This is a genomic window from Onishia taeanensis (assembly GCF_900100755.1).
In the GTDB taxonomy this organism is placed as follows: domain Bacteria; phylum Pseudomonadota; class Gammaproteobacteria; order Pseudomonadales; family Halomonadaceae; genus Onishia; species Onishia taeanensis.
In genome coordinates, this window is the sequence record NZ_FNCI01000003.1 from 286854 (window position 1) to 342855 (window position 56002).

55 protein-coding genes and 1 tRNA gene (1 of these 56 running past the window's edge) are annotated in these 56002 nt (G+C 59.8%); 20 read left to right on the plus strand and 36 right to left on the minus strand.

The genetic code is table 11. The features are described from left to right. Nucleotides 1-53: 53 nt before the first annotated feature. Complete coding sequence (locus tag BLR71_RS05950) at nt 54-716, minus strand: CoA transferase subunit B (protein ID WP_092524089.1); 663 nt, start codon at nt 714-716, stop codon at nt 54-56. A gap of 74 nt (nt 717-790) precedes the next feature. Continuing rightward, nucleotides 791-1492 (minus strand): CoA transferase subunit A, encoded by a 702-nt coding sequence (locus BLR71_RS05955; RefSeq protein WP_092524091.1) that lies wholly within the window; start codon nt 1490-1492, stop codon nt 791-793. Between the two features lie 143 nt (nt 1493-1635). On the opposite strand from BLR71_RS05955, the gene BLR71_RS05960 reads away from it, so the two are divergent. The 6 genes from BLR71_RS05960 to BLR71_RS05985 all read left to right on the plus strand — a co-directional run bounded on the left by BLR71_RS05960 (nt 1636) and on the right by BLR71_RS05985 (nt 6904). After that, nucleotides 1636-2535 (plus strand): LysR family transcriptional regulator, encoded by a 900-nt coding sequence (locus tag BLR71_RS05960; RefSeq protein WP_092524094.1) that lies wholly within the window; start codon nt 1636-1638, stop codon nt 2533-2535. A 130-nt stretch (nt 2536-2665) separates the two neighbouring features. Next, nucleotides 2666-3538, plus strand: coding sequence for an acyltransferase (locus BLR71_RS05965; protein WP_092524096.1), 873 nt, complete (start codon nt 2666-2668; stop codon nt 3536-3538). Beyond that, nucleotides 3535-4404, plus strand: coding sequence for a M23 family metallopeptidase (locus tag BLR71_RS05970; protein WP_245696357.1), 870 nt, complete (start codon nt 3535-3537; stop codon nt 4402-4404). The genes BLR71_RS05965 and BLR71_RS05970 overlap by 4 nt, the downstream gene beginning before the upstream one ends. Nucleotides 4405-4563: 159 nt before the next feature. Continuing rightward, a complete protein-coding gene (locus BLR71_RS05975; protein WP_092524100.1) occupies nt 4564-5718 on the plus strand; it encodes a glycosyltransferase family 4 protein in 1155 nt (384 codons plus the stop codon). Then, on the plus strand, nt 5690-6241 hold the full coding sequence (locus tag BLR71_RS05980) for a phosphatase PAP2 family protein (protein ID WP_092524102.1): 552 nt from the start codon (nt 5690-5692) through the stop codon (nt 6239-6241). The genes BLR71_RS05975 and BLR71_RS05980 overlap by 29 nt, the downstream gene beginning before the upstream one ends. A gap of 39 nt (nt 6242-6280) precedes the next feature. Then, nucleotides 6281-6904, plus strand: coding sequence for an alpha-ketoglutarate-dependent dioxygenase AlkB family protein (locus BLR71_RS05985; protein ID WP_245696358.1), 624 nt, complete (start codon nt 6281-6283; stop codon nt 6902-6904). A gap of 17 nt (nt 6905-6921) precedes the next feature. Here the strand turns inward: BLR71_RS05985 and BLR71_RS05990 are convergent, their stop codons facing one another. The 5 genes from BLR71_RS05990 to BLR71_RS06010 all read right to left on the minus strand — a co-directional run bounded on the left by BLR71_RS05990 (nt 6922) and on the right by BLR71_RS06010 (nt 14626). Further along, nucleotides 6922-8046 (minus strand): ABC transporter permease, encoded by a 1125-nt coding sequence (locus BLR71_RS05990; protein ID WP_092524104.1) that lies wholly within the window; start codon nt 8044-8046, stop codon nt 6922-6924. A gap of 1 nt (nt 8047) precedes the next feature. Next, nucleotides 8048-10786 carry a ribosome-associated ATPase/putative transporter RbbA gene (rbbA, locus tag BLR71_RS05995; protein ID WP_092524106.1) on the minus strand — a complete coding sequence of 913 codons (2739 nt, stop codon included), beginning with the start codon at nt 10784-10786 and terminating at the stop codon, nt 8048-8050. Further along, nucleotides 10786-11766 carry an HlyD family secretion protein gene (locus BLR71_RS06000; protein WP_092524108.1) on the minus strand — a complete coding sequence of 327 codons (981 nt, stop codon included), beginning with the start codon at nt 11764-11766 and terminating at the stop codon, nt 10786-10788. Before BLR71_RS06000 ends, rbbA begins: the two co-directional genes overlap by 1 nt. Before the next feature lie 299 nt (nt 11767-12065). Continuing rightward, on the minus strand, nt 12066-13178 hold the full coding sequence (gene gcvT / locus BLR71_RS06005) for a glycine cleavage system aminomethyltransferase GcvT (RefSeq protein WP_092524110.1): 1113 nt from the start codon (nt 13176-13178) through the stop codon (nt 12066-12068). Between the two features lie 68 nt (nt 13179-13246). Further along, a complete protein-coding gene (locus BLR71_RS06010) occupies nt 13247-14626 on the minus strand; it encodes an alanine/glycine:cation symporter family protein (RefSeq protein ID WP_092524112.1) in 1380 nt (459 codons plus the stop codon). A gap of 635 nt (nt 14627-15261) precedes the next feature. On the opposite strand from BLR71_RS06010, the gene gcvH reads away from it, so the two are divergent. Next, complete coding sequence (gene gcvH / locus BLR71_RS06015) at nt 15262-15657, plus strand: glycine cleavage system protein GcvH (RefSeq protein WP_092524113.1); 396 nt, start codon at nt 15262-15264, stop codon at nt 15655-15657. 107 nt (nt 15658-15764) lie between these two features. Beyond that, nucleotides 15765-18659: an aminomethyl-transferring glycine dehydrogenase gene (gcvP, locus tag BLR71_RS06020; protein WP_092524115.1), complete on the plus strand. Its 2895-nt coding sequence runs from the start codon at nt 15765-15767 to the stop codon at nt 18657-18659. Between the two features lie 205 nt (nt 18660-18864). On the opposite strand, the gene BLR71_RS06025 is transcribed toward gcvP, so the two are convergent. Continuing rightward, nucleotides 18865-19788 carry a LysR family transcriptional regulator gene (locus BLR71_RS06025; protein WP_092524116.1) on the minus strand — a complete coding sequence of 308 codons (924 nt, stop codon included), beginning with the start codon at nt 19786-19788 and terminating at the stop codon, nt 18865-18867. A 141-nt stretch (nt 19789-19929) separates the two neighbouring features. Here BLR71_RS06025 and BLR71_RS06030 point away from each other — a divergent pair, with 141 nt between their 5' ends. Then, complete coding sequence (locus BLR71_RS06030) at nt 19930-20220, plus strand: hypothetical protein (RefSeq protein ID WP_092524118.1); 291 nt, start codon at nt 19930-19932, stop codon at nt 20218-20220. Between the two features lie 14 nt (nt 20221-20234). Beyond that, nucleotides 20235-21599, plus strand: a complete 1365-nt coding sequence (ppnN, locus tag BLR71_RS06035; protein WP_092524120.1) for a nucleotide 5'-monophosphate nucleosidase PpnN — start codon at nt 20235-20237, stop codon at nt 21597-21599. Between the two features lie 215 nt (nt 21600-21814). Here the strand turns inward: ppnN and BLR71_RS06040 are convergent, their stop codons facing one another. The 4 genes from BLR71_RS06040 to BLR71_RS06055 form a co-directional block, all read right to left on the minus strand. Continuing rightward, entirely contained in the window at nt 21815-22087 is a 273-nt protein-coding gene (locus BLR71_RS06040; RefSeq protein ID WP_092524122.1) for a type II toxin-antitoxin system YafQ family toxin, read from the minus strand. After that, on the minus strand, nt 22087-22344 hold the full coding sequence (locus BLR71_RS06045; RefSeq protein ID WP_092524124.1) for a type II toxin-antitoxin system RelB/DinJ family antitoxin: 258 nt from the start codon (nt 22342-22344) through the stop codon (nt 22087-22089). Before BLR71_RS06045 ends, BLR71_RS06040 begins: the two co-directional genes overlap by 1 nt. Before the next feature lie 128 nt (nt 22345-22472). Then, the gene (locus BLR71_RS06050) at nt 22473-22844 is read right to left on the minus strand and encodes a hypothetical protein (RefSeq protein WP_092524126.1); all 372 of its coding nucleotides are present in this window, start codon (nt 22842-22844) and stop codon (nt 22473-22475) included. After that, entirely contained in the window at nt 22845-23309 is a 465-nt protein-coding gene (locus BLR71_RS06055) for a flavodoxin domain-containing protein (RefSeq protein ID WP_092524128.1), read from the minus strand. A gap of 135 nt (nt 23310-23444) precedes the next feature. Here BLR71_RS06055 and BLR71_RS06060 point away from each other — a divergent pair, with 135 nt between their 5' ends. Continuing rightward, on the plus strand, nt 23445-23651 hold the full coding sequence (locus BLR71_RS06060; protein WP_092524130.1) for a DUF2788 domain-containing protein: 207 nt from the start codon (nt 23445-23447) through the stop codon (nt 23649-23651). A gap of 102 nt (nt 23652-23753) precedes the next feature. On the opposite strand, the gene ihfA is transcribed toward BLR71_RS06060, so the two are convergent. The 12 genes from ihfA to BLR71_RS06120 all read right to left on the minus strand — a co-directional run bounded on the left by ihfA (nt 23754) and on the right by BLR71_RS06120 (nt 35490). Continuing rightward, nucleotides 23754-24059, minus strand: coding sequence for an integration host factor subunit alpha (gene ihfA / locus BLR71_RS06065; RefSeq protein ID WP_092524132.1), 306 nt, complete (start codon nt 24057-24059; stop codon nt 23754-23756). Between the two features lie 65 nt (nt 24060-24124). Then, a complete protein-coding gene (pheT, locus tag BLR71_RS06070) occupies nt 24125-26506 on the minus strand; it encodes a phenylalanine--tRNA ligase subunit beta (RefSeq protein ID WP_092524133.1) in 2382 nt (793 codons plus the stop codon). Between the two features lie 29 nt (nt 26507-26535). Further along, complete coding sequence (gene pheS, locus BLR71_RS06075) at nt 26536-27555, minus strand: phenylalanine--tRNA ligase subunit alpha (RefSeq protein ID WP_092524135.1); 1020 nt, start codon at nt 27553-27555, stop codon at nt 26536-26538. Nucleotides 27556-27720: 165 nt separating this feature from the next. Beyond that, the gene (gene rplT, locus BLR71_RS06080) at nt 27721-28074 is read right to left on the minus strand and encodes a 50S ribosomal protein L20 (RefSeq protein WP_092524137.1); all 354 of its coding nucleotides are present in this window, start codon (nt 28072-28074) and stop codon (nt 27721-27723) included. Between the two features lie 40 nt (nt 28075-28114). Next, nucleotides 28115-28309, minus strand: a complete 195-nt coding sequence (rpmI, locus tag BLR71_RS06085; RefSeq protein WP_092524139.1) for a 50S ribosomal protein L35 — start codon at nt 28307-28309, stop codon at nt 28115-28117. Between the two features lie 93 nt (nt 28310-28402). Beyond that, nucleotides 28403-28942 carry a translation initiation factor IF-3 gene (infC, locus tag BLR71_RS06090; protein ID WP_281241757.1) on the minus strand — a complete coding sequence of 180 codons (540 nt, stop codon included), beginning with the start codon at nt 28940-28942 and terminating at the stop codon, nt 28403-28405. A 34-nt stretch (nt 28943-28976) separates the two neighbouring features. Beyond that, entirely contained in the window at nt 28977-30872 is a 1896-nt protein-coding gene (thrS, locus tag BLR71_RS06095; protein WP_092524143.1) for a threonine--tRNA ligase, read from the minus strand. Between the two features lie 262 nt (nt 30873-31134). Further along, complete coding sequence (locus tag BLR71_RS06100; protein ID WP_092524145.1) at nt 31135-31992, minus strand: OmpA family protein; 858 nt, start codon at nt 31990-31992, stop codon at nt 31135-31137. A 260-nt stretch (nt 31993-32252) separates the two neighbouring features. Continuing rightward, entirely contained in the window at nt 32253-32720 is a 468-nt protein-coding gene (locus BLR71_RS06105) for a DUF2489 domain-containing protein (RefSeq protein WP_092524147.1), read from the minus strand. A 239-nt stretch (nt 32721-32959) separates the two neighbouring features. Further along, nucleotides 32960-34027: a COX15/CtaA family protein gene (locus BLR71_RS06110; RefSeq protein WP_092524149.1), complete on the minus strand. Its 1068-nt coding sequence runs from the start codon at nt 34025-34027 to the stop codon at nt 32960-32962. A gap of 111 nt (nt 34028-34138) precedes the next feature. Further along, the gene (locus tag BLR71_RS06115) at nt 34139-34675 is read right to left on the minus strand and encodes a hypothetical protein (protein WP_092524151.1); all 537 of its coding nucleotides are present in this window, start codon (nt 34673-34675) and stop codon (nt 34139-34141) included. Further along, nucleotides 34672-35490 (minus strand): SURF1 family protein, encoded by an 819-nt coding sequence (locus tag BLR71_RS06120; RefSeq protein WP_092524153.1) that lies wholly within the window; start codon nt 35488-35490, stop codon nt 34672-34674. The genes BLR71_RS06115 and BLR71_RS06120 overlap by 4 nt, the downstream gene beginning before the upstream one ends. Between BLR71_RS06120 and BLR71_RS06125 the strand changes: the two genes are divergently transcribed. Further along, nucleotides 35489-35683 carry a DUF2909 domain-containing protein gene (locus BLR71_RS06125; RefSeq protein ID WP_092524155.1) on the plus strand — a complete coding sequence of 65 codons (195 nt, stop codon included), beginning with the start codon at nt 35489-35491 and terminating at the stop codon, nt 35681-35683. The genes BLR71_RS06120 and BLR71_RS06125 overlap by 2 nt on opposite strands. A gap of 20 nt (nt 35684-35703) precedes the next feature. On the opposite strand, the gene BLR71_RS06130 is transcribed toward BLR71_RS06125, so the two are convergent. The 5 genes from BLR71_RS06130 to BLR71_RS06150 form a co-directional block, all read right to left on the minus strand. Continuing rightward, on the minus strand, nt 35704-36561 hold the full coding sequence (locus BLR71_RS06130; protein WP_092524157.1) for a cytochrome c oxidase subunit 3: 858 nt from the start codon (nt 36559-36561) through the stop codon (nt 35704-35706). Further along, on the minus strand, nt 36558-37154 hold the full coding sequence (locus BLR71_RS06135; protein WP_092524159.1) for a cytochrome c oxidase assembly protein: 597 nt from the start codon (nt 37152-37154) through the stop codon (nt 36558-36560). The genes BLR71_RS06130 and BLR71_RS06135 overlap by 4 nt, the downstream gene beginning before the upstream one ends. 33 nt (nt 37155-37187) lie before the next feature. Then, on the minus strand, nt 37188-38840 hold the full coding sequence (gene ctaD / locus BLR71_RS06140) for a cytochrome c oxidase subunit I (RefSeq protein WP_092524161.1): 1653 nt from the start codon (nt 38838-38840) through the stop codon (nt 37188-37190). Nucleotides 38841-38903: 63 nt separating this feature from the next. Continuing rightward, nucleotides 38904-40019 carry a cytochrome c oxidase subunit II gene (gene coxB, locus BLR71_RS06145; protein WP_092524163.1) on the minus strand — a complete coding sequence of 372 codons (1116 nt, stop codon included), beginning with the start codon at nt 40017-40019 and terminating at the stop codon, nt 38904-38906. Between the two features lie 492 nt (nt 40020-40511). After that, on the minus strand, nt 40512-40685 hold the full coding sequence (locus BLR71_RS06150; RefSeq protein WP_092524165.1) for a DUF2970 domain-containing protein: 174 nt from the start codon (nt 40683-40685) through the stop codon (nt 40512-40514). A 181-nt stretch (nt 40686-40866) separates the two neighbouring features. Here BLR71_RS06150 and BLR71_RS06155 point away from each other — a divergent pair, with 181 nt between their 5' ends. Beyond that, nucleotides 40867-41235 carry a hypothetical protein gene (locus BLR71_RS06155; protein ID WP_092524167.1) on the plus strand — a complete coding sequence of 123 codons (369 nt, stop codon included), beginning with the start codon at nt 40867-40869 and terminating at the stop codon, nt 41233-41235. Nucleotides 41236-41250: 15 nt separating this feature from the next. Here the strand turns inward: BLR71_RS06155 and BLR71_RS06160 are convergent, their stop codons facing one another. Together BLR71_RS06160 and BLR71_RS06165 are read right to left on the minus strand one after the other, a co-directional pair. After that, nucleotides 41251-41979, minus strand: a complete 729-nt coding sequence (locus BLR71_RS06160; protein WP_092524169.1) for an LrgB family protein — start codon at nt 41977-41979, stop codon at nt 41251-41253. After that, nucleotides 41976-42341: a CidA/LrgA family protein gene (locus tag BLR71_RS06165; RefSeq protein ID WP_092524171.1), complete on the minus strand. Its 366-nt coding sequence runs from the start codon at nt 42339-42341 to the stop codon at nt 41976-41978. Before BLR71_RS06165 ends, BLR71_RS06160 begins: the two co-directional genes overlap by 4 nt. Nucleotides 42342-42522: 181 nt before the next feature. Between BLR71_RS06165 and BLR71_RS06170 the strand changes: the two genes are divergently transcribed. Together BLR71_RS06170 and BLR71_RS06175 are read left to right on the plus strand one after the other, a co-directional pair. Further along, nucleotides 42523-42599: transfer RNA gene (locus tag BLR71_RS06170), tRNA-Pro, on the plus strand. A 139-nt stretch (nt 42600-42738) separates the two neighbouring features. Then, nucleotides 42739-43887 carry a glycosyltransferase gene (locus BLR71_RS06175; RefSeq protein WP_092524173.1) on the plus strand — a complete coding sequence of 383 codons (1149 nt, stop codon included), beginning with the start codon at nt 42739-42741 and terminating at the stop codon, nt 43885-43887. Nucleotides 43888-43909: 22 nt separating this feature from the next. Here the strand turns inward: BLR71_RS06175 and BLR71_RS06180 are convergent, their stop codons facing one another. The 3 genes from BLR71_RS06180 to BLR71_RS06190 all read right to left on the minus strand — a co-directional run bounded on the left by BLR71_RS06180 (nt 43910) and on the right by BLR71_RS06190 (nt 47099). Then, complete coding sequence (locus BLR71_RS06180; RefSeq protein WP_092524175.1) at nt 43910-44833, minus strand: glycosyltransferase family 8 protein; 924 nt, start codon at nt 44831-44833, stop codon at nt 43910-43912. Next, entirely contained in the window at nt 44826-46127 is a 1302-nt protein-coding gene (locus BLR71_RS06185; protein WP_092524177.1) for an O-antigen ligase family protein, read from the minus strand. Before BLR71_RS06185 ends, BLR71_RS06180 begins: the two co-directional genes overlap by 8 nt. Nucleotides 46128-46433: 306 nt before the next feature. Then, complete coding sequence (locus BLR71_RS06190) at nt 46434-47099, minus strand: hypothetical protein (RefSeq protein WP_139172546.1); 666 nt, start codon at nt 47097-47099, stop codon at nt 46434-46436. Nucleotides 47100-47669: 570 nt separating this feature from the next. On the opposite strand from BLR71_RS06190, the gene BLR71_RS06200 reads away from it, so the two are divergent. Then, nucleotides 47670-48314 carry a hypothetical protein gene (locus BLR71_RS06200; RefSeq protein ID WP_092524183.1) on the plus strand — a complete coding sequence of 215 codons (645 nt, stop codon included), beginning with the start codon at nt 47670-47672 and terminating at the stop codon, nt 48312-48314. Further along, the gene (locus BLR71_RS06205; RefSeq protein ID WP_092524185.1) at nt 48311-49051 is read left to right on the plus strand and encodes a DUF3307 domain-containing protein; all 741 of its coding nucleotides are present in this window, start codon (nt 48311-48313) and stop codon (nt 49049-49051) included. Before BLR71_RS06200 ends, BLR71_RS06205 begins: the two co-directional genes overlap by 4 nt. Before the next feature lie 99 nt (nt 49052-49150). Here BLR71_RS06205 and BLR71_RS06210 read toward each other — a convergent pair whose 3' ends face one another. Both BLR71_RS06210 and BLR71_RS06215 read right to left on the minus strand, forming a co-directional pair. Then, nucleotides 49151-50431, minus strand: coding sequence for a sugar transferase (locus BLR71_RS06210; protein ID WP_092524187.1), 1281 nt, complete (start codon nt 50429-50431; stop codon nt 49151-49153). Between the two features lie 166 nt (nt 50432-50597). Then, nucleotides 50598-52325, minus strand: coding sequence for an SLC13 family permease (locus BLR71_RS06215; RefSeq protein WP_092524189.1), 1728 nt, complete (start codon nt 52323-52325; stop codon nt 50598-50600). A 132-nt stretch (nt 52326-52457) separates the two neighbouring features. On the opposite strand from BLR71_RS06215, the gene BLR71_RS06220 reads away from it, so the two are divergent. From BLR71_RS06220 to cysN, 3 genes are all read left to right on the plus strand, one after another. Further along, a complete protein-coding gene (locus BLR71_RS06220; protein ID WP_092524191.1) occupies nt 52458-53231 on the plus strand; it encodes a helix-turn-helix domain-containing protein in 774 nt (257 codons plus the stop codon). Between the two features lie 70 nt (nt 53232-53301). Beyond that, nucleotides 53302-54204, plus strand: a complete 903-nt coding sequence (gene cysD, locus BLR71_RS06225) for a sulfate adenylyltransferase subunit CysD (RefSeq protein ID WP_092524193.1) — start codon at nt 53302-53304, stop codon at nt 54202-54204. Next, nucleotides 54204-56002, plus strand: the 5' portion of a protein-coding gene (cysN, locus tag BLR71_RS06230; RefSeq protein WP_092524195.1) for a sulfate adenylyltransferase subunit CysN. Its footprint extends 106 nt past the window's final position; 1799 of the gene's 1905 nt are visible here — the first part of the coding sequence; the start codon lies at nt 54204-54206; the stop codon falls past the right edge of the window. Before cysD ends, cysN begins: the two co-directional genes overlap by 1 nt.

Here is a 56002-nt window from a genome sequence, read left to right on the forward strand (position 1 = left end):
GACCGATGCTCGGTTCCCGGGCTCATTCGGGCCTGGCGCCAAAGCGCGGCTCGTCAGGCTTCGAAGGTCATTTCCGGCACATGATCGGGCACTACCAACTTGCCGGCTGTCTTCTCGACGATTTCTTCGACGCTAACGCCGGGGGCGCGCTCGACCAGATGGAAGGCGCCGTCCTTGATCTCGAGATAGGCCAAGTCGGTCAGCACCCGGTTGATGCAGCCCGCGCCGGTCAGTGGCAGGTTGCACTGTTCGAGCAGCTTGGACTCGCCGTGCTTCGACGCGTGAGTCATGGTGCAGATGATGTTTTCAGCGCCCGCCACCAGGTCCATGGCCCCGCCCATGCCCTTGATCAGCTTGCCCGGAATCATCCAGGAGGCAATGTTGCCGTTCTGGTCGACCTCGAAGGCACCTAGCACGGTCAGGTCGACATGGCCGCCGCGAATCATCGCGAAAGATTCCGCCGAGGAGAAAATGGCCGCGCCATCACGGGCCGTCACCGTCTGCTTGCCGGCGTTGATCATGTCCGGGTCGACTTCCTCCTCGGTGGGGAAGCGTCCCATACCCAGCAGGCCGTTTTCGGACTGCAGCATTACATCGATGCCCTCAGGCACATAGTTGGCGACTAAGGTCGGGATACCGATCCCCAGGTTGACGTAGAAACCGTCCTCGAGTTCGCGCGCTACGCGCTGCGCCATCTGTTCGCGAGTCAATGCCATGATATTGCCTCTTATCTTTCTAATCTGGGGTGGAGAAACGCCGGTAAGGCACCGGCGGCGTGATTAGGCGTGACTCAGCCTTCACGCACGGTGCGCTTCTCGATGCGCTTCTCGAAGCTGCCCTTGATGACGCGATCCACATAGATACCCGGCGTATGGATCTGGTCGGGCTTGAGCTCACCCGGCTCGACGATTTCCTCGACTTCAACCACCGTGATCTTGCCCGCGGTCGCCGCCATGGGATTGAAGTTCTGCGCCGTGTCGCGATAGATGACGTTGCCGTAGCGGTCGGCCTTCCAGCCTTTGACGATGGCGAAGTCGCCGACCACCGATTCCTCGAGGATGTAATGACGGCCGTTGAACTCGCGAACTTCCTTACCCTCGCCGATCGGGGTGCCATAGCTAGTCGCGGTATAGAACGCCGGGATGCCCGCGCCACCGGCGCGCATCTTCTCGGCCAAGGTGCCCTGCGGCGTCAACACGACCTCGATTTCCTCATTCAGCATCTGCTGCTCGAAGAGGGCGTTTTCACCCACGTAGGACGCATAGATGCGGCTAATCTGACGGTCTTCCAGCAGCAGCCCGAGGCCGAAGCCATCGACACCGCAGTTATTGGAATAGATGGTCAGGTCCTTGACGCCGCGGCGCTTGATCTCGCCGATCAGATTCTCGGGAATCCCGCAGAGACCGAAGCCACCCGCGATGACGGTCATGCCGTCCTCGAGCCCTTCCATCGCTTCTTCGTAGGAACCCACACGTTTGTCGAATCCGGCCATATCGCTGCCTCGATAGTTGAAGTGTGATTGTTGTCGAGTCATTGCCAGTGTCGTAGCAAGACGATCTATTTGTTAAGTTTGTTTTATTTATTGATTAATATCATTCGCCAATAAGTCCAACATACCCGTTCACGGATGACCTCATGACCGTCAAACAACTTCGCGCCTTTCTTGCCGTGGCCCAGACCCTGAGCTTTACCCGGGCCTGTGATCATCTGCACCTCTCCCAGCCCGCGCTGAGCCTCACCATCAAGGGACTGGAGGATAGCCTGGGTGGAGCACTGCTGATTCGCAGCACCCGTCGCGTCAGCCTGACGCCCGAAGGCGAAGCCCTGGTCCCGCTGGCCAAACGCCTGATTGCCGATTGGGACAATACCGAAGAGCGCCTGCGCCAGCATTTCACCCTGGAGCTGGGCCGTGTCGCCATCGCCGCCATGCCTTCCTTCGCCAGCAACTTGCTCCCCGATGCGCTGATGGCGTTTCGCCAGCGCTTCCCCCGCATCAATGTAACCGTTCACGACGTCATTAACGAAGAGGTCATTGAAATGGTGCGTCGCGAACGGGTCGAGCTGGGCATCGCCTTTGCGCCCGAGGCGACGGACGATCTGGCCTTCACCCCACTGTTCACCGACCGTTTCGTCGCCGTGGTGCCTCCCACCTCTCGGCTTGCCAGTGACACAGCGCTTTCCTGGCCGGCCTTGCTCGGCGAGGACCTGATCGCCCTGCAGCGCCCTTCCATGGTACGCCGCCTGCTGGAACAGGCGTTGGCCTCCCGTGGCATTGCCCTGACGGTTGCCTTCGAAAGCCATCAACTGGCGACGGTCGGACGCATGGTCGCCAGTGGCCTTGGCGTCAGTGCCGTGCCCTCGCTTTGTGCGCCTCAAATGCAGGCCCTGGGCGCATGCTGTGTGCCGCTCGATGATCCGCTGATCGTTCACGACGTGGGGCTCCTATCCCATCAGGATCGTAAGCTATCGGTCGCCGCCCAGGCCCTGGCCGAGGTGCTGCAGACGACCGTGGCGGCCCCCGCCCCAGACGCCTAGCGCCCTGTTGGTCAGACATCGACCCAGCGACGACGTAAAAGATCAGCCTCGGCGTTGATCCTGCCGCTGGGCAGCCCCCGGGACTTGCAGTAGCATTGGCCCACTGCGCCAAGTCGTTGAAGGAGAACGCATGTCGACCCTAAAGGGGCTCGTCAGTCTGCTGCTGCTGGTGATCAATACCTTGATCTGGTCAATACCGCTGCTCACCCTGATCCTGCTCAAAGTCGTGACACCTGGACGCCCACTGCGCCGCCAGATCCTGAAGGTGCTGAACGCCATCGCCCAACAGTGGATCGGCTTCAACTTGTGGTGGATGCGCCACTGGCTCAAGCCGGACCTGCATATCGACACCCCGGAGGGGCTGAGCCCCAACCGCTGGTGGCTGGTGGTGGCCAACCACCAGAGCTGGACCGACATCTTCATGCTGCAGATGGCGCTGCATCGGCGCATCCCCATCCCGCGCTTCTTCATCAAACACCAGCTGATCTGGATTCCGATCATCGGCCTCGCCTGGTGGGCCCTGGAGTTTCCCTTCATGCGCCGCTACTCCCGTGAAGCCATGGAGAAGAACCCCAAACTGGCCCGCCGGGACCGCGAGGCCACCAAGCAGATGTGCGAGCGCGCCCAGGACATGCCCACCGCGATTTACAACTTCGTCGAAGGCACCCGGTTCACGCCGGCCAAACGGGCGGCCCAGCAAAGCCCCTACCGCCACCTCCTGCGCCCCAAGGCCGGCGGCACCGCCCAGGTAGTTGGCTTGCTGGGGCATCGTCTCAGCGGCATTCTCGACGCCACTATCGTCTATGCACGCCCTCAGCCGACCTTCTGGCGTTTTCTCTGCGGACGCGAGGGCACCATTCGGGTCAGCGTAAAGAGACTCGATGTCCCGGCCTGGATGCCGGGCGGCGACTACCATCAGGACCCGGATTACAAGGAACGCTTCCAGACATGGATCAACGAGCTGTGGCAGGACAAGGACCGTATTCTCGACGCCAGCGCTTGAACCTCGCCGTTCTGCTCATGATCGCCCTGCTGTTGACCGGGTGTGCGAGTCATGGCGGCTGGAACCAGTCGGTTACCCCCGGCAACTGGATCAGCATCAAGCGCGGCGACACCCTGGGCGAATTGGCCAAGCAGGCCGGTGTACCCCTTGAGCGTTTGCAGCGCTTTAACCCAGGCGTTCGAGCCCGCTCCCTGGCCATCGGCCAGCGCTTGCTGATACCGACCCATCAGGAACGGGCTCCCTATGGGGGCCCTTACCGCTACCAGGTGCGCCCCGGAGACACCTATTCAGCCATTGCGCGACATTTTGGCACCCGCGTTAGCCGCTTGAGCGCCGGCAACCCGGGCACATCCGCCTCGTCACTGCGTGTCGGCCAACTGATCAAGGTGCCGCTCAGTGGCAGCGGCGCCTCATCGGGTGTCGCCTCCCGATCCTCGAGCTCGTCCTCGAGCGCATCATCAAGGCCTAGCCCTGCTCCCAGCACACCGCTGCCCTCCTCGGCCGGTAGCTGGCCCTGGCCGCTAGAGCCACACCGGGTGGCACGGGAGTACGGCAAGGACGCACGCGGCACCCTGCAGCCGATGCTGCTGACCAGTGGCAGCTCCGATAAGGCGCTGGCCGTGGCCGACGGCGAGGTGCGTTTTGCCGGGAGCATGCGCCAGCTAGGGCGCGTGGTGATCGTGCACCACGCCGGTAACCTGCAGAGTGTCTATGCGCTATGCCAGTCTCTTTCGGTAGAGGTTGGCAAGCGCGTCAGCCGCGGCGACACGGTGTGTCGAACAGGCTCTGGCGATCGCGGCAATGAACTGCTCTTCGACATGCGCAGTGGAGGCAAGCCCATCGACCCCCGGCGGGTACTTCGCTAAGTCAGGGCAACGAGGCGAGAGCTCTTGGCACACATGGACCAAGGCCTCTTGCCCAGACATGGCGCCGCGTGTCATCCAGACTTCACCAATTCGTCCCTGTCCTGTCATGCGCCACCGTGATCCTGAGATCACGACTCATGAACGGGACACACGAACCTTATGCGCATCTGCTTCGTCAGCGAAACCTGGTCGCCGGATATCAACGGCGTAGCCCATACCCTGGGCCATTTGAGTCGCGAACTCGATGCTCGCAACATCACCCTACAGCTGGTGCGCCCCAGGCCTGACAACGGGCGCCGTGCCGAAGGGATAGAGGACGAACTACAGGTAAGCGGGTTTCACCTTCCCGGATATAAAGCCGTCAAGTTAGGCCTTCCCGCCGGGCGTGCCTTGGCACGCTTATGGCGCGACAGCCGCCCGGATGCGGTGTATATCGCCACCGAGGGCCCCTTGGGCTGGTCGGCGCTGCGTCAGGCTCGGCGCATGGGGCTGCCAGTCGCCAGCGGTTTTCATACTAACTTCGATCATTACGCCGGCGACTACGGCTTCGCCTGGCTGAAAAGGCCCGTGACGGCAGTACTGCGGCACTTTCACAACCGTACCGGAGCGACCCTGGTGCCTACCGCCACTCAGGTGCGGGCGCTGAGCGCTCAGGGCTTCGACAACGTCCAGGTCATGAGCCGCGGCATCGATGCCAACCACTTCTCGCCGGAAAAACGCGACCCCGAGCTTCGCCGGACCTGGGGCGTCGGTGAGAATCAACCCGTTGCCCTGCACGTGGGGCGGCTGGCAAGTGAGAAAAACCTGGATCTGCTGGTGGAGAGCGTGCAGGCGATGCAGGAGGTTCAACCGGACCTGGTCACGGTCATCGTCGGGGATGGCCCCCTGAGAGAAAGCCTGCAACAGCGGCTGCCCGAAGCGGTTTTTACCGGCTTCATCAATCGTGAGTCCCTGGCCAGACATTACGCCAGCGCCGACATCTTCATATTCCCATCCTGCTCGGAAACCTATGGCAACGTCGTCGCCGAGGCCATGGCCAGCAGCCTTGGCGTGGTGGCCTTCGATCATGCCGCCGCCAGTGAACTGATCACGTCTGGCCGGCAGGGCCTGACGGCAAAGGTAGGAGATCAAAAGGGCTTCATCGACCATGCGGTCTCGCTTTGCCAGCACCCGGCCAGTTACGGCCAGCTGGGACGCCAGGCCAGGCAGCGCGTGGCATCCAACGGCTGGGATCGGATCGCCGACGACTTCCTGCGCATCCTGCTTTCACTACAGGAGACTCCAGATGACGCCTCGCACGCCTATCGTCTTTGAGCGCCTCGACCTGCTCGAGTGGCGGCTGTGCCATCGCTTCGCGCTGGCCAGCAATACACGACTGCTGCCGCTGGCGACGCTGCGACTCGCCAGCAAGGCAGGCGACTGGCCCGCCTGGGTCTTACTGATACTGGCGCAACCCTTGCTGGACCCGAGCCTCGGTTGGCAGCGCATGGTGCAGTTCAGCCTGACCGCCATCGCCGCACTGCTGGTGTATCGGCTTTTGAAGACGCGCCTGTGTCGCGAACGCCCCTCCATTACCTTCGAGTGCATCCCCTGCACCGAACCTCCCAGAGACCGCTATAGCTTCCCCAGCGGCCACACCATGCATGCGGTAATGTTCACGGTGCTGACGGCCACCACTACGCCATGGCTGCTGTTGATCGTGGCGCCCCTTGCCGGCGTGATCGCCGTATCCCGAGTCGGGCTGGGGCTTCACTACATCAGCGATGTGATCGGTGGCGGACTGATCGGCGTGATGTTTGCCCTGGCTAGCATAGAGCTCTTGCCCCTGACGGCCTGACCCCGCGACAGGGGCTGCAGGAACTGGCAAGCTGGAGCAATGAATGACGAACGCATCGGCCCGCCTTGCTGGCAGACCCTCCTCGACTCACCGCCGATGTGGCTGGGTCTTGGTCTATTTGGCCTCGAGCGGGCCAACGAACTGCAACGGCAGTTGGATCAGCAACTGCACTGGCAGCGCCCTACCCTGACCCTTTACGGTCGCCAACACCTCATTCCTCGCCGCCAGATATGGATGGGCGACCCGGACGCCGCCTACCGCTATTCCGGCGAATCCTTTACGCCTGCGCCCTGGCATCCAGCGGTCGAGGAGATCAAGGTCGCCGTCGAGCGCTCCCTGGAAGCCAGCGGCCAAAGGGTCAGTTTCAACAGCGTGCTGCTCAATCGCTACGCCGATGGCGAAGATCGCATGGGCTGGCATAGCGATGACGAAGCGGAGCTTGGCGAGGACCCGCTGATCGCCGCGGTCAGCCTCGGTGCCGAACGACCGCTGCGCTTTCGCTGGCAGGACCGCCGCGGGGCGGCCTTCAATGTCTGGCTACCCCATGACAGTCTGCTGGTCATGGGTCCCGGCACCCAGCGCCAGCTTCAACATGCCCTACTGCCACGCAAGCTGCCCGGCATGCGTATCAGCCTGACCTTTCGTCGCGTCTATCCACGCTAGCGCCAAGCCAGTGCGGGCTAGCGCACCGCCGCCAGGGTCGCCCTAAAGCGCACCAACGCAAACGCCAGGAAAGCCATACCGATCACCGCCGTTGCCAGTAGCTGCGGCCAGACGATGCCGATCCCTGCACCGCGATACAGCACTGCCTGGGCAAATTGAATGAAATGGGTCGAAGGCAGGACCTGCACCGCCTGCTGCAATGCGGGCGGCATGCTTTCAAGCGGTGTGATACCCCCTGACAGCAAGTTCATCACCACGAACACCGGAATCGACAGCAAACCGAACTGCGGCATGGTCGTCGCTACAGTGGCGAGCGTGATCCCCATGGCGGTCACGGCAAACAGGTAGACGGCGGCACCCAGCGCAAAGAGCAACACCGAACCGGTGATGGGAATGCCCAGCAGGCCCTGCACCACGATCTGTAGCGAGAGAACCGCCGCAATGACGATCACCAGGCCGTTGGCCCAGATCTTGGCGACCATGATCTCGCTGACCGTCACCGGCATCACCAGCAGGTGTTCGAGGGTGCCATGCTCACGCTCTCGAATCACCGCGGCCCCGCCCAGCACGATCGCCAGGATGGTCAGGTTGTTGATGATCTGCATCACCGCCATGAACCAGGTCGAATCGAGATTGGGATTGAATTTGGCGCGCACCCGCAGATCGACCGGCAGCGCGGCGTCTGCGCTCGAGCGGCTAACGTACTGGAGCAGCTCCCCATTGAGGATGCTGGTGATGTAGTGGGTGCCATTGCCGGCGATCGCCATCGCCGTGGCATCGACATTCAGCTGGATCGCGGGATATCGCCCTGCCAGTACGTCCGCTTCGAAGCGTGGCGGAATATCCAATACGAAGGTATAGCGCCCCTTGTCCATGCCCGGATCGACCTCGGATAGTTCAATCAGCTCCGGCGCTTTGAAGTACGGCGGCAGAAAGGCGGCAACGAGCTGTGAGGACAGCACCGAGCGATCCTCGTCGACGATGGCGATCGAGGCATTATGGAGCTCGGTCTTCACCCCATTGGCGACGGTATAGATGGCAAAGGTGAAGGTATAGAGAATCAGCCCCATCAGCACGGGGTCGCGCAAGAGGCTATAGATCTCCTTGATGCCCAACCGGTAGATATTGCTGACCCAACGCATCTCAGCGCTCCTGCTTGCGCAGCAAGGCACTGGCAAGTATCCAGAACAATGCGCAGAAGCCAGCCAGAATCAGGTGATTCGGATACAGCACCCGCAGGTCGAGTCCCTTGTTGAAGACGCCAGCGCTGATGTGCTGAAAATACAATGCCGGGAAGGCCTTGCCGATGAATGCCGCCCCGCCCTCTAGCGTCGACACCGGATACATCATCCCGGAGAAATTGACCGTCGGAATCATCACGATGATCGCTGTGGCGAAAATTGCCGCGATCTGAGACCGAACGAAGGTCGAGACGACCAGGCCAAAGGCGGTGGCGGCAGTAGTGAACAACAGCGCGCCGCTAACCAGCGCGGGAAGGCTACCCGGCATGCCAAGCCCGAACAGCGCTATCATCAGCACCACGAGGCTTACGAAACTGACCATGGCAACGGCGATATAGGGCAACTGCTTGCCCAGCAGGAACTCGATCTTGTGCACCGGCGCCGCATAGAGATTGAGGATCGAGCCCATTTCCTTCTCGCGTACCACGCTGAGTGCGGTGAGCATAGCGGGAATCATGATCAGCAGCATCATCAACACACCGGGCGGGATGGCGTGCTGGGAAACAAAGGCCTGATTGTAGCGCAGCCGGGGCTCGACGCTCGCCGGGTAGGCAGGCACGACATCCTGCCCTTCGCGCAGGCCGAGATCGGCAAGGTGCGTGGCAAGCACGCCTTGCACATAGCCACGCCCGGTCTCCGCGCGAGTGGTGTTCGAGCCATCGAGCCAGGCACCGATTTGCGGGACGCTTACCGGCAGCAGGTCACGGCCGTAGTCGGGTGGAATCACCACTGCAAGGGAGATGTCACCGGCCTTCATGCGCCGGTCCAGCTCATCGAAATCGGCGAGTGGCGGCTGCTCGTCGAAGTATCGTGAACTGCGCATGGCCTCGAGAAACATGCGGCTTTCCCGCGACTGATCCTGGTCGAGTGCCGCGTAGGACAGGTTCTCGACATCGAAGGTGATGCCGTAGCCCATTGCCACCATCAGCACGATGGGACCGAACAACGCGAAGACCAGACGGATCGGGTCGCGCAGGATCTCCATCGCCTCGCGCCTGGCGAAGGCCCAGGTTCGCGAGAGTGAAAACCAGCTGGAGCGGTGATCGGGTCGGCTATCCGCCCCCTCCGTACCGATGTCTAACGACACCGGCCCTGGCGCCTCTTCGGCGCCGGCTTCCTGTAGGTAACTGATGAAGGCATCTTCGAGGGTTCGTGCATCACGCTGACGACGCAGCTCGTCAGGCTCGCCCTGGGCCAGCACTTTGCCGGCATGCATCAGGGAGATACGGTCACAGCGCTCGGCTTCGTTCATGAAGTGGGTGGAGATGAAGATCGTCACCCCATCCTTACGCGACAGCTCGATCAGCAGCGCCCAGAAGGCGTCGCGCGCCACCGGATCGACGCCAGACGTTGGCTCATCGAGGATCAGCAGCTCGGGAGCATGCAGTACCGCCACGGCAAGCTGAAGACGCTGGCGCACCCCCAGCGGCAGGCTCTCAGGCGTCGACTCTGCAACGGCGCCCAGAGCGAAACGTTCGATCAGCTCCTCGACCCGGGGCCCTCGATGCGCCTTGGGCAGCTGGAACAGGTCGGCATGCAGCGTCAGGTTGCGCCGCACCGAGAGTTCGGCGTAAAGCGAGAAGGACTGCGACATATAGCCCACGCGACGCCGCGTGGCCATGGCATCGGTATCGAGCGGCTTGCCCATCAGCCGGGCACTGCCTTCGCTGGCAGTCAAAAGCCCGGTGAGCATCTTCATGGTGGTGGTCTTGCCGCAGCCGTTCGAGCCGAGAAAACCGAAGATCTCACCCGCTTCGATGCAAAAACTGACATGGTCGACGGCGGTAAAGTCGCCGAAACGCATGGTCAGCCCTTCCGCCTCGATGGCCGGCGGCCCGGCCTGAATCTCGCGGGGCGGAAGCGACACGCGCCGATGGCCCTGGCGCTCCTTTTCCGGCAATAGCGCGATGAAGGCCGCCTCCAGGGACTCGGTCGCGGTGTGTGACTTCAAGGCCGCAGGCGCTCCCTCGGCCAGCACACGCCCGGCATTCATGGCGATTAAATGATCGAAGCCTTCCGCCTCCGACATATAGGCGGTAGCGGTGATCACGCTCATCGCCGGGCGGCGTTGCCGAATCCGTTCGATCAACTGCCAGAACTGCTGGCGAGATAGCGGATCGACGCCGGTGGTGGGCTCATCGAGGATCAACAGGTCCGGGTCGTGTATGAGCGCGCAGCACAGGGCGAGTTTCTGCTTCATGCCACCGGAGAGCTTGCCTGCCGGCCTATCGGCAAAGGCCTCTAGCCCGGTGCTCTTGAGCAGCGCGCTGATGCGCGCAGCCCGTTCGGCGGCCGACTGGCCATAGAGACGCCCGAAGAAATCGACGTTCTCACGCACCGATAGGGTCTGATAGAGATTACGTCCCAAGCCCTGGGGCATATAGGCGATGCGGGCATAGGTGGCGGCGCGATGCTTGGCGTCATTCATGTCGCCGCCAAGGGCCGTGACTTGGCCGAGCTGTTGACGGCGCACTCCCGCCATCAGGCCAAGCAGGGTGGACTTGCCAACCCCGTCCGGCCCGATCACTCCTACCATGCTGGCAGCGGGAATCATCAAAGAAACGTTATCGAGGGCGAGAGTCGCTTTATAGCAATGACTCACCCCGTCAAAGGTCGCAACCGCTTCGCTGAAGTTGGTCATTAGGGCAGGTTCACCGCCAGGGCGTCGGGCCACTGGGCGTCAGGCGCCACACGCACATAGGCCACGCCTGGCACGCCGGTTTTCACCACATCCTGATAGCGACTCAAGATATCGGCGGGAATCTGAAGCTTGACGCGGAACATCAGCTTTTCGCGCTCGCTCTTGGTTTCGACGTATTTGGGGGTGAACTGGGCTTCCGAGGCCACGAAATCAACGGCGGCCGGGATCACATATTGAGGAGCGGCATCAAGGATCAACCGTGCTTCACTGCCGTAGCGCAGTCGACCAGCCTCGTCAGTGGGCAGGTAGACGTCCATATAGACATCCGTCAAATCGAGCAAGGTGACGACCTTGCCGCCTGCTGCCAGAATCTCGCCAGGTTCCGCCAAGCGATACTGCACGCGACCGGCTCTCGGCGCGACCAGCGTATAATCAGCGAGATTGGCATTGAGTGCCGCGACATGCGCCTGTGAGGCCTCGATCGAGGCCTTCGCGGCGGAAACCTGGGCGCGTGCGGTATTGAGCGCCGCCTCGGCAGTGGTTTTCTGCGAGCGCCGCTGGTCAAGCAATTCCTGCGAAGCATAGCCACGCGCCGCAAGCGTCTGGGTCCGCCCCAACTCGGAACCGGCGAGCGCCAATTCGCTCATGCGCTGAATCGACAGGGCCTCGGCCTGGGCCAACGCCTGCTCGGCCTGACGAGTAGCGGCCTCAGCCGCGCGCACCTGTGCCTCGAGTTCGGTGGCATCGATGCGCACGATCACATCTCCCGCCTTTACCCGTTGCCCTTCGGTGACCATCACCTCAGCGACCCGACCGCTGAATTTCAGCGCCACATCGATGCGTGTCGCCTCGAGCCGCCCGTTGGCCAGGGCAAAACCTTCCGCCAGGCCATCCTGCTGCTGATGCCACCAAAAATAGCCACCGCCGACAGCAGCAGCGGCACAGACAAGAACGATGAGTGCCGTTTGCAGTCGCTTCATGACGAATCCTCGGGCCAGTAACTCTATCTAGGCAGGTTTATCCAGATAAGCCTATCTAGGCAGGTCTATCCAGGCAGGTCTATCCAGATAGATCCATGGCCAACGTTGATAGATAGATTCACGTATACCCGGCTAACGATACCCTATCCCGTCGGCACCCATCTTGATGTTGATCATGCCTACATAACCAAAAAAACCGCCTCCCAAGGGAAGCGGTTTCGTCTTGCCGTCGATCAAGATAACGGTATATCTAGCGGTTCACGGAGTGATCCCCATTACCGGCATAGCAGCTTGGCCATTCAGCCTCGATAGTACCCCGGCGTCACGAACGGCATCTTGGTCACGGTCATCGGCAGGCGCTTACCGCGAACATCGGCGAACACTTGAGTGTCGATGGCCGTCTGGTCGATGCTGACATAGCCCATGGCAACGGGCTTACCAACGCTGGGACCGAAGCCTCCGGAGGTCACCACGCCGACCTTGCGATCTTCGGCATCATAAAGCTCGGCACCTTCACGCACCGGCGCACGCCCCTCTCCCAACAGGCCGACCCGCTTGCGCTTATGGTCCTTGGCTTCGACCTGATGCAGCACCAGGTCGGCACCGGGGAAACCGCCGGCACGCTCGCCGCCGCGACGACGCGGCTTGCTGATAGCCCAGATCAGCCCACCTTCCACTGGAGTGGTGGTAGTGTCGATATCGTGACCGTAGAGGCACAGCCCCGCTTCCAGGCGCAGCGAGTCCCGCGCGCCCAAGCCAATGGGCTCGACCTCTTCCTGATCCAACAGCAGACGAGCAAGCGCCTCGCTCTGATCGGCCGGTACCGAAATCTCGAAGCCATCTTCGCCGGTGTAGCCGGCACGACTGATCCAGACCGGAATGCCGTCGATATCGAAACGCCCATGCTGCATGAAGACCATGTCGCAAGCCGCCGGACATAGCCGCTGCATCACGCTGGCGGCCTTCGGCCCCTGCAGGGCCAGCAAGCCGCGATCCAGCACCTCGACCTGGTGATCGCCACCGAGGCCGGTGCGCAGGTGCGCAATGTCCTGTTCCTTGCAGGCGGCATTGACGACCAGATACAGATGATCGCCCGCATTCACCACCATCAGGTCATCGAGAATACCGCCGTCATTGTTGGTGAACAGGGCATAACGCTGCATGCCCTCGGGCAGGCCCAGAATATCGGCCGGCACCAGGGTTTCCAGCGCCTTGGCCGGTTCGCTTCCCGTCAGCAGCACCTGTCCCATGTGAGATACATCGAAGAGGCCACAGGCAGCGCGGGTATGCTCGTGCTCCTTCTTGACCCCTAGCGGAAACTGCACCGGCATGGAATAGCCCGCGAAGGGCACCATCTTGCCACCGAGTTCCACGTGAAGGTCATGAAGCGGTGTCTTGTGTAGTTCGTTCATCGGCTAGGTTCACCCCCTACATGACTGATAACAGGCGCCGCGGCCGACCAGGCGGCCGCGGCATTGCCTCATTTGTTGAGTTCTTCGCCAGGCAGCACCGGCTTGCCGTCGAAGTAATCCTTGGTCAACTTGAAAACCACCGGCGACAGCAGAGCCAGGGCGATCAGGTTGGGGAAGGCCATCATGGCGTTGAAAACGCTGGCCATGAGCCACACGAAGTCCAGAGGCGCCACGGCACCCGCCAGAATCGCCAGGATATAGACGACGCGGTAGGGCTTGATGGCGCGCACACCGAACAGGAATTCGATGCACTTCTCGCCGTAGAAGGCCCAACCCAGAATGGTAGTAAAGGCGAAGACCGCCAGCGCGAAGGACACGATGTACTGACCAATGCCCGGCAGGGATTCATCGAAAGCCAGGGATGTCAGAGCCGCACCGGTCTCACCGGAAGACCACTGGGTAGATGTCAGGATGGCCAGCGCAGTGATCGAGCACACCACGATGGTGTCCAGGAAGGTGCCCAGCATGGCGATGAGGCCCTGACGAACCGGGTTCTTGGTCTGTGCTGCCGCGTGTGCGATGGGCGCACTACCCAGGCCCGCTTCGTTGGAGAAGACGCCACGCGCCACGCCAAACTGGATGGCCTTGGCCACTGCCGCCCCGGCGAAGCCACCTACCGCCGATGCCGGCGAGAAGGCGTAACCGAAGATCATGCCCAGCGCATTGCCGATGGCATCCGCATTGATGATCAACACCAGGATACCCGCCACGACATAGGCGATCGCCATGATCGGCACCAGCTTACCGGCCACTTTGGCGATACGACGGATACCGCCGAGAATGACCGCGCCCGCCAGCACCATGATCACGACACCGGTGATCCAGGCAGGCAGCCCCAGCGACTCGTTGAGACCCGCCGCCACCGAGTTGGACTGTACGGTGTTGCCGATACCGAAGGCCGCCACGGCGCCAAAGAAGGCAAAGGCACCGCCCAGCCAGGCCCACTTCTTACCTAGGCCATTGCGGATGTAATACATGGGACCACCGACGTGGTCGCCGGCTTCGTCCACCTCGCGATAACGCACGGCCAGCACGGCCTCGGAAAACTTGGTGGCCATGCCGACCAGGGCCGTGATCCACATCCAGAAGACGGCACCCGGCCCCCCCAGGAAGATGGCGGTGGCCACGCCCGCGATGTTACCGGTACCGATCGTGGCGGATAGCGAGGTCATCAGGGCGTTAAACGGCGAGACTTCGCCCTCGCCCTCATCACCCTTGCCGGCTTCACGCCCCTTCCACAGCAGCGAAAACCCTGTACCCAACCGACGAATCGGCACCAGCTTGAGACCCATTTGCAAGTAAAGGCCGACCCCAAGCAGCAGGACCAGCATCAGCGGCCCCCATACCACGCCTTCTACCGCTGAAAAAAAGCTTGTGATTGCTTCCACGGTTGTTCTCCCGTCGTTAATTGTTGTTATGCACTAAAGGTGCATTGCTTCAGCCCCGAAAAAGGGGCATTCGAGCGATGGTTTACCCGCCGATGTACGAACCAAAGACACCTTAGCGGAACCCACCACCCTTGCTCCACCCTCGCATGCGAAAATTTTGCAATACGCACCAATAGCAGCAAAAAGCCCAAACCATTGATCTTGGAAAGCATGGAAAAAGCCATGCCAATGCTCGGCTGAGAAGCCCTAAGCCGACTACCGCCTTCAGTGGCTCGCTAGAAAATTATTTCTTATCAGAAACTGAATAACCTTATAGCGTACATTGCCGCTGGGCAAGTCAACGTCTAAAGCCGTCATCGAGACGTCGAATGAATCGGCCGAATGGCCTCTACGAAGCTGGTCATGTGATTAAGCCCCTAAATAAGCGTAGCGCGAAGGTGCACATCATGCCTCTGACATCGCCAGGTGGCCGCCCTTTGCCGTCGGCAGGGGTGAACCGCACCGGGAATCCGCCTAAGATGAGACGGAGGCAGCATCATCTGCTGGCAAGAATCAACATCCGCGGGACTCGCCAAACGCCGTCGAGGGCGTTAGGATTCTCTTCTAGGTAAACCTTTTTCTTATAGGAAAACGCGATGAGCACTATCCCTGCCAACCTTCGCTACACCGAAAGCCACGAATGGATCCTGGATAACGGTGACGGAACCGTCACTATCGGCATCACCGACCACGCTCAGGAATCCCTGGGTGACGTGGTTTTCGTTGATCTCCCGGAAGTCGGTCAGGAACTCGGGGCCGGTGAGGAATTCGGCGTCATCGAATCGGTCAAGGCCGCCTCCGATCTCTACGCGCCGCTGGCGGGTGAAGTGGTCGAAGTCAACGAGGCCCTGGAAGATGCCCCGGAGACCGTCAACGAAGCGCCCTATGAGGGCGGCTGGATCGCCAAGCTCAAACTTGCCGACGAAGGCGAGCTCAGCAAGCTGCTCGATGCCGAGGCCTACACCAAGGTCGCCGAAGCCGACCAAGACTGACCCGCATTCTGGCGCGGGCACCCCCTCGCTCGCGCCCTCTTTTACACCGGCCCGCTCGCTTCACGGCCCGCTTGGCCATATCGCTCGATCAAACGCATAGGTGTTTCATGCCACTCGATACTCGCCGTCTGGCCGACCTGGCCAGCCACGATGCTTTCATCCAACGACACAATGGCCCCAGCCAGGCCGACGTTGCCGGCATGCTCGATCAGTTGGGCACCGACAGCATCGCGACCCTGATCGAGAAGACCGTGCCGAGCGCCATTCGCCTGGGCCGTGAGCTCGACCTGGACCCACCGCGCAGCGAAGCCGAAGCACTCGATTACCTGAGGCGCCTGGCCCGTCAGAACCGGGTCTTCAAGACCTACATCGGCCAGGGCTATCACAACACCCATTTACCGGCGGTCATCCAGCGCAACGTGCTGGAAAACCCGGGCTGGTACACGGCCTACACGCCCTATCAGCCGGAAATCGCGCAAGGCCGACTGGAAGGCCTGCTCAACTTCCAACAGGTGGTGATGGACCTGACCGGCATGGAGCTGGCCAATGCCTCGCTGCTGGACGAGGCGACCGCCGCCGCCGAGGCCATGGCGCTATGCAAGCGCGCCAACAAGAAAGCCAAGACCCAGGCCTTCTTCGTCGCCGATGACGTGCTGCCGCAGACGCTTGACGTGGTGCGCACCCGGGCCCATTACTTCGGTTTCGAGTTGATCATCGGCCCGGCCGAGGAACTCGCCTCGCATGACGTTTTCGGCGCCCTGCTCCAGTATCCGGGCCAGAGCGGCCAGGTTCGCGACCTGGCGCCGCTGCTGCAAAGTGCCAGCGAGCGCGGCGTCATGACCTGTGTGGCCGCCGACATCATGAGCCTGGTGCTGCTCAAGGAACCGGGCAGCCTCGGTGCCGATATCGTGATCGGCTCGAGCCAGCGCTTCGGCGTGCCGATGGGCTTCGGTGGCCCGCACGCGGCCTTCTTCGCGACCACCGACAAGCTCAAGCGCTCTATCCCGGGCCGCATCATCGGCGTTTCCAAGGACAGCCGTGGCCATCAGGCCCTGCGCATGGCCATGCAGACCCGTGAGCAGCACATTCGCCGTGAAAAGGCGACCTCCAACATCTGTACCGCCCAGGCACTGCTGGCCAATATCGCCGGCTTCTATGCCGTTTATCATGGCGCCGAGGGGCTGCGTACCATCGCCGGACGCATTCACCGCCTGACCACCATTCTCGCCGAAGGCCTTAACCGCAAGGGCGTTCAGCTGGCTCATGACAGCTGGTTCGACACCCTGCGCCTGACCGGCGTCGATGCCGGCAAGATCCACGGCCGCGCGCTGACCCATGAGATCAACCTGCGCTTCTTCGACAACGGTGACATCGGCGTCAGCCTCGACGAAACCACCACGGCCGCCGATCTTGGCGTGCTCTTCGACGTGCTGCTCGGCGAAGAGCACGATCTATCGGTGCCGGCGCTCGACGACGAGGTGGTGGAACAAGGCAAGACCGGCATCCCCGCCGCCTGCCAGCGCGACAGTGACTTCCTGACCCACCCGACCTTCAGCCGCTATCGCAGCGAAACCGAGATGCTGCGCTATCTGAAGCGCTTGGAGAACAAGGATCTGTCGCTGACCCACGCGATGATTCCGCTCGGCTCCTGCACCATGAAACTGAATGCGACCAGCGAGATGATCCCCATCACCTGGCCGGAATTCGCCAATATCCACCCCTTCGCGCCCCATGATCAGGTGGTGGGCTATCACCAGATGATCGACGAGCTGGCGGCCTTCCTGGTGGAAGTCACCGGCTACGATCACATCTCGATGCAGCCCAACTCCGGCGCCCAGGGCGAATACGCGGGCCTGGTGGCCATTCGTCGCTATCAGCAGGCCCAGGGCGAAGGCTCCCGCAACATCTGCCTGATCCCGAGCTCTGCCCACGGCACCAACCCGGCATCCGCCGCCATGGCGCAGATGAAAGTCGTGGTGGTGGAATGTGACGCAGACGGCAACATCGACCTTGCCGACCTGCGCGAAAAGGCCGAAAAGCATAGCGATGCCCTGTCGGCGATCATGCTCACCTACCCCTCGACCCATGGCGTGTTCGAAGAAGGCGTGCGTGAAGCCTGCCAGGTCGTGCACGATCACGGCGGCCAGGTCTACATCGACGGCGCCAACATGAACGCCCAGGTTGGCATCACCCGTCCCGGCGATTTCGGTGGCGACGTCTCGCATCTCAACCTGCACAAGACCTTCTGCATCCCCCACGGCGGCGGCGGGCCGGGCATGGGGCCGATCGGCGTCAAGTCGCACCTCGCCCCCTATGTGTCGAACCACGTGGTGACGCCCATTCCCGGCGTAGAGAAGGACTGTGGGGCCGTATCGGCCGCAGCCTTCGGTAGCGCGGCGATCCTGCCGATCTCCTGGGCTTACATCAAGATGATGGGCGCCCGCGGCCTGCGCGAAGCTACCGAGCTTGCCATCCTCAACGCCAACTACATCGCCTCGCGGCTGGGTGAGCACTATCCGATCCTCTACAAGGGCCGCCACAACACCGTGGCCCACGAGTGCATCCTCGACCTGCGCCCGCTCAAGGCGGCGTCCGGTATCAGCGAGGAAGACATCGCCAAGCGCCTGATGGACTACGGTTTCCACGCGCCGACCATGTCCTTCCCGGTGCCCGGCACCCTGATGGTGGAGCCCACCGAGTCGGAATCACGCTACGAGATCGACCGTTTCTGCGACGCCATGATCAGCATCCGCGAGGAAGTCGCGCGAGTCGAGAGTGGCGAATGGCCGGCAGAGGACAACCCACTGGTGCATGCACCGCACACCATGGCCGACCTCATGGATGCCGAATGGGAGCGTCCCTACAGCCGCGAGATTGGCGCCTTCCCCTCCCCGTCCGTCAAGGCGGCGAAGGTATGGCCGTCGGTCAATCGCGTCGACAACGTGGCAGGCGACCGTCAGTTGATCTGCACCTGCCCGAGCATCGACGAGTATCGCGATTGAGTGAAGCCCTCGCCACCAGGCACCCATTGGGCGCCTGGTGGCAGGCAGCGCTAGGCAAGAGCGCCTGATGCAAAAGGGCCCGGCAATGATGATTGCCGGGCCCTTCTTATATCAGAACGCATGATGAGGTTTTGCCAGCCCCTGTGCCGAGGAAGCTCAAGAGACCAGCGAGATACTAAGGACATTGCGAGCCGCGAGCGGGCTATCAGCTGTGGCTATCGAAATGGGGTTCTTCGGGGAAGCCATAGAGGGTGTGGCGGCGCTGCTCGAGAAACTCATCGAGAAGGCGGGTATAGCGTCGCGGTGTCTCGACGCCCGCCGGGGTCACCAGATGGAAGGACTCATAGACCGGCTGCGGCATGGGCAGCTCCTTGACCTGGCGCTGCCACGGCGAAGTCTCGAGCACAGGGCGCGACACCACGCTGAACCCCAGGCCTCGCGCCACCGCATCCATGACCATCGAGACGTCATTGGTATAGCCCTGGCGCGGAAAGCGGCTCATCGAACGGAATTCACCGGGGAAGTTAGCACGCAGTAGCTGGGTGGCGTGGTGAACGCCATCGGCATAGTTCATGAACCCTAACGCCGCCAGGTCGGTCAGGCTGGTGCCGGCGAAGTCTGCCGGCACCACCAGGCACAAAGGCTCCTGGTGCCAGGGCGCATAATGCAGCTCGGCATGCCGGCTGACTTCCGTGACGATGCCTACATCGTAGCGCCCTGCCTTCACGTCCTCGGTGATCGCACTATTGAAGCCGAAGCTGTAGCTCACCGTCAGCCCTGCGTGCATCTGCTGATAACCGAGAATGAAGGGGTAAAGCATCATGCCCACGCTGGCGCGCGACGCAATGCGGCAGTCGCCGCTATCCAGGGACTCATTGTCCAGGGAGTGGCGAAAATGCTCATGCTCGGCGAACAGCTTGATCGCGTAATCATAGGCCCGTCTTCCGCTTTCGGTCAGCGTAAAGCGACGCCCTTGGCGAATCAGCAATGACTTCTGCAGGTACTGCTCCAGCTTGCGAATATGCTGGCTGACGCCGGGCTGGGTCATGTCCAGCCGGTGGGCGGTCTGCGTGAAGCTGCCAGACTCGACGAGCGTAATGAAGGTGCGGAAATACTGGGCATTGAACATGAAGCAGCGACGCACTCGATCACGAATCAGAAGAAGGTTTTACAGCCCAATGTTACCAGATAAGCCTAGCGCGCGCAGCGCTGCGGGAGGCCGGGTGACGTGTTAGCATCGCAAGGCAAAGCCAACGGAGAATTCAGCCTCATGTCCGACCCTCTCGCCCGGCGTGCCGACGCCATTCATCACGCTCTCCTCGACATGGAGCGCCAGGCAACCGACGAACAGCTCTTTCCGCTGGGCTACCTGATTCCACAGATTCCCCTGGTCATGGAAATGGTGGAATATGATCCCGAGGAGGTGCTGGCCGAAGACTTCGATGCCATTTTCCACGAGTGGCTGGAAAGTACCTTTGGCCAGGATGCCATGAGCGCCAACGATCAGGACGAGATTCGTCGCCTGCTGGCACAGGCCTGTGCCCAGGCCGACGCGGCATAACAAGGAAACCGCCCATGCCCCAGACCATTTCCACGACGCTGTCTCCTGAAGGCAGCCTCGAGGTGCTGTCCCAGCACGAGGTGAACCGCCTGCGCGACACCTCGTCATCAGGCCTTCACGACTTACTGCGCCGCTGCGCGCTGGCCATTCTCAATAGCGATAACATGACCGACGATGGACTGGCGGTCATGGAAGCCTATCGTGACTTCGATATCGAGGTGCTCCAGGAAGATCGCGGCCTGCGCCTCAAGATCAGCAATGCCCCCATCGAAGCCTTCGTCGACGGCAAGATGATTCGCGGTATTCGCGAACTGCTGTCGTCGGTGGTGCGCGATGTCGTCTACGTCTACAACGAAATACAGACGCACCCGCGCTTCGACTTGAGCACAGGTGAAGGCACCACCAATGCGGTCTTCCATATCCTGCGCAAGGCCGGCGCCCTGCAGCCTTCGCTGGATCCGAGCCTCGTGGTGTGCTGGGGCGGTCACTCGATTTCCCGCGAGGAATACGATTACACCAAGCGAGTCGGCTATCACCTGGGCCTGCGTGAGCTGGACATCTGCACCGGTTGTGGACCGGGCGCCATGAAGGGGCCAATGAAGGGCGCCAACGTGGCCCACGTCAAACAGCGCCGCTCTCATGGCCGCTATTTGGGGATTTCCGAGCCCGGCATCATCGCCGCCGAATCGCCCAACCCGATCGTCAATGAGCTGGTCATCATGCCGGACATCGAGAAGCGCCTAGAGGCCTTCGTGCGCGTCGGTCACGGTATCGTGGTATTCCCAGGCGGGGTCGGTACCGCCGAGGAGATCCTCTACCTGCTGGGGATACTGCTGCACCCGGACAATAAGGACATCCCCTTCCCGGTCATCTTTACCGGCCCCGCCAGCAGCGCTGACTACTTCAAGCGCATCGACGAATTCCTGGCCTACACCCTTGGAGATGCGGCGCGTGAACGCTATCGCATCATCATCGACGACCCGACCAGCGTCGCCAAGGCCATGCGGCTGGGCATCGATGAAGTGGCCGAATTCCGGCGCACCCATCAGGATGCCTTCTACTACAACTGGCGCCTGAATATCGATCGCAACTTCCAGGAACCCTTCGCCGCCGATCACGCCGCCATGGCCGGCCTGGAACTCCATCGTAACCAGCCGACTCACGAGCTTGCGGCCAACCTGCGCCGTGCCTTCTCGGGCATCGTCGCCGGTAACGTCAAGGAGCCGGGCATTCGCGCGATCGAAGCCCACGGGCCCTTCCGCCTTCACGCCGAACCGGATCTGATGTCACGCCTGGATGAACTGCTGACCTCCTTCGTGGAGCAAGGCCGCATGAAGCTGCCCGGCAGCCATTACGAGCCCTGCTACACGCTCGGGTGAGCCTTATTGCCCAGACGACATAAAGAGATCACATCAGTCATTGAGATCTCACCCAGGAAAAAGGGGGCTCGACTATCGAGCCCCTTTTCCACGTGATCTGCCAACCACCTGTGGGATAAAAATAGAACATCGTCCTACCGTGGGATATAACCCATTGATTTATTGTCAGGTGAAACCGCACCGGCAAAGTAAAGTACCATCTTTTCTTGCCTTGCCTATTCGCGGAAAAGATCAGCGTGGCTGCCGGTACGAGCCAAGTGCAGTTCGTCATCCACTACGCGATACAGCAGTAACCAATCGGGCTCGATGTGTGCATCCCGATACTCCTTCCAATTGCCCCTCAGCGGGTGGTCCTGATAAGTGTCTGGCAAGGGAGCCTGCTCGATCAGCAGGCCCAACAGAGTCCGCAGCTTAGCCATGTCCTTGCCACGCTTCTGGACTCGTTTTACATCTCGCTTGAACTGGCTAGAGCGAACTGGGGTCAGCATCAAATGCCCAAGTCATCGAACAGAGCCTCCGCGCTATCAAAGCGCTTACTCTTGCCAGCGTCCAACTCTTCCAGGGCCCTGGCCGTGGTGGCATTCGGCACCTGTACAGCAAACGGCAGGCGCTTCTCGTCGGCGATCCGCAGCATCAGTAGGCGAATGGCGTCGGAGACGGATAGCCCCATGGCCTCAAGGGCAGCGGTTGCGCGCTCCTTGGTTTCGCTGTCGATGCGGGCTCGGACCACAGTATCAGCACTCATGATGTTGTCCCCCTTAGTGGCGTAGCTACCTTGTAGCTACATCATAGCCGCGCTACGCCACCCTGTCACCACCGGACGATGACTCCCTATTCTCAAGGATGACACTTTGTTTTTATCCTACATCGCCATCAGTCTGCAGCGGGACGTCGCCATAGCAGGGACACCACATGGATCAGCAGCCCGAGTGCCGCACCATGTGACAGCAGCAAGATCGCATCGACGCCGCCCAGGCTGATGAGCTGCCAGACAGCGATGGCCAGCCCGCCGCCCAGCAGACAAGCCAACAGTCGCTTGAGAAGCCCAGGAAGCTGTCGCCTTGCACTGCCCTCGAGCATGCGCCAATGAAAGCTAGCCGCGACCGCGACGACGCCGGCGGCCATCAGCAGCAGCGTCAGGCGGGTTTCATGCCCTTCAAGCGCATAGCGCGGCAGGCTGGCTAGCATCACCAGTATCAGGCCGGTCATCACGCTGAAGCGTTCTGGCGTAGCGGAGGAGTTCATTCAGGACACCGCCAACTGCTGGGACTCGATCCATTCTTCGACCCAGGGGATGGCAGCATCATCAGCCATGAAGGTTTCCATGGCATCGATTTCGAGACGCTCTCCCAGGCGCTGAGCACCATATTCGGCGAGCAGTTCATCCAAGGACCGCCCTGCCCCGCAGAAGCTGTCGACATAAGAGCTGTCACCCAGCGCGATCAGTCCATAGCGCAGCGTCGACAGATCGGCCCCACGCTCCTGAAGCGACCGAGCAAAGGCCACGAAATTGCCCGGATAATCTCCAGAACCCGTTGTCGACACGCAGAACACCGCCAGGTCGGTCGGTGAACCGGTTAAATCCTCGAGAGCCGGCTGGTCATAGATCGCGACGTCGTAACCTGCCTGCTCAAACAGCGGTTTCACTTGTTCAGCAACGTCGAGGGCGCCGCCATACATGGTGCCAACGAAAATCTTCAGCATGGACATGGATCTGCTTTGCTTGAGAAATTTACTCGGATATTACCATAGTCCTTACCCGAGCCGAATCCCCGCTGCCGTGCAACGCTGTCGAGATAAGGACGGGGGGATTATACTCGCGCTTTTGGGCGAGCGAGAAACGCGATGCAAGAGACCTTCGAGGCATGGATCACGCCCATCATGATCGGCGGCCTGATGCTGTTCATGTGCTTCATCATCTGGGACCTAGCGCGCAAGTCGAAGGCCGGTAAATTCGGCACCATCATGCTGTTCATCGTGCTCGGCGCGGGGATGTTGGGCTACGTGATCAAGGTCATCATCACCTACGTCATGGAAAACGGGGCCGTCTAACGGGTCGATAGAGCTTTCCAGGTCTAGATACAAAAAAGGCGCCACCCCATGGGTGGCGCCTTTTGTCTGCCAACTGGCTGCCTAGCACTTGATAGGTCACATTCAATACGTCAGCGGACCTTCGAAGTCTTCGACCTGAGCCTTGAGCTTCTGACCGGGCCGAAACGTCACGACCCGGCGGGCAGAAATCGGAATCTCTTCTCCCGTCTTGGGATTTCGCCCGGGCCGTTCGCGTTTGTCACGCAGGTCGAAGTTGCCAAAACCGGACAGCTTCACCTGCTCGTTCTCGCGCAGACAGCTGCGGATTTCCTCGAAGAAGGCCTCCACCATTGACTTGGCTTCACGCTTGGACAAACCCAACTCGGTATGCAAGTGTTCGGCCAGTTCCGCCTTGGTCAACGCACCCATGGTCATTCCCTCGTGCAGGATGGCAGCATCGCCGTCTTCCGGCTCAAGGCTTGGCAGCCAATGGATCAGCTTCTCAGCCGAGCGCCGAAGCGCTGTCCGGATTCAGTGACGATTGCATCGACTAACTGATTGATTTCCTCGTCATTCAGCGTGCGCGATGGATGCTGCCAGGTCAAGCCCAGAGCCACACTCTTGTGACCATCCTCTACCCCTTTGCCCTGATAAACGTCAAAGAGATTGATTTCGGTCAGCCATTCGCCGGCCTGCTCACGCAGACAGTCGAGCAGGGACTGCACCGGCAGCGACTCCTCGACCAAGATAGCCAGATCGCGACGCACCTCCGGGTAACGCGATAGCGGCGTGAATGCCGGCAGCTGGCCCTGAGTCAGCGCATCCAGGCGTACTTCGAAAAGCACGGCTTCGACCTTCAGCCCCAGCTCGGCACGCACTGCAGGGTGCAGAGTGCCAATCCAGCCGGCTTCTTCGCCGCGATACAGTACTCGTGCTGCCTGACCGGGATGCAGCGCCGAATGCTCGCCGGGCTCGAAGCGCCAGGCATCAGGCTCACCGCCCATGGCCAGCAGGCTTTCCAGATCGCCCTTGAGGTCATAGAAGTCGACCTTGTCACCGCTTGCCGCCCAGCCTTCCGGATCGCGGTTGCCGCATACCAGGGCACCCATCATCGGGATCTGAGACAGCGCGTCGAGCTCACCGCGGAACACCAAGCCGGTTTCGAACAGACGAACGCGGCTCTGCTGGCGATTGAGGTTGTGCTCGAGGGCCTTGATGAGCCCCGGGAACAGGCTGGCACGCATGACCGACATATCACTGGAAATCGGGTTGGCCAGCGTCGGCGCCACGGCCTGCGGCAGCAGCGTTTTCTGCAGCTCCGGGGCCACGAAGCTATAGCTAATGGCTTCCTGGTAGCCACGGGCAACCATCTGGCGGCGCAGGCGCGACAGCGGCTGCTGGGTCTCGCCGTCCGGACGCAGACCCAGGCGAGCCTGAGGACGACGCACCGGCAAGCGGTTATAGCCGTGAATGCGCGCCACTTCCTCGATCAGGTCTTCTTCGATGGCGACATCAAACCGCCAGCTAGGGACCGCTACACGCCAGCTGTGATCATCTGCCTCGACCGGCATACCCAACCGTTCGAGAATATCGGTGACGTCCTCGAGCGGCAGTGAAAGCCCCAGGGCCTGGTCGAGACGAGACCGGCGCAGGACAATCTGGCGCGGCGCAGGAAGATGCTCGGCACTGGCCGCTTCGATGAGCGGACCGGGCTCGCCGCCGGTGATCTCGAGCAGCAAGGCGGTAGCCCGCTCGACAGCGATGTGCGTCAGCTCCGGGTCCACGCCACGTTCGAAGCGGTGCGAGGCATCGGTGTGCAGGCCATAGCTACGCGCCTGCCCGGCCACGGCGAGCTGGGTAAAGAAGGCCGATTCCAGGAAGATGTCCTGCGTCTCGGCATTGACGCCGGAATGCTCGCCGCCCATGACACCGGCAATCGCCAGGGCACCACGGCTGTCGGCGATCACCAGGGTATCGTCACGCAGCGCGATCTCCTGGCCGTCCAGCAGCGTCAGCTGCTCGCCGGCACGCGCCAGGCGCACCTCGACCCGCTCATGCAGATTGGCACGATCGAAGGCATGCAGCGGCTGACCGAGCTCGAGCATCACATAGTTGGTGATATCGACGACCGGGTCGATGGAGCGCACGCCGCTGCGACGCAGGCGTTCGACCATCCACAGCGGCGTCTCGGCGGTGACATCGACACCCTTTATCAGGCGACCGATATAGCGCGGGCAGCGCTCGCCATCGTGAACCTGCACCGGGAAGGTCTCGTCGTGGGTCGCTGCCACCGGCGACATCGCCGGGCCTTCAACAGCCAGACGGTTGAGTACGCCAGCCTCACGGGCCATGCCCTTGATGCTCAGGCAGTCACCACGGTTAGGCGTGAGGTCGACTTCGATGGTGCTGTCGTCAAGCCCCATCCAGGCGCGGAAGTCTTCACCAGCCGGGGCGTCGAGCGGGAGCTCCATGATGCCCGGCGAAGTCTCTTCCTCGAGCCCCAGTTCGGATGCCGAGCAGATCATGCCGCGGGACTCGACCCCACGCAGCTTGGCCTTCTTGATCTTGAAGTCGCCGGGCAGCACGGCTCCTACCTGGGCGAAGGCCACTTTCTGCCCCACCGCCACATTGGGCGCACCACACACCACCTGTACTGTCTCACCGCTACCGTCGGCCACCTGACAAACATTCAGCTTGTCGGCATCGGGGTGCTGCGCCTTGTCGACGACCTCAGCCACCACGACGCCTTTAAAGGCGGCAGCGACCGGCTCAACGGCATCGACTTCCAGGCCCGCCATGGTGATCTGGTCGGCCAGTGCCTGGGTCGCCAACTGAGGCGACACCCATTCACGCAGCCACTGTTCGGAAAATTTCATGACATATCCTGTGTTCTGCAGTCAGGGATTCAAGCGAACTGGCGAAGGAAGCGCAGGTCGTTCTCGAAGAACAGGCGCAGGTCATTAACGCCGTAACGCAGCATGGCCAGTCGCTCGGCCCCCATGCCGAAGGCAAAGCCCTTGTAGCGCTCGGTATCGATGCCCGCATGATGGAACACCTCGGGGTGCACCATGCCGCAGCCCATCACCTCGAGCCAGCCACTATGGGAGCAGACCCGGCAGCCGTCGCCGCTACACATCACGCACTCGATATCGACCTCGGCGGAGGGCTCGGTGAAGGGGAAGTAGGACGGCCGGAAGCGCACCGACAGATCGTCGCGCTCGAAGAAGGCATGCAGGAAGTCTTCGATGGTGCCCTTGAGGTCCGCAAAGCTCACATCCTCATCGACCAACAGCCCCTCGACCTGATGGAACATCGGCGTGTGGGTCAGGTCGGAGTCGCTGCGGTAGACCCGGCCCGGGCAGACGATGCGAATCGGCGGCTCTTCGCTCTTCATGGTCCGCACCTGCACCGGCGAGGTATGAGTGCGAAGCAGCCGGGTGGCGTCGAAATAGAAGGTATCCGCCATGCCCCGCGCCGGGTGGTGGGCCGGAATATTGAGGGCCTCGAAGTTGTGGTAGTCGTCCTCGATCTCCGGGCCGACCGCCACATCGAAACCGATCCGCGTGAAGAGGCCTTCGATACGCTCCAGGGTCCGCGTGACCGGGTGCAGGCCGCCGCTTTCCTGCCCGCGCCCTGGCAGGGTCACATCGAGGCGCTCGGCCGCCAGACGGGCATCGAGAGCGGCCTTCTCAAGCAACTGGCGGCGGCGATCCAGTTCGGAGCCGAGCTCCTGCTTGGCCTGGTTGATACGCTCGCCAGCGGCCGGACGCTCCTCGGGCGGCAACTTGCCGAGGCCCTTCAGCAAGGCCGTGATTTCACCTTTCTTGCCGAGGTATCGCACCCGCACTTCATCGAGCGCGGGGATGTCCTGGGCAGCATCGATGGCGTCGCGCGCCTCGGCAACCAGGTTGGGAAGGTGGTCCATCCGTTGAGCTCCGAATGCGCTGCTGCGATGTCGATGAGCCACACCGCAACAGGTTCATATAAAAAAACAGGGGAAGAGCGGCTGCTCTTCCCCTGTGACCCTTACGCGTGCGCTACAGACGATGAGTCATCGTGTTGCACCGGCACGTCGAAATGATCAGTTCACTCAGTGAGCAGCCTTGGCCTTCTCGACGATAGCGGCAAAGGCGGCCTTTTCGTGAACGGCGAGATCGGCAAGCACCTTGCGGTCGATCTCGATACCGGCCTTCTTGAGGCCAGCGATGAAGCGGCTGTAGGACAGGCCGTTGTTGCGGGCAGCAGCGTTGATACGCGCGATCCACAGCGCACGGAACTGACGCTTACGGACACGACGGTCACGATAGGCGTACTGGCCGGCTTTGATGACGGCCTGTTTAGCTACGCGGAAGACGCGCGAACGCGCACCGTAGTAGCCCTTGGCCTGCTTCATGATCTTCTTGTGACGGCGACGTGCAACGACGCCACGCTTGACACGTGTCATAGCTTTCTCCTGACGTTAAAAAGTGGTCGACCAGCGTCGCTTACAGATTCGGCAGCATGCGCTGAATCAGCGGCACATCGGATGCGTGGATCTGCTTCATCCCACGCAGCTGACGCTTACGCTTGGTGGTCTTCTTGGTCAGGATGTGGCTACGGAACGACTGCTTGTGCTTGAAGCCGTTGGCCGTCTTCTTGAAGCGCTTCGCAGCGCCACTGTTGCTCTTGATTTTCGGCATGAGGGAAAACTCCGCTCGAGGTTCTTCAGAAAACCCAAGGCCGATGCCGGCCGGAATCGAGTCCCGGCCGACACCCGTTCAACTGCCTTTGGATCACTTCTTCTTGGGGGCAAGGATCATGATCATCTGGCGGCCTTCCATTTTCGGGAAAGACTCTACGTTTGCCAGATCTTCAAGATCTTTGGCTACCCGTTCCATCAGCTTGCGGCCGATGTCCTGGTGAGCCATCTCACGGCCACGAAAACGCAGCGTGACCTTGCCCTTGTCGCCACCTTCGAGGAAACGTATCAGGTTCTTAAGCTTGACCTGATAGTCGCCCTCGTCGGTGCCAGGCCGGAATTTCACTTCCTTGACCTGGATCTGCTTGGTCTTCTTCTTCTGAGCAGCTTTTTGCTTCTTCTGCTCGAAGACGAATTTGCCGTAATCCATGATCTTACAAACGATCGGATCGGCATTGGAGATCTGCACGAGGTCCATACCAGCCGCTTCCGCCTGTTCCAAGGCATCACTGGTGGACACAATCCCAAGCTGCTCACCTTCGATACCGATGAGGCGGACTTGGTCTTCGCTGATACGCTCGTTCATTGGAGGGCGCTTGTCCTGAGGACGGCCGCGCTGAGTATTTCTCTTGATCGTTAAATCTCCGTGTTGGTTGACGTCGTAGTGATCACCGCTCGTCGTCGAGCTTGGCGATCAGGTCATCGACCTTCAATGAGCCGAGATCTTCACCGGTGCGGGTCCGTACAGCTACCGCATCGGCCTCGACTTCCTTATCCCCTACCACGAGGAGATACGGAACCTTCTGCAACGTATGTTCACGGATTTTAAAGCCGATCTTCTCGTTCCTCAAGTCCGCCTTGGCACGAAGACCGACTTTCTGCAGCCGATTGACCACATCTTGTGCGAAATCACGCTGCGAATCCGTAATATTCATGACCACTATCTGCTCCGGCGACAGCCATAGCGGCATTGCCCCGGCGTAGTGCTCGATCAGGATACCAATGAATCGCTCCATCGAGCCCACAATGGCCCGGTGCAGCATCACCGGGGCACGGCGAGCGCCCTGCTCGGTTACGTACTGAGCGCCGAGACGAGTCGGCATCATGAAGTCGACCTGCATGGTGCCGACCTGCCACTCACGCCCCAGGCAGTCCTTCATGTGGTACTCGATCTTAGGACCGTAGAAGGCGCCCTCACCCGGCAACTCTTCCCAGGAGACACCGCAGGCTTCGAGGGCGCTGCGCAAGGCACCCTCGGCGCGATCCCATACCTCATCTTCGCCGAGACGCTTCTCGGGGCGCAGGGCCAGCTTGACGGCGATATCGTCGAAGCCAAAGTCGCCGTACACCTTCTGAGCCTGGCGGTGGAAATTGGTCACCTCCGACTCGATCTGCTCCTCGGTGCAGAAGATGTGGCCATCGTCCTGAGTAAAGCCCCTTACGCGCATCAGGCCATGCAAGGCACCGGATGGCTCATTACGGTGACAGCCGCCGAACTCACCGTAGCGTACGGGCAATTCACGGTAGCTTCTGAGGCCGGAATTGAAGACCTGCACGTGGCCCGGGCAGTTCATCGGCTTGAGCGCGTACTCACGCTTCTCCGATTCGGTGAAGAACATGCCGTCTGCATAGTTGTCCCAATGCCCGGATTTCTTCCACAGCGAGACATCCATGATCTGGGGGCAGCGAATTTCTTGGTAACCGCCGTCTTTATAGACCTGGCGCATGTACTGCTCGACCGCCTGCCATAGCGTCCAGCCCCGCGGGTGCCAGAACACCATGCCGGGGGCCTCCTCCTGCATATGGAAGAGCTCCAGCTTACGCGCTAGCTTGCGGTGGTCACGCTTCTCGGCTTCCTCAAGACGCTTGAGATAGGCCTTGAGCTGCTTCTTGTCACCCCAGGCGGTGCCGTAGATGCGAGTCAGCATCGGATTCTCGGCACTGCCCCGCCAGTAGGCGCCAGCAAGCTTGGTCAGCTTGAATGCCTTGAGATGCGAGGTATTCGGCACATGCGGCCCGCGGCACATGTCGATATATTCCTGGTGATGATAGAGGCGAATGGTTTCGCCTTCGGGAATCCCGCGCACCAGTTCCTGCTTGAAAGGCTCGTCACGATGCAGGAAGGTCAACATCGCCTTGTCACGATCGACATACTCACGAACGACCTCGTAGCCCTGGTCGATGAGCTGCTTCATGCGCGCCTCGATGGCCTCGAGGTCTTCCGGCGTGGCAGAACGGCCGAAATCGATGTCGTAATAAAAGCCGTCATTGATCACCGGGCCGATCGCCATCTTGGCCTCGGGGTAGAGCTGCTTGACGGCATGGCCAACCAAGTGGGCGCAGGAGTGACGAATCACCTCGAGGCCTTCCTGGTCGCGCGCGGTGAGGATGGCGACCTGGGCATCATGGTCGATGATGTCGGCGGCATCCACCGGTACACCATCGATCTTGCCGGCCACGCAGGCCTTGGCAAGCCCAGGGCCAATGGATTCGGCCAGTTCCATCACCGAAAGCGGCGCGTCGAAGGTTCTCTGGCTGCCGTCAGGCAGAGTAACGATTGGCATTGCGGGCATCCTTGAGCGCAGTGGTCATCCATACCAGGGACGACATGCGACAGGCTGAAATGAATGAAGTCGGTATTGCAGTGTTTGGCGCTATCTAGCAGCAGCGCACATTAGCAGGGCATGCTAAAGGCGTCCAGCCGCGACAGGCCCAGTGGCCAGTGCTGGCGGCATGATACGACCGGAACTGAAGGGAGACAAAACGAAACGAGGGGTGCCGAATGGCACCCCTCGTCAGACAAGCCTAACGGATTAGATCAGGCGATCATTCCCACTCACCGAGCTCAACGCGACGGTTCATGGCACGACCGGCTTCGGTATCGTTAGAAGCGATCGGCTGCTCTTCACCGTAACCGATGGCAGTCATGCGATTGGTATCGATACCTTCGCTTGCCAGGTACGCCTTGACCGAGTCAGCACGACGCTGAGAAAGGTCCTTGTTGTAGCTGTCGGAGCCGACGGAATCGGTGTGGCCTTCCAGGCGCACGCGAGCTTCCGGGTTGGCCGCGAGCTTTTCAGCCACGTCGGACAGGATGCTTTCAGCACCCATGGTCAGCTTGGCAGAGTCGAACTCGAAGTTGACGTCTTCCAGCACCAGGTCATCGACACAACCCAGGGCATTGACCTCAGCACCTGCCGGGGTATCCGGGCACTGGTCCATGTAGTCAGGCACGCCATCGGCGTCAGAATCCAGCGGGCAGCCTTTGCCGTCTACCTCGACACCGGCCGGGGTACCCGGGCACTGGTCGCGATAGTCGTAGACGCCGTCACCGTCGGAGTCGAGCGGACAGCCTTCGGAATCGGTGGCCACACCTGCCGGTACGGTGCCACCAAATGTCGGGCACTGCGGCTCAGCCGGCTTGGGATTGGCACACAGCATGCCGCCGATGGTGGCGCCTGCGGTGCTACCAATGGCTGCGCCCTTGTCCTCATCGGAGTCACTGCTCGTGGCATAGCCGATACCGCCACCGATCAGGCCACCCGCAACAGCGCATACGAATGGGCTCTGATACCAAGCATCGCTCTCCATGCTACCCGAGGACTGTGAGGCCGAGGTCGCGCAACCGGACAAACCGATCATCAGCGCTGAACCAATCAGCAAACCTGTTGTTGACTTCTTCATGCAAGACTCCTTCTTATTTGCATCACGGCGATGCCCGCCCATGGCGTTACGAAACACTGGTACTTAACAGCAAGCTGCGGAAAAGCCCATCCTTTCGCACCCTTACCAAAGATAAGCACATTGAGGGATATTCAGCTAGGCACCGGATATAATCAAGTGTCTCCTAATGGAGACAAATCTGATCCTGACCATCGCTGAATCCCAAATGTATACTAATGGCCAAGCCACCAGCGGCTCAAGAATACCAACAAACGCCAGTATTAATAGCTACTTTCTGGCCAGCGCTCCTTGAAGGAGAGCACATCCCTGGCCGCTTCGATGAGCGGCGTTTCAAACTCCTCTTCAACGGCCATGCGCTGCCGGTCTTCGTCGAGGCGCTCCTTGAGGCTCAGCTCATTGCGCGCGGAATGCGTATGCAGATGCTCCGTACGTTCATGGACATCGATGAACACGCGAAACCCATCGCGTTGCAGTAGCGCCGGATCGATGATCTCGAGCAGCACCTTGCAGCGCATGGAACCCTCGACCAGATCGACCTGGCGGCTGATCATCGAGCGTGCGATAGCGTCGAGACTGGACAGACATTGCTGATTGGCTCGCTCGACCTCTTCACGCTTGAAGGCTTCGCGGCGCCGCACTTCCTTCCAGAGAGTGAGGGCATAGGCGCCAAGACCAGCCAAGATCACTACCGCGAGGCCCGCCACTATCCAAGCCATCATCTCACTCATATCGTCGCCTCTCGCCGTTAATCGTAAAAGAACTGCATTGTACGGGGCCGACTGCCGGCAACCCAAGGCCATCGTCTGGTGAAGGCGTCCTGGCCGCTGCCCGCCGCTACTGGCGAGACAGCCATTCATCACTATCCGACGACATCGCCCGGCCATTTGGCCGGGCGATGTCGTTATGCTTGCCGAGCGTGATCGGGTCACGGCATTGTGAACTCACTGGAGCAATGTCAATGACACGCTTACGGGATAAGAGCGCATTTACCCGCTCCCCGCTCTTGAACTCGCGCCTGTGGCAAGGAAACCGCTAGCGCCCCCACCTTGGCCTGCCAGGCAGCCAGCGCCATGGTCAGCGCCAGCAGTACCGCCCCGGCGGTGTGCGCCAGGGCGAGCCCCAAAGGCAGCCACCAGACCACATTGGCAATGCCAAGCCCCACCTGGAGCCCATAGGCGGCCAACATGCCTGCCATCCAGGGACGCAGGCGGGGTTCCCGCCAGTGACGAGCCGCCAGCAACACAAGACTCAACCCCAAGGCCAGCGCCCCGAGTCGATGGGCCAGATGAATCGTGGTTCGCGCATCGGCATGCAGCTGGCCGAAGAGGTACTCAGGCCCCACTCGCTGAGTCAGATGAAAACCCTCGCCCCAGTCCATTGCCGGCAACCACTGCCCGTTACAGGTCGGAAACCCCTGGCAGGCAATGCCCGCGTAATTACTCGAGGTCCAGCCACCCAGCGCCAGCTGAGCCGCCAGCAGTAACGCCGCGACGACCCACCAGTGCGAGAGCTTAGGCAGCGACCGTTTCGCGGGATGAGTGCTGGCCGCCGTAACGCGTAGCCGAAGGTGCAGCCAGAGAAAGAGCAACATCACCGCCAGCCCACCCAGCAGGTGCAGCGTGACCACCTGCGGCCATAGCCGCAGCGTGACGGTAAAGGCACCAAAGGCCCCCTGCACCAGAATGGCAGCCAGCAGGCCAAGAGTGATTTGCCAGGGATAACCCGCACGCTTGCGCCGCGGCCAGCCCAGCGCCAGCATGATCAGCACCAGCCCGCCCAGCATGGTCGCCAGGTAACGGTGGACCATCTCCAGCCAGGCCTTGAAAGGCTCCAGCGGTTCCGCCGAAGGGTGAGCAGCGGCCACGCCGGAATCCGGCACGACCCACTGGCCGTAACAGCCTGGCCAGTCGGGACACCCCAGGCCCGCGTCCATGAGCCGGGTAAAGGCGCCCATCAGAATGACCGCCACCGTGAAGGCGATGCCGAGTTGACTCAACCGAATCAGCAAACCCAGCCTGAGATCATGATGCGACATGCACACCTCCTGTCCTGGAGCACTCTCATCCTTCTTTTATCCCGCTCTTAACCCTTCACTCATCCCTCCTACAATTACCTCCCTTCACACTGCTGCATCACGCCAGACCGACTAGCCGTTCACCCTGACGACGGGCTCAGGGTTCATGCGCAACAGCTGTTTTAGATCATCGAGCACGTCATAGGGGTCGACGCCAGCGCGATAGCCCAGCACCGCTTGGCCCTGCGGGCTAAGGATCCAAACCTGACCTGGTGCCTGCCAACCAGGCTCTCGAGCCCAGCGAAGCCGGGTTTCACCGGGAAGCGCGTCGGCACTGACTTGCGCGGCGGCATCGATACGCAGCCGACGAACCCGGGTCGCATCCTTGCCGAGCGCACGGTGCAGTCGCCACCACTGGTCGGCCATCTGGTCGCAATCAAGGCTGCAGTCGAAGGCCAACAGCCAGCCATCGTCCGCCGCCGGGGGCCTCGTTCCCTCTAGCGGCCAGGCGCCAAGAGACGGCACGTCTGGCTTGAGTTCGCCATGCGCCGTGCGCGCATCGGGAATCCCCACGCGCCACTCCACCATCACCCAGGCCACTAACAGCGGCAGCGCAAAGACGGCTATCAGGGTCAGCAGCTTCAGCCGCTGGCGGTTAACATATGTCATGGCTTCGTCTCCTGCTGGCCGCAAGCATCAATGTCTTCAGGTGCGTACTCAGGCACACGTTCAGGTGCACGCTCAGATACAGGCGTTGAGACCTGCACAGGCTGCCGGGCTAGTCGCATTCGCCGCCCACCCAGGAGCAGCACCACCAGAGCGGCGGCCGCCAGCCCCCACCACTGAACGGCATAGCCCAGGTGGCGGCTGGGCGGCAATACGCTGGGCTCCCACCAGGGTTTCAACAGGCCTGGCCCCTCCTCCAGGTGCAACCAGCCCGCCTGGGCAAAGCCCCCTAAGTCCTTCCAGGCATCGAGTTGAATCCGCTGCAACCTCAGACCCTCCTGATTGGCACCAAACAGCGGCGCCCGTTTGCCATCCTGCTGCCATTGCCCTTTGAGGGTGACCCTGCCTTCGGGAGTGGCCACCGAGGGCGCCTCACGGCTGACACCGGTGGGCATGAAGCCACGCTCGATCAGCCATAGCCGCCCGTCATCGCCCCGCAATGGCGTCAAGGCCGCCACTCCCAGTTCACCGTCATGCGTCCGGTTGTCCAGAAAGCGGGTCTCATCGGCCTGATAGCGCCCCTCGAGAATCAGCGTCGCGCCTTCCGGTGGCGCTTCTTGCGGCGAGACCAGGGTAGGTGCCGCCGCTAGTGCCGCCAGATAGGCTTCTTTCTCGGCGGCGCGTTGCCACTGCCACTGCCCCAGCGCCAGCCCCAATATCACCAGCAGGCTCCAAAAGCCCCACCACAGCAGGACGACCTTGACAGTCGGCGCGCGCTTGCTTGAACTAAAAGGGTTCTGACCCACGGTGCCTCTCATGTTGAAAGCCCTGATCACACTGGTGTTTGTCTGCATGGTTGCGAGCCTGGCGGCCGGCGCCGGGTTCCTGTTGCGCGATCAGGGCCGTTCACGCCGTTTGCTGATATCCCTCAAGCTGCGCGTCAGCTTGGCGGTGCTGCTGTTCGCCCTGCTGGCCTACGGCTTCTATTTCGGTGACCTGGGGAGCCCATGACTCTCCCTCAGGCACGGCTCTCATAGCACATAGACGAAGATGAACAGGCCGATCCAGACCACATCAACGAAGTGCCAGTACCAGGCGGCTGCCTCGAAACCGAAGTGATCGTCGCGGTCGAAGTGCCCTTTCATCACCCGCATCAGCATCACGCTCAAAGTGATAGCCCCGATGGTGACGTGGGCGCCATGGAAGCCGGTTAACAGAAAGAAGGTCGAACCATAGATGCCCGCCTGCAGCGTGATGCCGTAGTGGTGATAGGCCTCGTAATACTCGATGCCCTGAACGACCAGGAAGCACACCCCAAGCAAGATGGTGCCGATCAGCCAGTTACGGGCCGTATTCCGATAGCCTTCTTTCAGTGCCTCATGCGCGATGGTCAGGGTGACGCTGGAGGTGACCAGGAAGATCGTATTCACCAGCGGTAGCTGCCAGGGGCTCAACACCTCTCGTGGCCCGCTAATGGATTCACTGGGCGGATTCATCAGCGGCCAGCTGGCCGTAAAATCAGGCCACAGCAGTGCCGCCACCCCCTTGGCGCCCTCTCCATCCAGCCAGGGCACCGCAAAGACTCGTACATAGAAGAGCGCGCCGAAGAAAGCAGCGAAGAACATCACCTCCGAGAAAATGAACCAGCCCATTCCCCAGCGAAAAGAGCGGTCCATCTGGGCGTCATACAGCCCCTGGCGAGACTCGCGGACCACATCGCGAAACCATAGCCACATCACCGTCAGCACGGCCGCCATGCCCAGGGTCATGACCAAGCCACCGATGCCGTGGACCAGCTGCATGCCAAGGCTCACCATCATGACCCCAACGGCCAGAGAGCCTAGCGCCGGCCACTTGCTCTGCGGGGGAACGTAGTAGCTGCCACTCATGCTTCACCTCCTGGAACGGCAATTCTTGGAACGGCAATGATCCGGGCCTCATTGGCCAAGGCCTTAGCGGCCAGCGTCTTATCGTCTACCGGATACAGGGTGTAGACCAGCGTCACCGTCTGGATGTCGTCGGGCAGGTCGCGCGTCAATTGGAAGACCAGCGGCGCCTCGTAGCGCTCTCCGGCATCGAGCCGCTGCTCCTGGAAACAGAAACAGGTTACCTTGCGCATGTATAAAGATGCCTCCGAGGGCGACACGCTGGGCACCGCCCGCCCCCAGCCCGCCTCTTTGCCATGATTGGTGAACGCAAAATGGACCTCGGTGGCCGCCCCCGGATGCACGCGCACCTGACGGTTGAGTACCTCGAGTTTCCAGGGCAGGCCGGCACTGCCCCGTGTAATGAACTGCACGGTAATCACCCGTGACTCATCGATGCTGTCGCGAATCAGGGCCTGGGCGGTGTTCTCGACCTTGCCGTTGATGCCGGTCACGCGGCAGAAGGCGTCATACAGCGGCACCAGCGCGAAGGCGAAGACGAACATCGCCAACAGGACCACCAGTGTCCGCGTTACCGTGCGCTGCACTCCCGTCATAAGCCGCCCTCCCTCGCCCGCCCAGGCCTGGTGTTAATGCTCCTGATGCTGAAACCGCGGTGGCGTCTCGAAAGTGTGCAACGGCGCAGGACTCGGCACCGTCCACTCAAGATCCTCGGCGCCGTCCCAGGCCTTGGCCGGGGCCTTCTCGCCGCCGCGCACGCACTTGATGATCATCCACACGAAAAGCAGCTGCGAGGTGCCGAACAGCAAGGCACCGATGCTCGAGGCCATGTTGAAGTCGGCAAACTGCAGCGCGTAGTCGGGTATGCGACGCGGCATGCCGGCCAGCCCAGAAAAGTGCATGGGGAAGAATGTCAGGTTCACCCCTACGACTGACGTCCAGAAATGCCAGCGGCCGAGTCGCTCATTGGGGTAATGCCCGGTCCACTTGGGCAGCCAATAGTAAACGGCGGCCATGATGGCGAAGACCGCCCCCGGCACCAGCACATAGTGGAAATGCGCCACCACGAAATAAGTGTCGTGATACTGGAAGTCGGCTGGGGCAATGGCCAGCATCAGGCCGGAGAAGCCACCGATACTGAACAGCACCACGAAAGCCAAGGCGAACAGCATCGGCGTCTCGAAGGAAATCGAGCCCTGAAACAGCGTCGCGATCCAGTTGAACACCTTCACCCCGGTCGGCACCGCAATCAGCATCGTGGTGTACATGAAGAACAGCTCGGCGACCAACGGCAGGCCGACGGCGAACATATGATGCGCCCAGACCAGAAACGACAGGATGGCAATCGAGGACGTCGCATAGACCATCGAGGCGTAACCAAACAGCCGCTTGCGGGCGAAGGTCGGGATGATCGCCGAGACGATACCGAACGCCGGCAGAATCATGATGTAGACCTCGGGATGGCCGAAGAACCAAAAAATATGCTGGAACATCACCGGGTCGCCGCCGCCCGCGGCATTGAAGAAGCTGGTACCGAAGTTGATATCCAGCAGCATCATGGTGATGACACCGGCCAGTACCGGCATCACCGCAATCAGCAGGAAGGCCGTGATCAGCCAGGTCCAGACGAACAGCGGCATATCCATCATGCGCATGCCAGGAGCACGCAGGTTGAGGATGGTGGCGATGATATTGATGGCACCGAGGATCGAACTGATGCCCGCCATGTGCAGCGAGAGAATGAAGAAGGTCGTGGAAGGCGGCGAATAGGTGGTCGACAGCGGCGCATAGAAGGTCCAACCGAAGTTGGGCCCACCGCCCGGCATCAGCAGCGTCGACAGCAGCAGCGTGAAGGCGACCGGCAACAGCCAGAAGCTGAAGTTGTTGAGCCTCGGCAGCGCCATGTCGGGCGCCCCGATCTGCAAGGGAATCATCCAGTTGGCAAGGCCCACGAACCCCGGCATGACGGCACCGAACACCATGATCAGGCCATGCATGGTGGTCATCTGATTGAAGAACTCCGGCTGCACGAGCTGCAAACCGGGCTGGAAGAGCTCGGCACGCACCACCAGCGCGAAAATCCCGCCAATGAAGAACATGCTCAGCGAGAAGATCAGGTAGAGCGTACCGATCTCCTTGTGATTGGTAGTCAACAGCCAGCGCAGCAGGCCTTTGGGGCCGTGGTGGTAACCTGCCTCGGCATGGCCGGCCGGACCGGCGGCTTCTCCGGCCTGCTCAAGGGGATGCTGTGGTGGTAACCGTGGAGGTAGCTTGGGCGCCATCGGTATCTCCTGTCATTCGGGTGATCGCGACTCGGGCATCGCGAACAAGAGCCGTCAGGCCGGCTATTCGAGCCTTGCCTGAATCTCCGACGGCTGCACGCTATCCCCGGTATCGTTGCCCCAGGCATTGCGCTCATAGGTAATCACGGCGGCAATCTCCACCGGGCTCAGGCTACTGCTGAAGGCCGGCATCGGCTTACCGGCCACCCCGTTGATGACGGTAGCGATGTGCCGATCCCGTTCGGCCATCAGAGCCGGATTGTTGGCTAGTGCCGGGAAGACCGGCGGATTCCCAGAGCCATCGACCTGATGGCAGGAAGCGCAGATCGATTCATAGACCTGCTGGCCGCGCGACATCAGTTCGTCCATGGCCCACTCACGGTCGACGCCGCTGGCCTCCCTGGCCGCCGCCTGCTGGCGCTCGGCAAGCCAGCTATCAAAGGCATCGGGCTCCATGGCCTCGACCACCACCGGCATGAAGCCATGATTACGCCCGCACAGTTCGGTGCACTGGCCACGATAGGTACCGGGCGTTTCGATGCGCACCCAGTTTTCGTTGACGAAACCGGGAATGGCGTCCTGCTTAACGGCGAGATCAGGCACCCACCAGGAATGCACCACGTCATCGGAGGTCAGCAGGAAACGCACCTTCCGCCCCACCGGCAGCACCAACGGCTCATCCACTTCGAGCAGGTAGTTTTCGCCCTTGGCGGCTGCGCCATCGATCTGATCGCGGGGCGTGGCGAGATTGGAGGTAAAGGCAACGTCTTCGCCGAGGTATTCATAGTGCCAGCGCCACTGCTGGCCGGTGACCATCACGTCCAGATCGGCATCCTTGGCGTCATACATCTGCTTGAGGGTAGCGGTCGCCGGCAGTGCCATGCCGATCAGAATCAGCAAGGGAACCGTCGTCCAGATCACTTCAACCTTGGTGTTCTCGTGGAAAAGCGAGGCCTGGGCGCCCTTTGAGCGACGGTAGCGGAAGAGAGAGTAGAACATCACGCCGAAGACAACGACGCCGATCACCACACAGATCCAAAAGATCGTCATGTGCAAGCCATGGATATCGCGACTCAGGGCCGTGACGCCGAGCGGCATGTTCCAGCCATGGGCCAGAGCCGAAAAGGTCAGCCAAACGCCACCGCCAATGGCTGCCACCCCACCAGGCAATTTGCGCATCGGCCCCTCCTTGTCTGTCCGGTCACGGTCATTGCGATCACACCGCCCGCACTGCTGATATCGCTGGCCTTTCTAACACCCCTTACTTTCCTGACTTTCCTGCCATAGTTCAGATACTGCTGAAGCCAGGACCCGCTATGGCTCGAGTAAGCAACGGCCAAGCAGAGTAGGAAGCAACCTATTAAGCAGAGTATAGAAAGGTTGACGAGATGTTCTTATTCAGAGTATGCGCAATCACTAAACGCAGCCATCTACCTTAGTAGGGGCTCTGCTAACTAGAGGCTCTACTCAATAGGGACTCTAATCAGTAGAGGCTCTAACAGAAACGTCGCCCCTAGGCTGTGTCTGAAAAGTCGACGAGCGAAGGCCAGACAAGGCAAAAATCGGCGAAAGAGCGGAGTTTACGGGGTGTAAATGAGCATCTTGACCGGGCTGGCGCTCCAGCCGATTTTTAACGCCGTATGGGCGAGCGCAGTACTTTTCAGACATTGCCTACTCCGCCGCGCTCATGGCCAGCATGAAGACGCCTACCACCAGTACCAGCGCCATCAACAGGCCGACGATGATAAAGGTCACCGGCTTGCCCTCTTCAAAGTCCTTTTTGCGCTGCTGCTCCTTCTGCACCCCGAAGAAGGCTGCCAGCACCGACTTGATCACCTGCCACATCGCCGCCTCCTGCTGCCCTTGAGCACCTTGATAGCCTCTCGCACCAAAAGTTGACTCTCATCAGAGAATGGATGAAGAACACCACTTGCGCACGGTGCGCGGCCCTGCGGCCTCTATACTCAAGGGTGGTGCCGACAGAATGACATCGGAATTCACAATGACCGTGATGTCAGGAGGAGTGATGATCAGTAAACCCGAAAATATCGCCGAGTTTCCTGTAGCAGTTAGGGACGCAAGCGCCCCGGTCATCGACTGGTGGGTACATCATTGGATGGGAGCCGCGAATCCAGTTGTCCGCATGCAGGTTGCATGGATGGAAACCCTCTTTGATGCCATGCAGATGGAAGCAGAGCTATTGACCGCCTGCGCCACCAGCCAGCAGGAGATCATCAAGTGCCTGTCCGACCAGCAGACACTCAAGGATCCTTCCGTATTGGGTAGCTGTTATCAGGACGCCATAGAGGATTTCGTCAACGCCCATCTGAATCGGATGAACAGGGTCAACGAGATGGCCTTGGACTTTCGTCAGCGGGTATGGGAAGAGATATGAGGCCTCACAGGCCGATCAAATCCCCAATAGCGCCACGATCAGCGGCAACAGGAACGCCGTCAACAGCCCCGTCAGGCCCATGGCGAGACCCGCAAAGGCGCCGGCCAGCGCACCAATAGAACTGAAACTTTGCGCCGTGCCAAAGCCATGAGCCGCCAGCCCCATGGTGAAGCCCTGAACGGTCGGGTCATTGATACGCATCAGTCTGAATATCCAAGGCCCCAGGGCACAGCCGATCGACCCGGTCAGTAAGACCAGCCCCGCTGCCAGCGAGGGAATTCCGCCCAACTGCTCGGCGATGCCCATCGCAATCGGTGAGGTCACCGACTTGGGGGCAAGCGTCAGCAGTGTCTCCCGGCTCGCTCCCATCAGCATGGCGATGCCAAGGGTCGAGCCCACAGCAGTCACGATGCCGGTGACACAGGCCACCATGACCGGCCATATCAGCCGACGAACGCGTTCCCGATGATCATAGAGCGGTATTGCCAGGGCCACCGTGGCCGGACCGAGCAGGAAGTGAATGAACTGAGCACCTTCGAAGTAGGTGCTGTATTCGATGCCGCTGAGCAACAGAAAACCGATCAGCAGTACGATCGAAATCACCACCGGGTGCAGCAGAGGCGTGCGGCCAAGCAGGATGTTGATTCGCGTGGCCACATAAAATGCTGCCAGCGTCACCAGCAGCGAAAGCAAGGGGTTGCCCGAGAGATAGACCCAGACTTGGTCCAATGCGACGAAGTTCATTTGGCCTTCTCCGCCCCACCGACTCGCTGGTTCATCCACATCATGACCTTGGCCGTGACGGCAAGGGTTACCGCCGTGGAGACGAACAGGGTGACAATGATCGTCCAAAAATCAGCCTGAATCAGTTGGAAATGCACCATCATCCCGACCCCCGCCGGCACAAACAGTAGAGTCAGATAGTTCAACAGCCCCTGGCCTGTCTTACGAAGGCCATCCGGCACGCGCCCGTTGATCAGCAAGGCGATCAGCAGAATCACCATGCCCATCACCGGCCCGGGAACCGGAATACCGAAACCTCGAACGATCAGCTCGCCCAGAAACTGGCATCCCAGCAAGATGATAAACCCAACGATCAACGACATGCCTGCCCTCCTCCACTCTTCGTTGATGCATTCTACTCCTTTCGTCTAGGTGCAGACTAACCACTCAGCCAACCTTTTGAAAAAAAAGCGCTTAAGGGGCTTCCCATCGCCAGCATCTCGCGCTAGTATACGCCTCGTTCTCGGGACACAGGAGCCGAAAGGCACTGCCGAGTACCAGAGTCGGAGCGTGGCGCAGCTTGGTAGCGCGCTGCAATGGGGTTGCAGAGGTCGCTGGTTCGAATCCAGTCGCTCCGACCAGAAATATTAAAAGCCACTCGGCCTTGTCGAGTGGCTTTTTTCGTTTTGGCCTTTGCGTTTTAGACCTTTGCATTTTGGCCATCGCCAGAACGCTTTAGAATAGACAGACTCAGCCCCACCCCGCCAACGCCGAGGTTACATGCGCACTCTTGTTATCGTCAGAAGCCTCAAGATGGGCGGCATGGAACGAATGGCCATTACGCTTGCCGATGCTCTCGCCGATGCCGGGCACGAATCACACATCGTCACCTGGCGCGACCGGGATCAGGTCCTCACCCCCGATCACCCTGACGTCATCAGCCATGTGGTGCCGATTCAACGCCTTATCCGCTTGACCGGTGTTGGCCTACTGGTCGAACTGATCTCCCGTTTGATCCTCAACCCGCTGATCCGTCGCTCTCACTTTGTATGGACTGGCTGGCTGGGTGGTTTTGTATTCAGGGCCTGGCTGAAGCGCTTTGAAAAGCAACACGGCAAGGTGGATCGGCTGATCTTTCGCGGCCTGGGCACCTACGAGGGGATCTGGAGCTTCCGTGACGAGCGCGCATGCTTCGTGCTGGAGAATGGCGTCAATTTCAAAGGCTCTCATTGGCAGCAACGCCTTTTTGCGCGCTGCCTTCTGAACAAACGCCACTTGGTGGGCGTTTCCCAAGGGGTAGTGGACTCAGCCCAAGCTTACTGCCAACGCTTCCAACTGACGCCGCTATCACTAGAGCGCATCATCAATGCCTGCCCGGTGAAACGCATCCAGTCATTGATGCTTGAGGAAGACTCCGGTATTCCCGACGAGCCCTTCATCCTCAACGTGGCAAGGCTGGTGCCTCAAAAGGACCACGAGCTACTGCTTGAAGCCTATGCCAAGGCCACGCCCGAAGAGCGGCTTGTCATTATCGGCGAAGGCCACCTACAGGCAGCACTCGAAGACAAGGCACGCAGGCTCGGCATTGCCGAGCGCGTCACCTTTGCCGGCACCAAACGCAACCCCTACCCCTGGATGCGCGCGGCCCGCCTTTTCGTCTTGAGCTCGAGAATAGAAGGCATGGGCATCGTACTAAGCGAAGCCTTGGCCTGCGGTACGCCGGTGGTCTCAGTGGACTGCCCTGGCGGCATCCGCGAGATTCTCAAGGGCGAGCTTGAAATCGGCATCGCGGAACACAGCGCGGAAGGCTTGGCGAGCAAGATGCAAGAAGTCCTTGGCCAAGGCGGTTATGAGGTCAAACCGGAATGGCTCAAGGACTTCTCGGAAGAGACCATGGTGGCCCGCTACCTGGGAACAAAGAATGGCTGACGTCTACCCGCCACTTGAGGCATCAAATGTTCTTGGTTCGCCTTTTCCGGCTCAATTGCTTCGGCCGCTTCAGCCATAAACGCAAACGCTTTTTCCAAGGCAATTGCTTTCGCAGCTCGCGAGCATTGATGGGCCACGGGGTCTGGGCTGAATAGCGTATAAACTCTGCGGCCAATGGGTGAGTGCTCTCTGGATTCCAGGGCTTCACACCGCCGATGAAATGCACGACACACGGAAAGGCCACGGCCCTTTTCATTTCCTCATGGTAGGCCGCTAGGTGGGCATACCGCTTTTCGACTGCAGCATAAGCGGTAGGCTGAAAATTCCATTGAGCCTCAAGCCGCTTCCACCTCCCTTCTAGCACATGATTCAAGGCATCCTGATCGGGGAAAGGCGAATCTTGATGCGTTTTAAGGTATTTAACGGCCCTATTGGCCACCTGTTCATCACGCCACGCCATCAGATCAATCAGCATCACGCCCGAGTTGAAGTAAGACGTGAAATCTCTACGCTGGCGGCCGACGGAACCTCGGCACAAGTCCATGGCAGCGGCCATCACATGCTGCTCCAGCGGCACCTCCCAGAGTACCGCTAGGTCCTCCATCACGAGCACGTCACAATCCAAGTAGATAACTCGCTTGCAGTCGGCCGGCAAGTAATCCTGCATGTACAAGCGCAGTAAAGCGGCAGCACCAAAGCGACCTGATGCGAGACTTTCGATCTCAGAGCGGGACACCACACTGAAAACTATCTGGGCCTTGTAAGCTGAAACGACAGCTTTCAAGCCAGCTTGAACATCCTCACTTATCCCGGTCGTCAACATATGAAAGCGAAAGCGGGATGGTTCATGAGCATGATCCAGTGCTGATGCCATAACCACAGCGGCATAAGGGGCATAGCGCTCGTCAGCGCTTAGCACAATATCCACGAACTCGGTGTTACTCATGGCGCTTCACTCCGAAAAGATAGAAAGAAAGGCCAATACCACCCAACACCAAATAGATATAGAGTCCAGTTTTGAAAATTATATAAGACTCGAAAAGGTTGACGACAAAGAAAAGCCCCCAAGCAGACAGTAAACCAAAGAACAAAATCGGCTCACCTTGACGCCACAGGCTAAACACACCCTTCAACGACATCCAAGTCAATATAGCTAATAGCGAGAAACCCAGCAGCCCGTATGCAAGAGTAATGTCGATATAGCCATTATGGAAATGTCCGTATCTTTTTTTCACCCTATCCGGAAAAGGACCCTCATCAATCAAGGGTTTACGACTTTCACCACCCCAGCCGGTCAAGGGGCGCTCCTGGATTTTTTCAATAGCGTATCGCCATGTATTGATTCGGTTGCCAATACTACCGTACGAAATGTTCTGCAGGTTACCTTCGACAAGGTCTTCGATCACCTGATTTTCATATCCCAGCCGTTTCTCTATTAGCGGAGAGAACTGCCATATAAGCACCACCGACAATATAGCGCCAAGAAAAAAAAACAGGCCTGACTTTGGAGCAGAAAGCAGTGTTAGAGCTTCTTTTTTCTTTAAAAAAACAGCCACCACAGAGATTAATAACAATATAATAAAGCAACCCAACCAGACAGCTCGAGTCTGTGTGATAATAACACCCACTATCGAGAGAATTACGAGTCCTGCGGGGAGCAACAGCAATAAGATGGAGGTACTTTTCTGGTAGCAGTACCAGCACCAACACACCGAAAAGACCAACGCCATTGCAAAATATACTGCCGTATGTTGCGAATTGGTAAAACCGAAACCAACGCGATGCCCTTGGAACCCCATGAGCCATTGGCTGGAGTCAAAGCCAATCAGCAATGCAAACAAGAACCCAGCAACAAATATAGCTGCAAGATAGATAGCTGCTCTTACAGACCCCCTCAGCCACCAAGCCACAGCGATACATAGGAATAGCTTGGCTATATGCCTGGCGCCCTTAAGCTGACCATCTGCGAAGCCAGGAAATCTCTCGATCGCGAAGAAATACACGAACACCTCTAGCACAACGAAGGCCAAAAAAACGAGAAACACCCAATTGTATCTTATTTTCCTGTCTGGTTCGCGAAACCAAAGAAAGATGAAGCAGAGGATAAAGATCACCTCTGCCGCACGCGACACATCAAGGCTAGAAAACCAGGAGAAAATGTAAACTGATAATGCAATCCAACCACAGTTGCGAACAAACCGCTCGTATCTTCCGCCAGCAACCTGCGTACCGCTAAACATTGTCAAGCACCACCATTATCATTTCCTCCATCTCTCTTACTAGTCAGAGCCACTTATTATTCAGGATAGTCCCGTACTCGGCATAAAGGCCTACAGCGCGAAAACCCTTACAGCTAGCGGCTAATTGGACTCAAAACTGTGTTGGTAACACCTAGCAGTCCTCAGGCAAAGTAAACCTAGCCCTGGCTTAGACCTACCGGCTAGATATCCGGTAGATGTCCACCAGCCAGACCACAAACAGCCTACCAACAAGGCCAGCCCCTAGGCTGGCTGATCGCTATGCACTCGAGCCGCCCAATGCGCCAATCAGGACGTGCTGGTCAACGCCTTGTCCACTTGTTCGATGGCTGCAGGGCCGATCCCTTTGATGTCGGCCAGAGTGCCGGCTGCATGGCGGCTCTCAATGTCGCTGATCATCACGAGCCCATTTTCGGCCAGTGTTGCCGCAACCTTTGTCGGCAGTTCCAGGTCTTCGACCCTCAAGCACTGGTTTTGCTCACGCCAGCGAGCCGCCATCGCCTGAGAAGCCTGGTCCACGAACTCGCCGTACTCGCTATCGCGAACTGCGGTGATCAGGTCGCAGAATTCAAGCTGATGCTGGTCACTCTCGCTCAGCGGAGTGCTGCTAATAACGTAGTGCGGCGGCTGCGCAATCTGGACCTGGTCATTGGTCAGCGACACCTTGACCTTGCCATCGTCACTGGTGACCGACGGTGCCTCTTCATCAGCGCCGCTATTGGCCGCCTTCCCACGCTTGGCGTCCTGCTTGGCACGTGCCTTTTGCAATTCTTCGCGCGCCAGGTGTTTGGCCTGCTTCGCGTCTTTCTTTGCGGCATCAAGCTTGTCACTGAGCTTGGCGTTACGGGTACGCAACTGCTCGGCTTCGTGCTTGGCCTTGTCGCGCGCCTTCTGGGCCTGCTGCGCCTCTTTCTTGAGCTGCTGAACGTCAGCCTTTAGCTCATCGACTTCCATCTGCAGCGTGATGGCACGAACCAGCGCGTCGTCCTGAGTATCTTGAGCGGCTGTATCAGTCATAGGATCTCCCTTGGTAGATCAAGAAAAACCCCGCCCAGCCAAGGCTGGGCGGGGTGCGAAGCGAGCATTGGTAAACAGACCGACGGCAGATGCCGCCGACCTTGGGCGATATGATAGCGGCGAACAGCCTGTTTTCAAGCCTGGCGTAATACCTGGCATTGAAGCCGACATCTAGGCCAGCGAGCCAGCTAGGCGAGACTGCCTCGTGACGCATGCACAAAATCCGTTCACAAGTCCCATGCACTAACCTCATGCACAAGACCCATGCATAAGACCCATGCATAAGACCCATGCATAAGGCCCATGCATAAGGCCCATGCATAAGGCCCATGCACAAGCGATTCACGGCGCAGGCCGCCGAGCATCTAGCGTAGACCGATTCGGCGACGTTAGGGCATAGCGGTTTAATAGAATATTGCGAATTAATAACCCATATAGGCTATATATTTGACAAATAGCCATATAAGGCTATCTTAAAAGGCAAACCGGGTTATGAGAGAGCACTCCATGAGGCAGCCCCTTGCCGTGCTGACCGGCGACATCATCGCATCACAGCGGATCAGCGATATAACCGCGCTTTACCGGGTGCTGGATGCCAGCTTGTCACGCCTTGCCAAGCATTATGGCGGCCGTTTCGAGCGCTACCGTGGCGATGGCTTCCAACTGGCCATCCCCTGCACCAGCGAGGCCCTGCATGCCGCTGTGGCTCTGCGTGCCGAGCTGATCATGCACTCACAAGACCAACGCTGGGATGCCCGAGTTGCGGTGGCCGTTGGTCATAACGAGTGGCAGCCCGGTAGCCCCCTGGCATCCGCCGACGGGCCGGTGTTCATCGCATCTGGCAAAGCACTGGACGCCATAAGCGAAAGTGACGCTCACCTGGCACTGACTGAGGCCGATGCCCCTCATGACGCTGCCATGACGCTGCTGGTCCGCTATGTGGATGAGCTGATCGATGGCTGGTCTCACTACTCCGCTGAGATCGCCTTTCTCAAGCTGTGGCACGATGAGTCCCAGCAGGCCATAGCCGAGCGGCTAGGCATCCGCCAACCAAGCGTTCACAAGCGCCTGCGTGCCGCCCGCTGGACAATGCTCGCCGATACGCTGAACTTTTTCCAACAGCGCCTGGCCACGGAGCAACCTGACGAATGACTTCCCCAGAAATGGCGACACTGCTCGGCCTGGTGCTAGCCCATCTAAGTGGCGATTTTCTATTTCAGCCGCACCGATGGGTCGAATCGAAACAGCGCCACAAGCTATTGTCGCCGGCCCTTTACTGGCATGCATGCCTGCATGGTTTGCTCACGGCTTTGGTACTCACGCTCGCCGGCAGCGGGCTGGGCATCATTCTGGCCGGCACGCTTTTCGTGGCGATTAGCCATGCACTGATCGACCTTGGCAAGACATACCTTGATTCGAACCGGCTGAGGTGGTTCCTACTCGACCAGCTGTTACACCTGCTGGTAATACTCGGGCTATGGCTCACCTGGCTAGGCAGCCTACAGCCTCTTTTCGAGATGTTCGCCTGGATAACCACCCCAAGAGCCCTGACACTGGCCGGCGCCTACCTGCTGGTGACCCGGCCGATGGCCATCGCCATCGCCCTGGCCATGCGCCCCTGGAGCGATGAGGTCAACGACCCCGGCACTCTGGCGGCGGCCGGAGCCCGCATCGGCATGCTCGAGCGCTTTCTGGTACTAACGCTCGTACTGCTGGACGAGCTAACTGCCGTGGGCTTCCTGCTGACAGCGAAGTCAGTACTGCGCTTCGGCGACCTACGCGAAAGCAGCGATCGCAAGCTCACCGAGTACGTGCTGCTAGGCACCCTGCTCAGCGTATCAGCCACTCTGGCACTGGGCTTGCTGGTACGCAGCCTGAATCTCGGGTAATAGATTCAAGCTAATAAACTCAGGCTAATTAAAAGACCAATAAAAAAGGGCGGCACATGGCCGCCCTCAACAACGTCATTTTTCAAGGCCCTTACGCCCTTACCTAGCGCCATTACCGGTAAACACCGTCTTGACGGTCTTGAAAAGCACCAGCACATCAAGCCACAGCGAGAAGTGTTTGATGTAGTAAAAGTCGTATTGAAGCTTAGTGGTCATGCCATCAACCTCGGCAGCATAACCCTGCTCGACCTGAGCCCACCCGGAAATACCCGGCCGGACGACATGGCGATACCGGAAGAAAGGCACGTCGCGCTCGTACCACTCGGAGAGCTGCATGGATTCAGGACGAGGGCCAATAAAGCTCATCTCCCCTTTCAACACATTGAACAACTGTGGAAGCTCATCGAGGCGGTACTTGCGAATCACCTTGCCAACCGGGGTGATCCGAGGGTCGTCGTCACCATCGGTGAAGCCCTTGCCCTCCCGATCGATATACATACTGCGAAACTTGTAGACCTTGAACGGAACACCTCGATACCCCATGCGCTCCTGAAGAAACAGCGCAGGACCGGGGCTATCCTTTCTTATCGCCAAGGCTGTAAGCAACATGATGGGGGCAAGAGCGGGCAGCAGCAGCAACGCGCCCAGCAAGTCAGCACATCGTTTCAGGCCGCCGTACATGGCTGATGGCAGCAGAGAGCCAAACTCGTTCTCCGAAAGATGGTCGACCTGGACACGACCGGTGATCGACTCATGCATCTGGCGGACGTGATACACCGGAATTCTGCATAGGGTGCATTGGGCCAAAAACTTCTCCCATTCGGCGCCCAAATCCTCACTTCTCAGGTCAGCCACGATGGCGTCATAGCGGGTGCCATCCGGCTCAGGGGTACCTAGCTGACGAAGCTCTATCCTCGCTGTGGGCTTCAATTGCAAGGCATTGCCCACAGGCACCACCGCGATCTTCATGCGCCGATAGCGCCGACCAATGAAGTAACCGGCGAAGAACCACAATAGCGAGGCCAGATAGCCCGTGAACAGCACTTGGCGCGTGTACTCTTCCCTAGTGAAGAAGAGGATGGCAACCACCACGAGAAAGGCCAAGCTGACGGTGGGCAAAATATAAGCGGCCACCTGCACGCCAGGAAAGCGTGCAAACCGACGCAAGCACAGGGTAATAGCAACGAAGGCCAAGCCGATCGCCACGATGGTGTTGAGGCGGTAGTCCGGCATGGTCTGCCAGAACCCCCATCCCCAGCGCTCAAGTGCCGGCAGCGCGATGACCAGCGGCAGACCGACCAATACCTGGAAAGGCAAGCCCAGCAGGAGTTGCTCATACCACCGGGAGTGGCGACGTTCGTAAGGGTATGTCACATCCATGCCTTTATTGGATCTCCGCATCTTATCGTACAGTACACTAGGACCACGCCCTTTACGCGCTCGGAACCCATCCCAAAATGGAATCTGCGGCTTAGCGCTTCAAGTTATCGTTCCATTGTACACGGAGGATGGGGCGTGCTTCACTTCGGCCGCTGCAGATACCCTCTCAGAAAGGAAAGACGATGGGCGTCAATACGAGGACAGCTGCCGAGTAGGCAACGCTGACCGGGGCACCAATACGTAGAAAGTCGTTCAGGCTATACCGCCCCGGCGAGTAGACCATCAGATGCGTCTGATACCCATAGGGAATCAAGAAGCAGGCGCTGGCCCCATAGGCCACGGCCATGATGAAGGGCATGGGGTCGACGCCCAAGGCCTGGGCAGTGGTCCAGGCGACAGGGAAGGCCAAGGCCGCCGCAGCATTGTTGGTCACCGTCTCGGTTAGCAGTAGCGTCAGGAAATAGCAGCCGATAAATGCGCCATACACGCCGTGACCAGTGAACACTGCCTGCATGCCACCGGCCAGCAGGTCTGCTGCGCCAGATGTCTCCAATCCTTGAGCAATAGCCAGTGCCGAGCCAATGATCATCCAAAGCTCGAAGGGGAAGCGTCGACGCAACTCTGAAGGGCTCAGCACACCCCCCAGCAACAATCCCCCCATCATCAACAGCAGGCCATGGAAAAGAGGTAAAAGCTCAAGCGCTGATAGCCCAATCACGCCCGCAAACCCCGCCAGGGTCAAGCCACTTTCCCAGGTACTCAGACGTGGCCGGGTGGGGCTGCCGCTCAGCAAGTGAAAGTTGCGATCCAGATTACGATGCTGATGAAAGTCGCTCCCTACCGCCATCAATAGACAGTCACCCACTCGCAGTGGAATCTGCCCCAACTGGCCCTCCAGGCGTTTACCCCCACGGCGAATGCCCACCACCCCAGCATTGAACATGCTGCGAAAATCGACTTCCTGCAACGTGCGTCCCGACAGCTCCGATTCATGCGAGACCACGACTTCCATCAGGTTGGTGGCCAGCAGGTCATCGGCGTGGTGCCCAAATAGCTTGAGCCCCGGGAAACGCTGGAGCGCTTGCACCTTGCTCACCGCGCCGGTGAATACCAGCGTGTCGTCAGCATGCAGCACTTCTTCCGGCCCCACGGGAGTGATCAGCCGCCCTTCCCGCTCAATCTCGAGCAGATAGAGGCCATCCAGGCTGCGCAAACCATTGGCTTCTATGCTCTTGCCAATCAACTCGGAGCTTCGCTCGAGGTCGGCCGCCAGGAAATAGGAAAGCTTATCTTCAGCCTCCTCCGGGTGATGATGTGGCAATGTTCCTGCTCGCCATACCAACACCATAAAAGTCAGCAGAGCCACGGGCACCCCCACCAGGCTGAACTGAAACATACCAAGTTCGATGCCTGCGCTGCCCATCGCGAAAGAATTGACCACTAGGTTGGTCGAGGTCCCCACCAGAGTCGTCATCCCACCCAGAATGGAAGCATAGGAAAGCGGGATCAGCAGCCGGGACGGGGCAATGCGGTCTTGCCGTGAAATCGTACTCAGGAAACTCGCGACCACGGCCGTATTATTGAGAAAAGCCGAAAGAACGGCACTGACGCCCATCAACTTCACGACCGCCTTATCAGGATGTCCTTGCAGAAGATGCTTCGACACCCAGTCAAGCAACGGTGAGCGCTCCAAGGCTAATGACACAAGCAGCAGCAACAGCAAGGTGGCCAAGGCCGGGTTGGTGTATTGCTGAAGAAGCACAGTGGTATCCACCAATCCACAGACCAGGTAGCCAGCGGCCATGGTGACGAAGGCGATGGCAGGCCGCACCAAACCCGACACCAGTAAGGCCAAAAGGCCGGCCAAGGAAAGCAGTACCAACCAAGCTGTCATCCGATTCATCCTTGAAGGCTGCAAGAAACTTGTGGGAGTTTACGGGGCCTTTTATGATGATGTCGAACAGCCATGCACCCGCAGCGCGAAAGCCAATTTTTTTCTCTTTAATTTCAGTGCATTGAAAAATCAATGAGCGCTAAACATTTATCGCCTGAAATGCTCAACCAACGCCGTCTAGAGGCAGTTCGCTTACGCCTTGATGGCCTGACAGTAGCCAGCACGGCAAAACGCACCGGGCTATCTGCACCGACGGTTTCAGCCGCCTGGAAGGCCTTTAGGGAAGGAGGCTGGCAAGCGGTACCGGTCCGCCCTCGTGGCCGTCACAAGGGCAACACCCAGACGCTGGGCGAGTCTGAAAGAGAATACCTGTGGCAGCGGATATCTCGGTGGCCCGCCAATAATAGTCCCGGCTGGACTAGCCGGGAGCTGGCAGAGGCACTCAGCGATGAGACTGGACAAAAGGTCTCTCAGCGCGCCGTAGAACACTGGCTGGAGGCGCGGAATCTTAAACCGGCGCCCATGTCACTTGAGACCGCGACAAAGCGTTCGCGCAAAGGGCGGTGGCTGCATCAGCAAGTACAGCCGGTTCTTGAGCGAGTGCGTAGCCTTGGCGGTACCCACTGGCTGGGAGGTGTGCGCGTCGTCACAAATTCAAACGATCGTCAGGCGCCTTGCTACCAGCTGTATGTGCATGGCAAGCACGGCGTGCTGCACACCTGCCGCTTTGCAACGCCACCAAAGGCCAAAGACTATATTGAATTGTTCAAGCGCTTGGCCGAGCAGGGCCCGACAGCACTGATTTTCCATGGGGCCTTTTTCAAGGCAAGCGCAGAGATCACCACTTGGCTCGAGCAACACACTGACTTTCAACTTCTCGGCGTACCGCCCAACAGCAAGCTATAAGCGGGCGCACGACTACGATAAGCCGGGCATTTACTATTATTTACGGCATTTACGACCAAATGGAACAACGATGACGACACTCACCCATCTTCAACGCCTCGAGGCCGAGAGCATCCAGATCATGCGCGAGGTGGTCGCCGAGTCCGAGAACCCGGTGATGCTCTATTCCGTCGGTAAGGATAGCGCCGTGATGCTGCATCTTGCGCGCAAGGCATTTGCCCCCTCGCCTCCTCCTTTCCCACTGCTCCACGTGGACACCCGCTGGAAGTTTCGTGCCATGTACGAGTTCCGAGACCGGATGGCCGAGGAAGCGAGCATGGACCTGCTGGTGCATATCAACCCAGAAGGCATCGAGAAGGATATCAACCCATTCACCCACGGCTCGGCGATTCATACCGATGTAATGAAGACCGAAGGCCTCAAGCAGGCAATGGACAAGTACGGGTTCGATGCCGCCTTCGGCGGCGCCCGTCGCGATGAAGAAAAGTCCCGCGCCAAGGAGCGTGTTTTCTCGTTTCGCACCGCTCAGCACCGCTGGGACCCAAAGAACCAACGCCCCGAACTCTGGAAGGTTTTCAACACCTTCAAGCACAAGGGTGAATCAATACGCGTGTTCCCGCTCTCCAACTGGACCGAGCTGGATATCTGGCAGTACATCTACTTGCAGAACATCCCCATCGTTCCTCTCTACTACTCCGCAGAACGGCCTGTCGTTGAACGTGATGGCGCCCTGATCATGGTCGACGATGAACGGATGCCGCTGGAGCCAGGCGAAGTACCCATGATGCGCAAAGTGCGCTTCCGCACCCTGGGCTGCTACCCGTTGACCGGTGCCGTGGAATCCGAGGCCGACACGCTACCGGCGATCATTCAGGAAATGCTGCTCACCAGAACATCCGAACGTCAAGGCCGCGTCATCGACCACGACAGTGCCGCATCCATGGAAAAGAAAAAGCAAGAGGGGTATTTCTGATGGCACACGCTTCCGACATGATCGCCGGTGACATCGAGGGCTACCTCAAGTCACACGAAAACAAGGGCCTGCTGCGCTGCATTACCTGTGGCAGCGTGGATGACGGCAAAAGCACACTGATTGGGCGGCTGCTGTTCGAATCCAAGCTGTTGTTCGAGGATCAGCTAGCGGCCATCGAAGACGACTCGCGCAAGTACGGCACCCAGGGCGGCGACATGGACTTCGCCCTGCTGGTGGACGGCCTGGCCGCCGAGCGCGAACAAGGCATCACCATTGATGTGGCCTACCGTTACTTTTCCACCGATAAGCGCAAGTTTATCGTCGCCGATACGCCCGGGCACGAGCAGTACACCCGCAACATGGTGACCGGCGCCTCGACGGCCGATGCCGCCATCCTGATGGTCGACGCCCGCCACGGCATCCTGACGCAGACCCGCCGCCACAGCTTCCTGATGTCATTGATTGGCATGCGCCATGTGGTGGTGGCGATCAACAAGATGGACCTGGTGAACTACTCGCAGGCTCGATTCGACGAAATCGTCGAGGAATACCGCGACTTGGCACGGCAGCTCGGTCTGGAAAAGATCACCTTTATCCCGATGTCGGCGCTAAAGGGCGATAACGTCATCGAGCATGGCCACCACATGCCCTGGTATCACGGCCCAACGCTGATGGCCTATCTCGAAACCGTCGAGATAGACGAAGCACACCTGCAACGCACGCCTTTCCGCATGCCGGTACAGTGGGTCAACCGCCCTAACCTGGACTTCCGTGGCTTCAGCGGGATGATTTCAAGTGGCCGCGTGAAACCGGGCGATGCGATTCGCGTACAGCCATCCGGCAAGAACAGCACCGTCAAGCGCCTCTATACCTTCGATGGCGATCTGGATGAGGCCGTCGCCGGTCAATCCGTCACCTTGCTGCTGGACGATGAAATCGATATTTCACGCGGCGATGTGATTTCGGGCGTGGATCAGCCGGCTCAAACAGCCGACCAGTTTGAGACCACCATCGTTTGGATGCATGAACAAGCACTGCTGCCCGGTCGCCCCTATCTGATGAAGCTCGGTACGCAGACCGTCTCAGCGACCATCACAGACATCAAATACCAGATTAACGTCAATACGCTCGAGCACACCGCTGGCAAGCAGATGGACCTCAATGCCATCGGCGTTTGTACCTTGAGCCTGAACCGCCCGGTCGCCTTCGACCCATACAAGGACAACCAGGATACTGGCGGTTTCATCCTCATCGACCGAATGACCAATAACACGGTCGGCGCCGGTATGCTGCACTTTGCACTGCGCCGCAGCCAGAACATTCACATGCAGCACGTGGATGTCGACAAGCAGGCACGTGCCACTGCCAAGAATCAGCGCCCTGCCGTGCTTTGGTTCACCGGGCTCTCAGGGGCCGGAAAATCGACCATTGCCAACCTGGTCGAGAAAAAGCTACATGCCGCAGGCCAGCACACCTACCTTCTGGATGGTGACAACGTCCGCCACGGCCTCAACCGTGACCTGGGCTTCACGGATGCTGATCGAGTCGAGAACATTCGCCGTGTAGGCGAAACAGCCAAACTGATGGTGGATGCCGGCCTGATCGTATTGACGGCCTTTATCTCGCCCTTCCGTAGCGAGCGGCAGTTAGCTAAGGACCTAGTGGAGGATGGAGAATTTATCGAGATCTTCGTCGACACCCCGCTAGATGTAGCCGAAGACCGTGACCCCAAGGGGCTATACAAGAAAGCCCGGCGAGGAGAGCTGAAGAACTTCACCGGCATCGATTCTGCGTATGA

What these genes read in the sequence shown, in the direction of transcription:
- BLR71_RS06105 (WP_092524147.1), bottom strand. Translation starts at nt 32,720, where the DNA reads ATGAGTGAGATGATGGCTTGGATAGTGGCGGGCCTCGCGGTAGTGATC.
- BLR71_RS06125 (WP_092524155.1), top strand. Translation starts at nt 35,489, where the DNA reads ATGTTGAAAGCCCTGATCACACTGGTGTTTGTCTGCATGGTTGCGAGC.
- BLR71_RS06220 (WP_092524191.1), top strand. Translation starts at nt 52,458, where the DNA reads ATGAGCGCTAAACATTTATCGCCTGAAATGCTCAACCAACGCCGTCTA.
- BLR71_RS06215 (WP_092524189.1), bottom strand. Translation starts at nt 52,325, where the DNA reads ATGACAGCTTGGTTGGTACTGCTTTCCTTGGCCGGCCTTTTGGCCTTA.
- ctaD (WP_092524161.1), bottom strand. Translation starts at nt 38,840, where the DNA reads ATGGCGCCCAAGCTACCTCCACGGTTACCACCACAGCATCCCCTTGAG.
- rbbA (WP_092524106.1), bottom strand. Translation starts at nt 10,786, where the DNA reads ATGACCAACTTCAGCGAAGCGGTTGCGACCTTTGACGGGGTGAGTCAT.
- BLR71_RS05990 (WP_092524104.1), bottom strand. Translation starts at nt 8,046, where the DNA reads ATGCGTTGGGTCAGCAATATCTACCGGTTGGGCATCAAGGAGATCTAT.
- BLR71_RS06045 (WP_092524124.1), bottom strand. Translation starts at nt 22,344, where the DNA reads ATGAGTGCTGATACTGTGGTCCGAGCCCGCATCGACAGCGAAACCAAG.
- BLR71_RS05965 (WP_092524096.1), top strand. Translation starts at nt 2,666, where the DNA reads ATGTCGACCCTAAAGGGGCTCGTCAGTCTGCTGCTGCTGGTGATCAAT.
- gcvH (WP_092524113.1), top strand. Translation starts at nt 15,262, where the DNA reads ATGAGCACTATCCCTGCCAACCTTCGCTACACCGAAAGCCACGAATGG.
- BLR71_RS06135 (WP_092524159.1), bottom strand. Translation starts at nt 37,154, where the DNA reads ATGACGGGAGTGCAGCGCACGGTAACGCGGACACTGGTGGTCCTGTTG.
- BLR71_RS06120 (WP_092524153.1), bottom strand. Translation starts at nt 35,490, where the DNA reads ATGAGAGGCACCGTGGGTCAGAACCCTTTTAGTTCAAGCAAGCGCGCG.
- rplT (WP_092524137.1), bottom strand. Translation starts at nt 28,074, where the DNA reads ATGACACGTGTCAAGCGTGGCGTCGTTGCACGTCGCCGTCACAAGAAG.
- BLR71_RS06030 (WP_092524118.1), top strand. Translation starts at nt 19,930, where the DNA reads ATGTCCGACCCTCTCGCCCGGCGTGCCGACGCCATTCATCACGCTCTC.
- thrS (WP_092524143.1), bottom strand. Translation starts at nt 30,872, where the DNA reads ATGCCAATCGTTACTCTGCCTGACGGCAGCCAGAGAACCTTCGACGCG.
- rpmI (WP_092524139.1), bottom strand. Translation starts at nt 28,309, where the DNA reads ATGCCGAAAATCAAGAGCAACAGTGGCGCTGCGAAGCGCTTCAAGAAG.
- gcvT (WP_092524110.1), bottom strand. Translation starts at nt 13,178, where the DNA reads ATGAACGAACTACACAAGACACCGCTTCATGACCTTCACGTGGAACTC.
- BLR71_RS06160 (WP_092524169.1), bottom strand. Translation starts at nt 41,979, where the DNA reads ATGAACTTCGTCGCATTGGACCAAGTCTGGGTCTATCTCTCGGGCAAC.
- BLR71_RS06200 (WP_092524183.1), top strand. Translation starts at nt 47,670, where the DNA reads ATGAGGCAGCCCCTTGCCGTGCTGACCGGCGACATCATCGCATCACAG.
- BLR71_RS06210 (WP_092524187.1), bottom strand. Translation starts at nt 50,431, where the DNA reads ATGGATGTGACATACCCTTACGAACGTCGCCACTCCCGGTGGTATGAG.
- BLR71_RS06180 (WP_092524175.1), bottom strand. Translation starts at nt 44,833, where the DNA reads ATGAGTAACACCGAGTTCGTGGATATTGTGCTAAGCGCTGACGAGCGC.
- BLR71_RS06115 (WP_092524151.1), bottom strand. Translation starts at nt 34,675, where the DNA reads ATGACATATGTTAACCGCCAGCGGCTGAAGCTGCTGACCCTGATAGCC.
- BLR71_RS05985 (WP_245696358.1), top strand. Translation starts at nt 6,281, where the DNA reads ATGAATGACGAACGCATCGGCCCGCCTTGCTGGCAGACCCTCCTCGAC.
- cysD (WP_092524193.1), top strand. Translation starts at nt 53,302, where the DNA reads ATGACGACACTCACCCATCTTCAACGCCTCGAGGCCGAGAGCATCCAG.
- gcvP (WP_092524115.1), top strand. Translation starts at nt 15,765, where the DNA reads ATGCCACTCGATACTCGCCGTCTGGCCGACCTGGCCAGCCACGATGCT.
- BLR71_RS06110 (WP_092524149.1), bottom strand. Translation starts at nt 34,027, where the DNA reads ATGTCGCATCATGATCTCAGGCTGGGTTTGCTGATTCGGTTGAGTCAA.
- BLR71_RS06175 (WP_092524173.1), top strand. Translation starts at nt 42,739, where the DNA reads ATGCGCACTCTTGTTATCGTCAGAAGCCTCAAGATGGGCGGCATGGAA.
- BLR71_RS06190 (WP_139172546.1), bottom strand. Translation starts at nt 47,099, where the DNA reads ATGGAAGTCGATGAGCTAAAGGCTGACGTTCAGCAGCTCAAGAAAGAG.
- BLR71_RS06000 (WP_092524108.1), bottom strand. Translation starts at nt 11,766, where the DNA reads ATGAAGCGACTGCAAACGGCACTCATCGTTCTTGTCTGTGCCGCTGCT.
- ihfA (WP_092524132.1), bottom strand. Translation starts at nt 24,059, where the DNA reads ATGGGTGCGTTGACCAAGGCGGAACTGGCCGAACACTTGCATACCGAG.
- ppnN (WP_092524120.1), top strand. Translation starts at nt 20,235, where the DNA reads ATGCCCCAGACCATTTCCACGACGCTGTCTCCTGAAGGCAGCCTCGAG.
- BLR71_RS06205 (WP_092524185.1), top strand. Translation starts at nt 48,311, where the DNA reads ATGACTTCCCCAGAAATGGCGACACTGCTCGGCCTGGTGCTAGCCCAT.
- BLR71_RS06185 (WP_092524177.1), bottom strand. Translation starts at nt 46,127, where the DNA reads ATGTTTAGCGGTACGCAGGTTGCTGGCGGAAGATACGAGCGGTTTGTT.
- BLR71_RS06060 (WP_092524130.1), top strand. Translation starts at nt 23,445, where the DNA reads ATGCAAGAGACCTTCGAGGCATGGATCACGCCCATCATGATCGGCGGC.
- BLR71_RS06050 (WP_092524126.1), bottom strand. Translation starts at nt 22,844, where the DNA reads ATGAACTCCTCCGCTACGCCAGAACGCTTCAGCGTGATGACCGGCCTG.
- pheS (WP_092524135.1), bottom strand. Translation starts at nt 27,555, where the DNA reads ATGGACCACCTTCCCAACCTGGTTGCCGAGGCGCGCGACGCCATCGAT.
- BLR71_RS06025 (WP_092524116.1), bottom strand. Translation starts at nt 19,788, where the DNA reads ATGTTCAATGCCCAGTATTTCCGCACCTTCATTACGCTCGTCGAGTCT.
- BLR71_RS05960 (WP_092524094.1), top strand. Translation starts at nt 1,636, where the DNA reads ATGACCGTCAAACAACTTCGCGCCTTTCTTGCCGTGGCCCAGACCCTG.
- BLR71_RS06165 (WP_092524171.1), bottom strand. Translation starts at nt 42,341, where the DNA reads ATGTCGTTGATCGTTGGGTTTATCATCTTGCTGGGATGCCAGTTTCTG.
- BLR71_RS05950 (WP_092524089.1), bottom strand. Translation starts at nt 716, where the DNA reads ATGGCATTGACTCGCGAACAGATGGCGCAGCGCGTAGCGCGCGAACTC.
- coxB (WP_092524163.1), bottom strand. Translation starts at nt 40,019, where the DNA reads ATGCGCAAATTGCCTGGTGGGGTGGCAGCCATTGGCGGTGGCGTTTGG.
- BLR71_RS06040 (WP_092524122.1), bottom strand. Translation starts at nt 22,087, where the DNA reads ATGCTGACCCCAGTTCGCTCTAGCCAGTTCAAGCGAGATGTAAAACGA.
- BLR71_RS06155 (WP_092524167.1), top strand. Translation starts at nt 40,867, where the DNA reads ATGATCAGTAAACCCGAAAATATCGCCGAGTTTCCTGTAGCAGTTAGG.
- BLR71_RS06055 (WP_092524128.1), bottom strand. Translation starts at nt 23,309, where the DNA reads ATGTCCATGCTGAAGATTTTCGTTGGCACCATGTATGGCGGCGCCCTC.
- pheT (WP_092524133.1), bottom strand. Translation starts at nt 26,506, where the DNA reads ATGAAATTTTCCGAACAGTGGCTGCGTGAATGGGTGTCGCCTCAGTTG.
- BLR71_RS06100 (WP_092524145.1), bottom strand. Translation starts at nt 31,992, where the DNA reads ATGAAGAAGTCAACAACAGGTTTGCTGATTGGTTCAGCGCTGATGATC.
- BLR71_RS06130 (WP_092524157.1), bottom strand. Translation starts at nt 36,561, where the DNA reads ATGAGTGGCAGCTACTACGTTCCCCCGCAGAGCAAGTGGCCGGCGCTA.
- BLR71_RS06150 (WP_092524165.1), bottom strand. Translation starts at nt 40,685, where the DNA reads ATGTGGCAGGTGATCAAGTCGGTGCTGGCAGCCTTCTTCGGGGTGCAG.
- BLR71_RS05975 (WP_092524100.1), top strand. Translation starts at nt 4,564, where the DNA reads ATGCGCATCTGCTTCGTCAGCGAAACCTGGTCGCCGGATATCAACGGC.
- BLR71_RS05955 (WP_092524091.1), bottom strand. Translation starts at nt 1,492, where the DNA reads ATGGCCGGATTCGACAAACGTGTGGGTTCCTACGAAGAAGCGATGGAA.
- BLR71_RS05980 (WP_092524102.1), top strand. Translation starts at nt 5,690, where the DNA reads ATGACGCCTCGCACGCCTATCGTCTTTGAGCGCCTCGACCTGCTCGAG.